Annotated in this window: 49 protein-coding genes and 2 riboswitches (1 of these 51 running past the window's edge); of the genes, 28 read left to right on the top strand and 21 right to left on the bottom strand. The window is 37.7% G+C overall.

Translation table 11 applies throughout. The annotated features are described in order from the left end of the window. On the top strand, window positions 1-4 hold the final stretch of the coding sequence (locus tag VIG73_RS03105) for a hydroxymethylglutaryl-CoA synthase (protein WP_331639087.1). The gene continues 1,163 nt to the left of window position 1, outside the view; only the last 4 of its 1,167 coding nucleotides appear in the window; its start codon lies beyond the left edge, outside the window; it ends in the stop codon at window positions 2-4. Between the two features lie 614 nt (window positions 5-618). On the opposite strand, the gene VIG73_RS03100 is transcribed toward VIG73_RS03105, so the two are convergent. Next, on the bottom strand, window positions 619-1,965 hold the full coding sequence (locus tag VIG73_RS03100; protein ID WP_331639086.1) for a sodium/glutamate symporter: 1,347 nt from the start codon (window positions 1,963-1,965) through the stop codon (window positions 619-621). A gap of 386 nt (window positions 1,966-2,351) precedes the next feature. On the opposite strand from VIG73_RS03100, the gene cbpA reads away from it, so the two are divergent. Beyond that, entirely contained in the window at window positions 2,352-2,981 is a 630-nt protein-coding gene (gene cbpA, locus VIG73_RS03095) for a cyclic di-AMP binding protein CbpA (RefSeq protein ID WP_331639085.1), read from the top strand. A gap of 490 nt (window positions 2,982-3,471) precedes the next feature. On the opposite strand, the gene VIG73_RS03090 is transcribed toward cbpA, so the two are convergent. Further along, complete coding sequence (locus VIG73_RS03090) at window positions 3,472-4,446, bottom strand: SLAC1 anion channel family protein (RefSeq protein ID WP_331639084.1); 975 nt, start codon at window positions 4,444-4,446, stop codon at window positions 3,472-3,474. Between the two features lie 220 nt (window positions 4,447-4,666). Beyond that, window positions 4,667-5,284 carry a response regulator transcription factor gene (locus tag VIG73_RS03085; protein WP_331639083.1) on the bottom strand — a complete coding sequence of 206 codons (618 nt, stop codon included), beginning with the start codon at window positions 5,282-5,284 and terminating at the stop codon, window positions 4,667-4,669. Between the two features lie 92 nt (window positions 5,285-5,376). After that, a riboswitch (cyclic di-GMP riboswitch) is annotated at window positions 5,377-5,468 on the bottom strand. Between the two features lie 157 nt (window positions 5,469-5,625). Here VIG73_RS03085 and VIG73_RS03080 point away from each other — a divergent pair. The 5 genes from VIG73_RS03080 to VIG73_RS03060 all read left to right on the top strand — a co-directional run bounded on the left by VIG73_RS03080 (window position 5,626) and on the right by VIG73_RS03060 (window position 10,384). Beyond that, a complete protein-coding gene (locus tag VIG73_RS03080) occupies window positions 5,626-6,483 on the top strand; it encodes a methyl-accepting chemotaxis protein (protein ID WP_331639082.1) in 858 nt (285 codons plus the stop codon). 17 nt (window positions 6,484-6,500) lie between these two features. Further along, window positions 6,501-7,961, top strand: coding sequence for an aldehyde dehydrogenase family protein (locus tag VIG73_RS03075; protein ID WP_331639081.1), 1,461 nt, complete (start codon window positions 6,501-6,503; stop codon window positions 7,959-7,961). 97 nt (window positions 7,962-8,058) lie between these two features. Further along, complete coding sequence (locus VIG73_RS03070; protein WP_331639080.1) at window positions 8,059-8,223, top strand: hypothetical protein; 165 nt, start codon at window positions 8,059-8,061, stop codon at window positions 8,221-8,223. A 25-nt stretch (window positions 8,224-8,248) separates the two neighbouring features. Continuing rightward, window positions 8,249-9,379 (top strand): glycerate kinase, encoded by a 1,131-nt coding sequence (locus VIG73_RS03065; protein ID WP_331639134.1) that lies wholly within the window; start codon window positions 8,249-8,251, stop codon window positions 9,377-9,379. Between the two features lie 87 nt (window positions 9,380-9,466). Beyond that, entirely contained in the window at window positions 9,467-10,384 is a 918-nt protein-coding gene (locus VIG73_RS03060; protein WP_331639079.1) for an LCP family protein, read from the top strand. A 740-nt stretch (window positions 10,385-11,124) separates the two neighbouring features. On the opposite strand, the gene VIG73_RS03055 is transcribed toward VIG73_RS03060, so the two are convergent. Next, window positions 11,125-11,676 carry a biotin transporter BioY gene (locus VIG73_RS03055; protein WP_331639078.1) on the bottom strand — a complete coding sequence of 184 codons (552 nt, stop codon included), beginning with the start codon at window positions 11,674-11,676 and terminating at the stop codon, window positions 11,125-11,127. Between the two features lie 328 nt (window positions 11,677-12,004). On the opposite strand from VIG73_RS03055, the gene VIG73_RS03050 reads away from it, so the two are divergent. Then, complete coding sequence (locus VIG73_RS03050; protein WP_331639077.1) at window positions 12,005-13,294, top strand: MFS transporter; 1,290 nt, start codon at window positions 12,005-12,007, stop codon at window positions 13,292-13,294. A gap of 17 nt (window positions 13,295-13,311) precedes the next feature. Further along, complete coding sequence (locus VIG73_RS03045; protein ID WP_331639076.1) at window positions 13,312-14,292, top strand: ornithine cyclodeaminase family protein; 981 nt, start codon at window positions 13,312-13,314, stop codon at window positions 14,290-14,292. Window positions 14,293-14,477: 185 nt separating this feature from the next. On the opposite strand, the gene VIG73_RS03040 is transcribed toward VIG73_RS03045, so the two are convergent. From VIG73_RS03040 to mgtE, 3 genes are all read right to left on the bottom strand, one after another. Then, window positions 14,478-15,584 (bottom strand): Xaa-Pro peptidase family protein, encoded by a 1,107-nt coding sequence (locus VIG73_RS03040; RefSeq protein WP_349257407.1) that lies wholly within the window; start codon window positions 15,582-15,584, stop codon window positions 14,478-14,480. Window positions 15,585-15,747: 163 nt separating this feature from the next. Beyond that, a complete protein-coding gene (locus VIG73_RS03035) occupies window positions 15,748-16,101 on the bottom strand; it encodes a CBS domain-containing protein (protein WP_331639074.1) in 354 nt (117 codons plus the stop codon). A gap of 54 nt (window positions 16,102-16,155) precedes the next feature. Next, window positions 16,156-17,136: a magnesium transporter gene (mgtE, locus tag VIG73_RS03030; RefSeq protein ID WP_331639073.1), complete on the bottom strand. Its 981-nt coding sequence runs from the start codon at window positions 17,134-17,136 to the stop codon at window positions 16,156-16,158. Between the two features lie 215 nt (window positions 17,137-17,351). Next, a riboswitch (M-box (ykoK) riboswitch) is annotated at window positions 17,352-17,516 on the bottom strand. 442 nt (window positions 17,517-17,958) lie between these two features. Here mgtE and VIG73_RS03025 point away from each other — a divergent pair. The 7 genes from VIG73_RS03025 (at window position 17,959) to VIG73_RS02995 (ending at window position 26,565) form a co-directional block, all read left to right on the top strand. After that, a complete protein-coding gene (locus tag VIG73_RS03025) occupies window positions 17,959-19,419 on the top strand; it encodes a sodium:solute symporter family protein (RefSeq protein ID WP_331639072.1) in 1,461 nt (486 codons plus the stop codon). Between the two features lie 303 nt (window positions 19,420-19,722). Then, window positions 19,723-21,051 (top strand): MATE family efflux transporter, encoded by a 1,329-nt coding sequence (locus VIG73_RS03020; RefSeq protein ID WP_331639071.1) that lies wholly within the window; start codon window positions 19,723-19,725, stop codon window positions 21,049-21,051. Between the two features lie 380 nt (window positions 21,052-21,431). Further along, complete coding sequence (locus VIG73_RS03015; protein WP_331639070.1) at window positions 21,432-22,874, top strand: bifunctional 2-methylcitrate dehydratase/aconitate hydratase; 1,443 nt, start codon at window positions 21,432-21,434, stop codon at window positions 22,872-22,874. A 69-nt stretch (window positions 22,875-22,943) separates the two neighbouring features. Next, on the top strand, window positions 22,944-23,864 hold the full coding sequence (gene prpB, locus VIG73_RS03010) for a methylisocitrate lyase (protein ID WP_331639069.1): 921 nt from the start codon (window positions 22,944-22,946) through the stop codon (window positions 23,862-23,864). Between the two features lie 62 nt (window positions 23,865-23,926). Beyond that, window positions 23,927-24,619, top strand: a complete 693-nt coding sequence (locus VIG73_RS03005; protein ID WP_331639068.1) for a GntR family transcriptional regulator — start codon at window positions 23,927-23,929, stop codon at window positions 24,617-24,619. A 276-nt stretch (window positions 24,620-24,895) separates the two neighbouring features. Continuing rightward, a complete protein-coding gene (locus tag VIG73_RS03000) occupies window positions 24,896-26,080 on the top strand; it encodes a diaminopropionate ammonia-lyase (protein ID WP_331639067.1) in 1,185 nt (394 codons plus the stop codon). Window positions 26,081-26,193: 113 nt separating this feature from the next. After that, complete coding sequence (locus tag VIG73_RS02995; protein WP_331639066.1) at window positions 26,194-26,565, top strand: DsrE family protein; 372 nt, start codon at window positions 26,194-26,196, stop codon at window positions 26,563-26,565. Between the two features lie 95 nt (window positions 26,566-26,660). Here VIG73_RS02995 and VIG73_RS02990 read toward each other — a convergent pair whose 3' ends face one another. Then, window positions 26,661-27,653: a proline dehydrogenase family protein gene (locus VIG73_RS02990; RefSeq protein ID WP_331639065.1), complete on the bottom strand. Its 993-nt coding sequence runs from the start codon at window positions 27,651-27,653 to the stop codon at window positions 26,661-26,663. Between the two features lie 290 nt (window positions 27,654-27,943). On the opposite strand from VIG73_RS02990, the gene rbsK reads away from it, so the two are divergent. Continuing rightward, complete coding sequence (gene rbsK, locus VIG73_RS02985; RefSeq protein WP_331639064.1) at window positions 27,944-28,843, top strand: ribokinase; 900 nt, start codon at window positions 27,944-27,946, stop codon at window positions 28,841-28,843. A 3-nt stretch (window positions 28,844-28,846) separates the two neighbouring features. Continuing rightward, complete coding sequence (locus tag VIG73_RS02980; protein ID WP_331639063.1) at window positions 28,847-30,763, top strand: DUF4430 domain-containing protein; 1,917 nt, start codon at window positions 28,847-28,849, stop codon at window positions 30,761-30,763. A gap of 138 nt (window positions 30,764-30,901) precedes the next feature. On the opposite strand, the gene VIG73_RS02975 is transcribed toward VIG73_RS02980, so the two are convergent. Next, window positions 30,902-31,159: a DUF3006 domain-containing protein gene (locus tag VIG73_RS02975; protein ID WP_331639062.1), complete on the bottom strand. Its 258-nt coding sequence runs from the start codon at window positions 31,157-31,159 to the stop codon at window positions 30,902-30,904. 13 nt (window positions 31,160-31,172) lie between these two features. Further along, window positions 31,173-32,435, bottom strand: coding sequence for an MBL fold metallo-hydrolase (locus tag VIG73_RS02970; protein WP_331639061.1), 1,263 nt, complete (start codon window positions 32,433-32,435; stop codon window positions 31,173-31,175). Between the two features lie 215 nt (window positions 32,436-32,650). Here VIG73_RS02970 and VIG73_RS02965 point away from each other — a divergent pair, with 215 nt between their 5' ends. Beyond that, a complete protein-coding gene (locus VIG73_RS02965; protein WP_331639060.1) occupies window positions 32,651-32,851 on the top strand; it encodes a hypothetical protein in 201 nt (66 codons plus the stop codon). 246 nt (window positions 32,852-33,097) lie between these two features. Here VIG73_RS02965 and VIG73_RS02960 read toward each other — a convergent pair whose 3' ends face one another. Continuing rightward, window positions 33,098-33,631, bottom strand: a complete 534-nt coding sequence (locus VIG73_RS02960) for a phosphoribosyltransferase family protein (RefSeq protein WP_331639059.1) — start codon at window positions 33,629-33,631, stop codon at window positions 33,098-33,100. A 169-nt stretch (window positions 33,632-33,800) separates the two neighbouring features. Further along, window positions 33,801-34,259: an SRPBCC family protein gene (locus tag VIG73_RS02955; RefSeq protein ID WP_331639058.1), complete on the bottom strand. Its 459-nt coding sequence runs from the start codon at window positions 34,257-34,259 to the stop codon at window positions 33,801-33,803. Between the two features lie 498 nt (window positions 34,260-34,757). Between VIG73_RS02955 and cyoE the strand changes: the two genes are divergently transcribed. Both cyoE and VIG73_RS02945 read left to right on the top strand, forming a co-directional pair. Next, the gene (cyoE, locus tag VIG73_RS02950; RefSeq protein ID WP_331639057.1) at window positions 34,758-35,681 is read left to right on the top strand and encodes a heme o synthase; all 924 of its coding nucleotides are present in this window, start codon (window positions 34,758-34,760) and stop codon (window positions 35,679-35,681) included. A 145-nt stretch (window positions 35,682-35,826) separates the two neighbouring features. Continuing rightward, the gene (locus VIG73_RS02945; RefSeq protein ID WP_331639056.1) at window positions 35,827-36,495 is read left to right on the top strand and encodes an HAD family hydrolase; all 669 of its coding nucleotides are present in this window, start codon (window positions 35,827-35,829) and stop codon (window positions 36,493-36,495) included. Between the two features lie 74 nt (window positions 36,496-36,569). On the opposite strand, the gene VIG73_RS02940 is transcribed toward VIG73_RS02945, so the two are convergent. Then, the gene (locus tag VIG73_RS02940; RefSeq protein WP_331639055.1) at window positions 36,570-37,406 is read right to left on the bottom strand and encodes a YitT family protein; all 837 of its coding nucleotides are present in this window, start codon (window positions 37,404-37,406) and stop codon (window positions 36,570-36,572) included. A 219-nt stretch (window positions 37,407-37,625) separates the two neighbouring features. Here VIG73_RS02940 and VIG73_RS02935 point away from each other — a divergent pair, with 219 nt between their 5' ends. Next, window positions 37,626-38,996, top strand: a complete 1,371-nt coding sequence (locus tag VIG73_RS02935) for a leucyl aminopeptidase family protein (protein ID WP_331639054.1) — start codon at window positions 37,626-37,628, stop codon at window positions 38,994-38,996. Window positions 38,997-39,751: 755 nt separating this feature from the next. Here the strand turns inward: VIG73_RS02935 and VIG73_RS02930 are convergent. Further along, the gene (locus tag VIG73_RS02930) at window positions 39,752-40,612 is read right to left on the bottom strand and encodes a Cof-type HAD-IIB family hydrolase (protein ID WP_331639053.1); all 861 of its coding nucleotides are present in this window, start codon (window positions 40,610-40,612) and stop codon (window positions 39,752-39,754) included. 172 nt (window positions 40,613-40,784) lie between these two features. On the opposite strand from VIG73_RS02930, the gene VIG73_RS02925 reads away from it, so the two are divergent. Further along, window positions 40,785-42,629 carry an SLC13 family permease gene (locus VIG73_RS02925; RefSeq protein ID WP_331639052.1) on the top strand — a complete coding sequence of 615 codons (1,845 nt, stop codon included), beginning with the start codon at window positions 40,785-40,787 and terminating at the stop codon, window positions 42,627-42,629. 59 nt (window positions 42,630-42,688) lie between these two features. Here VIG73_RS02925 and cydC read toward each other — a convergent pair whose 3' ends face one another. From cydC to VIG73_RS02905, 4 genes are read right to left on the bottom strand one after another with little or no spacing between them, the layout of a single operon-like run. Next, window positions 42,689-44,401, bottom strand: coding sequence for a thiol reductant ABC exporter subunit CydC (gene cydC, locus VIG73_RS02920; protein WP_331639051.1), 1,713 nt, complete (start codon window positions 44,399-44,401; stop codon window positions 42,689-42,691). Window position 44,402: 1 nt separating this feature from the next. Further along, the gene (gene cydD, locus VIG73_RS02915) at window positions 44,403-46,109 is read right to left on the bottom strand and encodes a thiol reductant ABC exporter subunit CydD (protein WP_331639050.1); all 1,707 of its coding nucleotides are present in this window, start codon (window positions 46,107-46,109) and stop codon (window positions 44,403-44,405) included. Further along, window positions 46,109-47,104, bottom strand: coding sequence for a cytochrome d ubiquinol oxidase subunit II (gene cydB / locus VIG73_RS02910; RefSeq protein ID WP_331639133.1), 996 nt, complete (start codon window positions 47,102-47,104; stop codon window positions 46,109-46,111). The genes cydD and cydB overlap by 1 nt, the downstream gene beginning before the upstream one ends. A gap of 4 nt (window positions 47,105-47,108) precedes the next feature. Further along, window positions 47,109-48,506 carry a cytochrome ubiquinol oxidase subunit I gene (locus tag VIG73_RS02905; protein ID WP_331639049.1) on the bottom strand — a complete coding sequence of 466 codons (1,398 nt, stop codon included), beginning with the start codon at window positions 48,504-48,506 and terminating at the stop codon, window positions 47,109-47,111. Window positions 48,507-48,909: 403 nt separating this feature from the next. On the opposite strand from VIG73_RS02905, the gene VIG73_RS02900 reads away from it, so the two are divergent. Further along, window positions 48,910-49,353: an OsmC family protein gene (locus tag VIG73_RS02900; RefSeq protein WP_331639048.1), complete on the top strand. Its 444-nt coding sequence runs from the start codon at window positions 48,910-48,912 to the stop codon at window positions 49,351-49,353. Window positions 49,354-49,779: 426 nt separating this feature from the next. On the opposite strand, the gene VIG73_RS02895 is transcribed toward VIG73_RS02900, so the two are convergent. The 3 genes from VIG73_RS02895 to VIG73_RS02885 all read right to left on the bottom strand — a co-directional run bounded on the left by VIG73_RS02895 (window position 49,780) and on the right by VIG73_RS02885 (window position 53,571). Beyond that, entirely contained in the window at window positions 49,780-50,721 is a 942-nt protein-coding gene (locus tag VIG73_RS02895) for an LLM class oxidoreductase (RefSeq protein ID WP_331639047.1), read from the bottom strand. A gap of 191 nt (window positions 50,722-50,912) precedes the next feature. After that, entirely contained in the window at window positions 50,913-51,197 is a 285-nt protein-coding gene (locus tag VIG73_RS02890) for a metalloregulator ArsR/SmtB family transcription factor (protein WP_331639046.1), read from the bottom strand. Between the two features lie 1,219 nt (window positions 51,198-52,416). Further along, on the bottom strand, window positions 52,417-53,571 hold the full coding sequence (locus VIG73_RS02885; RefSeq protein WP_331639045.1) for an iron-containing alcohol dehydrogenase: 1,155 nt from the start codon (window positions 53,569-53,571) through the stop codon (window positions 52,417-52,419). A gap of 270 nt (window positions 53,572-53,841) precedes the next feature. Between VIG73_RS02885 and VIG73_RS02880 the strand changes: the two genes are divergently transcribed. The 4 genes from VIG73_RS02880 to VIG73_RS02865 all read left to right on the top strand — a co-directional run bounded on the left by VIG73_RS02880 (window position 53,842) and on the right by VIG73_RS02865 (window position 56,968). Then, window positions 53,842-54,864, top strand: coding sequence for an asparaginase (locus VIG73_RS02880; protein ID WP_331639044.1), 1,023 nt, complete (start codon window positions 53,842-53,844; stop codon window positions 54,862-54,864). 73 nt (window positions 54,865-54,937) lie between these two features. Continuing rightward, on the top strand, window positions 54,938-55,663 hold the full coding sequence (locus VIG73_RS02875; protein ID WP_331639043.1) for a gamma-glutamyl-gamma-aminobutyrate hydrolase family protein: 726 nt from the start codon (window positions 54,938-54,940) through the stop codon (window positions 55,661-55,663). Window positions 55,664-55,705: 42 nt separating this feature from the next. Beyond that, window positions 55,706-56,659 (top strand): dipeptidase, encoded by a 954-nt coding sequence (locus VIG73_RS02870; protein ID WP_331639042.1) that lies wholly within the window; start codon window positions 55,706-55,708, stop codon window positions 56,657-56,659. Between the two features lie 99 nt (window positions 56,660-56,758). Next, a complete protein-coding gene (locus VIG73_RS02865) occupies window positions 56,759-56,968 on the top strand; it encodes an alpha/beta-type small acid-soluble spore protein (RefSeq protein WP_331639041.1) in 210 nt (69 codons plus the stop codon). The last annotated feature ends 703 nt before the right edge of the window (window positions 56,969-57,671 follow it).

The raw sequence follows: 57,671 nt of genomic DNA, 5'->3' as shown, positions 1-57,671 counted from the left end.
ATAATGGAAATAAAGAGCTCCGTAAGTCGATGTAGATCGATATGCGGAGCCTTTTTTATATGTGATTTTCTAGATTTGCTCTGACAATTGAAGTGAGTGATAGCTTCTCGCGTTGAAAACTCACCACGAGACAACGTATTGAGGTTTCAATATGTCCTCTCACGTTGAAAAACTACAACGAGACATCACATTAAAGCTCCAACGCGTCCTCTCACATGTGAAAGCTGTGCTGAGACATCGCATTGAACGTACAATACAGCCTCTCGCGCTCAAAACCGACGACGAGACACCGCGTTGAAAGCTCAATGCAGCCTCTCGCGAACAAAACTCACGACGAGACACCGCGTCGAACGTTCAATACAGCTTCTCGCGCTCAAAACTCACGACGAGACACCGCGTTGAACGTACAATACAGCCTCTCGCGCTCAAAACCGACGACGAGACACCGCATTGAAGCTCCAATGCTACCTCTCGCACCGCAAACCTGCTTCGATATACCGCCTTGGCCCTCCAACGCACCTCGCCTAACCTCCAAAATACCATACAGATATATATATTAAAACAAGCGGAAAAAACGAAATACGTTTTCTCCGCTTGTTAGTATCATATAAAAGGTCGTTATTGTTTTGTTGTCGCTTTCTTTTTAATCCAATTGTTTTTATAAGATATCCAAAATATGAATGCAGATGCTAACAGTGTAACGGCCACAAAGAGATAGGACTGCGATTGGATTACGAGTAATGGTCCGAATGTGACTAAAAGGACCTCTACTGGTGCAATTGGAATATAGGCTAAACCGTAATCATCCAGTGTCTTACTTTCTGAATGTGGGTCGACAATACGCAATAGGGCGATTCCCATTGCAACGGTTCCAGTTGTCCAACCCCAGTTAAATATCCCACGTTCAAACCAATAATCAGGAAAGTATTTTTTCGATATAACTGCAAAAAACATAAAAGCGATGATTAATCCAAAACTGAGTAAAATCACTAATGGTGTAATGTAATCGAGTACAACAGAGATACTAATAGATGCTATTCCGAATGCAACGAGAAAATCAGTTGCACTTCCACTAATTCGACTCACAACATGTCCATTGATATATTGATCTGAATTTGTACTAATAAGGATTTTTTTAACGAGTAATCCAACAATAAAAGCTAAGGAAAAGACAGGAATCGTAGCTTGAGGGAATAGTGCTTCTCCCCACTTACTCAAGTAATAACCACCCATTGCTATGAAAATAACTAAGGCAAAATGTAGGACGAATGGATCAACGGAAATCGGTGAAACAGTGTCCATTTTAATACTTTGTCGTTTAGGGGGTGGAATTAGACCGGTCCTTAGTTCATTTGGTAAATCTTTAAAATCAGTTAAATAAGATGTATACCCTTTCTTTGATCCAATTTTAATAAATAAAACACCTATTAAAATGGCAGCAAGTACACCGACTGTTGCCGAGGTCATTGCCAGTGATGTCGCTTCTTCCCAGCCGTGTTTACTAAACATATCGCCGACAGCAGCGGCTGTTCCGTGTCCACCAACAAATCCCGCAGCTAATATAAGCCCGAATCCAGCATGAAGCTGATCCCAAAATGGATTGATAAATAGCATCGCAAATAATAGGCCGGCTCCCCACATTAACACCATTGAGTTTTGTGAGTAGGCCCACATGCTCCCAATTCGGCCTTTGATTTTTTTCCAACTCACAGCATTTGCAGTTAAGGGTATTGACCCGAAGATAAAGGCGATTAGAATGGCTGGATATGTGCTAATCTGGTTAGAAAACGGTAAGAAATTTAAACCATTTGGTCCTAGTAATAGTCCTAAAAAGCCAGCGATGATACTAGCTGGTAGAAATAATTTTTGAATGAATTTTACTTTGGCTCGTAGAATTGTTCCGATAATTAATAGTACCGCGGCTAAACCGAAGTCGACGAAAAAATCCCAAGGTGAAAAAGCCATTATCTCATCTCCTTTTTTATGAAGTTTATTGAAAGCGTTTTATGTCTGAACTATATTAAGGTAAATGAGTCCATATATGAAGACGCTCATCATGAAAATTTTTGGATTTGAATATAGTGAGGAATGAATCTCTAATTTTTTAAAAAAAGGCGACTCAATAAATCGTTATTTGAGTCCACAACGACATACATTATCATTTTTATATACAGGTGTAAACCCTATTATCTAAAATACAATTATTAAAACTATTAGTAGTTTTTGTTGAATAATGTGTTCTTAATAATCCAGCAAGATGATGAATTTTAATTCTATTGCAATTAGGAATAAAATATAAGAAAATGGATGTATAGGGTTTATTCATAACATAAATTATAGGGGGTTTTAGGATGCTTGTTAAAAATGATTATGTCAATAAGACAGAAGTGGTTTATGTTAAAGAAAATGATAATATGCAAGATGTTATGGACAAATTAGTCACATCCGGTTATCGCTGTATCCCTGTCCTAGATGAAGCGGGAGAAAAGTATGTCGGTAATGTTTATAAAGTCCATCTATTAAAACATGAAAGAGAACATTCACTAGATGCCCCACTAAATGAATTGATTGCAGATCGCAAGAATAGTTATGTCAGGGAAGAAGATGCGTTTTTTAAAGTGTTTAAATCAATCAAGCAACTGCCTTTTCTTGCAGTTGTTGATGAGGATAAAAACTTTTTAGGTATATTAACGAATGGGAATGTTATTCAAGTCCTAGAGAATGCTTGGGGTGTACACAATGGGAGTTACTCACTTACTATTGGTACGATTGAATATGCTGGTGCTTTACAGAAAATGTTAAGTGTCGTTAATGAATACTGTAATGTTCAGAGTGTGATTTCGCTTAATAATAATTCCCAATATGTGAGAAGAGTTTGTGTTGTTCTACCTGAAGAAGTCGATGAAACATTGATGCAAAAAGTCGTAAAAGCACTTGATGACAATAACTTTACGATTACAGATATTGAAAAATTAAATTAACAAACGTTGAGACATAACAGGCCCCCTGTTTCTATGAAATATAGAAATGGGGGTTTTTTATTACAATCGTTTATTACATTAAGTTAGGTACCTCGGTTGTTACCCTTAAAAGCTTTTTACTGATTTCTTCAAGTAGATAATCTATCAAAAGGATCCATTTCTCTTATTATACTAAGTTATGGTAAAAAAGCCATATTACATTGCTAAAGTCCTAGACAAATGGTAATATTCGCCTTTTTATGGTACCCATTTGTTACCGGTAAATATTGTGTTACTCTTGAGCTTATTGCTTTTACTTTGGAAAGTGACTTTCAACGAAGCATTTACAATTCATTATCCAGATGATTCGAAGTATAAAGAATTTCGCAGTATTGTTAATGTGAAAAAGGTCGATGATGAATATTTAGTCGATGAATTAATTTCAGTCAATGAGATATAGTTTTATACGAAAAATCATGCCGTTTTCGCGGCATGATTTCTTTATATTGATTTAGTTTGAATTTCGTTCAGGTCCTGGAATACACAGCTTACGTTTGCGGATGAGTTCTATCGTTTTCCAAATTAAAAATAGGCTTAAAAAGATCAGTCCAATGCTTTGTATCTGGAAAATGTAGAGATATAATTGTTCATTTGTTTCTCTATATAACATGTAGGTTGCATTTGTTACAGCTGCGCTTGGAAAGAGGTAAGCCCACCATGAAATAAAGAACTTCCCCGTAAAAAAACGTTTAAACTGAATAAGGAAAAGCAAACCTAAATAAAATGCTATTCCGTAAAGTAACCAAGCAAAACCGTCTATTTCTCCAGCAAGTCTCATATAGGAACTAAAGCCGATGCCCGGTGGTGCTAATAGAATAAAAAAACTCGGTTTTAACGGTTCTGGAAAAGCCGGGTGAAAGTAGACACGATAAATAAAAACGGTCATATAAATGATGCTGAATAATATACCTATACTAAAGAATATCCAATTAATAGACATGCTTACATGTTCAACACCAGCAAGTGGCACAACAATATTTCCAACCAGCGGAATAAACCAAGTCGCATTAAATGCTTGAATCTGAAAGTAATGCTTCCAAATGAGTTTGGATAACACATTTAATGTAAGAATAAGTTGAAAGAGTACACCGATCAACCAAATAATAAATGATAGATTACTATGATAGTTAAGTAGAGGCACACTTATTAGAAGTAGACTTATTGAGATGGCCCCGAAAAAGTTCATTTTTACCGGATGATTAAATTCATTGATGACATCTTCTTTATAACGGACAAAGCGATAAATGAAGATCCCACCATTGATCAAAAATAATAAACATGCAATAAAGAAAAACAGCCATGATATCATCGGCTGAAACCCGTTTGCTTGTTCAAAGTATGTCATCGCTATACTTACACCGGCTAATCCCATTACACTAGCAAATAACATAATAGGAAAAAACCTTAATCGATGTTGACTTGTCATGTAATTTCCCCTTTTGAAATACCCGCATAGGTATTTTGCGATTCAGGTAAAATCATACACAATAACGTGACTAATGTCATTCTTTTTGCTTATCAATGGACATTTTGAGCCTCTCATGATTGAAGTCACAAGTTTTATTGGCTGATGGATAAAATAAATGAGAATTAACCTAATTCAGATATTTCGTTAAAGAATACACGACAGTTATATTTCGTTTAAATTATATAATAATCCAGTTGTTTTTAACCGCTTTTAATACTGCATCTGTTCGATTGTTTACTCCAAATTTCTTAAAGATAGAGCTAATGTGATTCTTTACTGTACTACTTGATATGCCCATTTTCTTAGCAATGACTTGATTATTTGAACCATTTGCAATATGTTCCAACACAACCCACTCTTTCTTAGTTAATAGATGAAGTGGTCGTTCAATTTTGATTTCAACATATGTACGATAAGACTGTAATAAGGTTGTTGAAAACACAGGGTGAACATAAACACCCCCTTGTAACATCATATTGATAGCATGAATCAGTTCCTGTTTTTTCATATTTGGGGTCAAATAACCGTCTAAATTGATTTGTAAAAGACGCTCAACTTGATTTTCGGCTGCTTCTGAAATACAGACAGCAATTTTTGTGGAATGATCAGTTTGTTGTAAAACGTCATCAATGTATGTACTGCTTGTAATAAGTAAGTCATATCTATTTAAATTATTTTGCTGTAATTGTCTAGGGTGGTGAACAAAAAAAGAACTGTTTTTCACTTTTTTCTGTAGCATGCGTGCTGTTCGCTGTATATTGTTTAGGTTATTTGAAACAATCCCAATATGGTTCATATATTTCACCTCACTCGATTTTAAAAAATAAAAAAAGCTACCAATCTAAAAAATGGATAGCCTGAATATGCCAAATCAAATGAAATATTTTATTTGGTAACCAGGCGATCATGGTACAGCTTTATGTACGGTAGACCCTCGGCTTTGCGTCCTATTCTTTCGAAATAGTTTGCCTTTATCAGCTTATACATTTAAAAAAACATCAACACAAATTGTAATTATACTGTTCCTTTTTTAAAAAATCAAATGCAATAGATTGTTTTTAGGAATTTTTTACCATTATTTAATAAAAGTAAAGATGTACCGATAATAATTGTATAACAGTTGAAAGGAGAATTTGCATGCAGATAGCTGATCAAAAAGAGTATCATCCATTAATCGAGGCATTCATTCAAGTTGCGCCATTATTCCAACAGCTTTCGAATGATGACACGACAATAGGCATTTATGACACGGAAAAGTTAATTATTAATTTTCCTGCGAAGGAATTCCAGTTAAATGTTAAACCTGGTGATCCATTAGTTGAAGGCGATATTATTACAAATGCTATTCGTGAAAACAGACCAATGGTTTCACCTGTTCCACCAGAATTGTTCGGAATTCATTTAATAGCACGAGCGATTCCGTTACGTGATGAACAAGGCAATGTGATTGGTGGTGTTGGAATTGGTGCGAGTATCGATCGCGCACAAAAACTATCGGAAATATCTCAAAATCTATCATCTGTTGTTGATGATGTAACAGATACGATTACAGATATGGCACAGTCAATCACCGAGTTAGCAGAAAATATTACACGTGTCTCAGAGAAAGCAACCGATGTATCAGATAGCGCTGAAATGATTGAAAAGGTGTCTAATGTAGTTAAAGAAATTGCTGATCAAAGTAACTTACTTGGATTAAATGCGGCTATAGAATCGGCACGGGCAGGTGAAAGTGGACGAGGGTTCTCTGTTGTAGCCGATGAAATTCGTAAAATGGCGAATAACTCGAAAGACCAAGTAAATGAAATCCAAACCATTACAGGTGATATTCGTCAAGTGATTGATACGTTGAATCGTTATATTCAAGAAGTAAATGTCGAATCGGATTCACAGTCAGCAGCCATTGAAGAACTATCCGCTACAATGCAGGAAATTAATGCCAATGTACATACACTTGCTACTCTTGCGAAAGAAAATATTACATTTGAAAATTAATGAGAAGGTGATGAAAAATGAATCAGTTTAAGAAATTAATGCCACAATATATTAACGGTGTTTGGCGTGATGGTAACAGTCAAATGACAATGAAAAATATGAACCCATATACCCAAGAATGTTTTGCGACTTATACAGCAGCAAGTAAAGCGGATTTAGACGAAGCATATGAATCAGCTAAAAAAGTGCAGACACAATGGGAACAAGAAAATCCAGTTACGAAACGCGCCGTTATAGAAAATGCGGTTTCATATGTGGAAGAACAGAAAGAACAGATTGTCGATATTATTATTGAAGAATTAGGTGGCACACGTTTAAAAGCCGAATTTGAAATAGGTCTAGTCATCAATATTTTAAAAGAAGCAGCGACATTCCCATTTCGAATGGAGGGGAAAATATTACCTTCACCTATAGACCATAAAGAAAATCGGGTATATCGTGTACCAGTAGGTGTCGTTGGGGTCATTAGTCCATTTAACTTTCCGTTTTTCCTTTCAATGAAATCAGTTGCGCCTGCTTTGGCAGCTGGGAATGGGGTCGTTCTAAAACCACATGAAGATTCAACAATAACAGGTGGTACATTGATTGCCAAAATTTTTGAAGAAGCAGGTTTACCAAAAGGATTGCTTAATGTCATCACTACAGAAATCTCGGAAATTGGTGACGCTTTTATTGAGCATCCTGTACCTCAATCTATCTCCTTTACTGGATCGACTGTTGTTGGAAAACATATCGGTGCCGTAGCAGGAAAAAATTTAAAAGACGTTCATCTTGAATTAGGTGGAAATAGTGCATTAATCGTTTTAGATGATGCTGACCTTGAATTAGCTGTAAGCGCTGCAGTTTTTAGTAGATTTACTCATCAGGGGCAAATTTGTATGTCAGCAAACCGATTAATTGTTCATGAAAAAATATATGATACCTTTGTAGAAAAGTATGTTGAGAAGGTAAAAGGACTAGCTTGTGGCGATCCAAGAGATGAAGCGACAATTATTGGTCCATTAATTAACAAACGTCAAGTAGAAAACACGAAAAAAATGATCGAAAAAGGTATTTCAGAAGGAGCTAAGCCCATCGTTAAAGGTGAAATTAATGGGAATATCGTTGAACCGGTCGTCTTAACAGATGTAAAACCAGATATGACCGTTGCACAAGAAGAAGTATTTGCTCCGGTTATTTCTATTATGAAAGCGAAAGATGATGAAGAAATCATTGCTTTTGCAAACAATACAAATTATGGTCTAAGTGGGGCGGTTCATACTAGAGATGTAGAACGCGGTGCTGAACTAGCTAAACGTTTAGATACAGGAATGATTCATATTAATGATGGAACAATTAATGATGAACCAAATGTAGCATTTGGTGGGATGAAGCATTCTGGAGTTGGACGTTTAAATGGTGATTCAAGTCTAGATGCTTTTACAACTTTTAAATGGATTTCTATCCAACATGTTCGACGTCAGTATCCTTATTCCTAATGAACCAATTGTCAGAGCATGTTTGGTGTTGTTCGGTTCATTATAGTGAAGAAACATGATACGATACAATTAACAATTTTACGTTGGGATGATGTAAATGAAACGACAACATCAACTGTTTACATGCCAAACATGTACGGTAACAGATAAGGCTCAAGATAAAGGGGCATTCAGAAGGTTTTTCTCACAAATTTGTTGGGGCCGTGTCGCTTTTTTCCTAGGTGCTGTTTATATTGCTGTCATGCAACTATTCTTTACGTGAATAGGGATTAAACGAGGTGAAGCGGATGAATATTGTGATTGCGCCTGACTCTTTTAAAGGAAGTATGACGGCATTAGCAGCTACCGCGGTGATGGAACGAGCGGCTTTGGATGTATTCCCCAATGTTAAAACAGTATTAAAACCGATGGCAGATGGTGGGGAAGGGACTTTAGATATTCTTATCGAAGCAACTAAGAGTATCAAAGTCCCGATTACATGTACAGGACCATTAGGGAATCCAATTCGTACATATTATGCTCTTAGTAAAGATCAAAAGACAGCATATATAGAAAGTGCCAATATCGCTGGCCTTACACTTGTACCTGAAGAGAAGCGTAACCCGGATAATACAACATCATTTGGAATTGGTGAAGTGATAAAAGACGCACTGGAACGTGGATGTATAGAAATTATCATTGCTTTAGGTGGAAGTGCCACAAATGACGGTGGATTAGGCATGTTAACGGCACTCGGATTACGGGCATGGGATCAAGATGGCAAACTGCTTGGACCGTTTGGTAACGATTTATTAAATGTGAGTCGTTTAAGTTTTGATACATTTGATAAGCGAGTTTTTAAAACAAAACTAAAAATTGTAAGTGATGTTATCAATCCATTATGTGGTTCAAATGGGGCAAGTTATATATTTGGACCACAAAAAGGAGCCACTAATCAGCAAGTTAAGCATTATGATCGAGCACTTAAAAGCTTTAGCGAACTGATTCAAAAGTGGCGCTCTCTCAATGTCCGAAATGTTGAAGGGGCAGGAGCAGCAGGTGGATTAGGTTTTAGCTTGCTTATTTTAGGTGGAGACATCGTTCCAGGTGCGGAATTTGTGGCTGATGTTTTACAACTTGAGAAGGCTATTAAGCAAGCGGACCTTGTTTTAACTGGTGAAGGTAAAAGCGATGAACAAACGTTATTTGGAAAAGCGCCAGGTTATGTAGCTAAACTGGCAAATCATTACCAAGTCCCGGTGTTATTAATTTCGGGAAGTTTGACAGGCGACTTATCTCAGCTCCAGCAAATGTTTACGGGGTGCTTTTCTATCATGCAAAAACCGATGTCCCTTGATGAGGCGATGCGTCATTCTCGGCAATTATTATATGAACAAACAAAACAGCTGTTTTGTTTGTTGAAAAATATCTCGAAATGACTATATGAAAACGGTAAAATATGGTACACTTCATAGATAGATGAATGCAGTTTTCGGAAAATAATGGGGAAATATGAGGTGTCAATGATGGCAAAAAATAAACCGAAGAAAAAGCGGAATCCATGGATCATAATTCCACTTACGATTTTTATTGTGCTTGTTCTAAGTATAGGTTCTTATGTTTTGTCTTTTTATTTTAAAGTTAAAAATACAGTCGACAAAGAGATGCATGAACCTGTTGAATCTATTGATATTTCTCAAACAAAGAAAAAGCTATCTGAACTTAAACCATTGAATATATTACTCTTAGGGATTGATGCGAGAGAAGGAGATAAAGGGCGCTCAGATGCGTTGATTCTCTTGTCGCTTGATCCTGAAAAGAATCGCTCTCAATTAATCAGTATTCCACGAGATACACGGACAACCATTGTTGGTAAAGGCATAGAAGATAAAATTAATCATGCTTATGCATTCGGTGGAGCTAACATGTCGATCGAGACAGTTGAGGAACTTTTAGATATTGACATTGATTATTATGTCAGTATGAATATGGAAGGTCTAAAAGAATTAGTTGATGAATTGGGAAATATTACCGTTCAGAATGAGATTGAATGGAAAGATGGAAAATATCATTTTACAAAAGGACCGCTAGCGATGGATGGCGATATGACAATGGCTTATGTCCGCATGCGTAAGCAAGACCCATCAGGTGATTTCGGTCGTACGAAGCGGCAACGCCAGGTAATTGGAGCCATCATTGACCGAGGTGCTTCAGTCGGTTCTATTCCAAAAATTAACCGGACAATGGAAATACTCGGAACAAATGTAGCTACGAATATGGATTTTGATGATATGAAAGTTTTATTTAATGATTATCGTAAAACAAATAAACAAATGGACCAGTACATGCTACAAGGTTCTGGTCAGAAAATTAATGGCGTCTACTATTTAATCGTTCCAGATGATGAGATTGAGAAAGTCCATCAAATGATTACAGATAAATAATGATAAGAGTAGAACAGTCGGGTTATATGTCCTGGCTGTTTTTTTGTTATCTTTAGCCGGCGCAGAAGGGGAAAATGGTCTAGTGAGTTCTACCCACGTTGCGGCTCTTGTTAATTCTCTGATACCGCATCTAGTGGAGAGCTCTACCGGTTGCGGTTTTCCCTTTTTTTCTATTGTTGTAATCTAGTGTTAGCATTTTTTCTGCTAGAGGTAGTGTTAGAGTTTTAATGTGATGTCTTGTTTCGAGTTTTCATCGCGAGGCCGCATTGAGCCTTCAACGCGTTGTCTCGTTGTGATTTTTGCTCGCGAGAGGCTGCATTGAGCTCTCAACGCGTTGTCTCGTTGTAATTTTTGCTCGCGAGAGGCTGCATTGAAGCGTCAATGCTTTGTCTCGTTGTGATTTTTGATCGTGAGAGGCTGCATTGAGCCTTCAACACGTTGTCTCGTTGTGTTTTTTGATTGCGAGAGGCTGCATTGAACGTTCAATGCTTTAATCTCAGGGCAGCTTTCACGTGTGATAGGGCGGTGGAGTTTCAATGTGCTCTCTCGGTGAAAATTTTCTACATGAGAGCGCATGTTGAATGGTCAAAATAATGAATTAAAACGGTGTTTCTTCGTTTGGCACGAAGATATAAAAATACCAACATAGGGTTAAAAATGGGGGACCTATGTTGGTATAGAATCAAAAATGGATTAGGATTCTCTTTAAAAGGAGATGATTAAACAATCGAACAATCGTATTAAGCAACGATTAAGTTAGCTGTATGAAGTCGGTTTCTAACAACAATTCCGAACCATGCTGCTAAGATTGCTTTAATGATTCCAACAACGATAAAAGGTGTAAATCCACCTAGAAAAGCGGCCTTCCATGATAAGTCTGCCGCAAATTTTAACCAAGCAGTCCCAATAAATAAAGTGATAAACATACCAAGTATATTCGCAATGATGGCATTGAGTACTGTAAAGCTTGTTTTTTCAAGATAGTACCCAATAATAAATGCGGTTGGAATAAATGCGACGATAAAGCCACCCGTTGGTCCGACGAGTACACCTAAACCGCCTGAAAAACTAGCAAAGACTGGAATACCAACGGCTCCGATAATAAGATATAAAAGCGATGCTAAAGCACCATGTGTAGAACCTAAAATGGTTGCGACAAGTCCAATCGCTAAGGTTTGTCCAGTAATTGGCACAAGTGGTAGTGGAATTGTAACTTGAGCTAAAACACAAATAATTGCTGTAAAAAGTGCCGTTAAAATCATCATTCGTAACTTAGAATTTGAATGATCCATGATGTTCCCTCCCTCTGATTGATAATGTAAACCATTAATTTATTTGGTTAACATATATTATATAGAATAAGAGAGCGATGTCAATATATTTTAATCTTATTTTTTGCTGAAATAAGATTGACACAAGTTAAAAATCTGCTATTATATTACCATAAATTATTTTAAAATTCCCAAGAGAATAATTGTAAGCGTTTAATATAGAGGGGAGAATCATATCTAAAAAAATAATTAATGTAGTAATATACCTTATTTAACGACATAAATAAAGATAAGAATCCATTTCAAGTAGGGGCCGGGTAAGATTCATGAGCTAAAGGGGGAGAAATAAATGACGAAGGATTTAAGAAGGGTACTTATTGCAAGTGTTGTCGGTAGTGCTGTTGAATGGTTTGATTATTTCTTGTATGGAACAGTGGCGGCACTTGTTTTTAATCAATTATTCTTTGTAACAGAAGATCCTGCATTTGGAACATTGTATGCGTTTGCTACATTCGCCTTAGCTTTTTTCATACGTCCATTAGGTGGGGTTATTTTTAGTCATATTGGTGATCGGATTGGGCGTAAGAAAACATTAGTTATTACATTGAGTTTGATGGGTGTGGCAACATTTTTAATGGGGATCTTGCCAACATATGATATGGTTGGTATATGGGCACCTGTTCTATTAATTATTTTACGTTTAATGCAAGGATTAGGACTTGGTGGAGAATGGGGCGGTGCTCTACTCTTAGCTGTAGAATATGCACCAAAAGATAAACGAGGCCTATTCGGTAGTGTGCCACAAATGGGTGTCACAATTGGGATGTTAATGGGTACAATTGCCTTATCTATTATGACTTTATTGCCAGAACAGGCATTTCTGACATGGGGTTGGCGTGTTCCATTTCTATTAAGTGCACTCCTTGTTTTGTTTGGTTTATGGATTCGTAAAGGAATCGAAGAAACGCCTTCTTTTCAAAAAGCGCAACAACAAGGTGAAATTGCTAAATTGCCGATTGTTGATACGTTTAAATATCACTGGAAAGAAGTGTTAATTGCGACAGGAGCTAAAGTTGTGGAAACAGCACCGTTTTATATCTTTGGAACGTTTATTGTTTCCTATGCAACGGATCAGCTTGATTTTAGTCGAACAACAACATTAAATGCGGTGACAATAGGGACGATTGTAACGACAATTTTAATGCCTATCATGGGAAGCTTGTCCGATAAAATTGGTCGTAAAAAACTTTATGTTGGTGGGTCCATTTTAATGATTGTGTATGCATTTCCTTACTTCTGGCTTATCCATCAAGGTTCCGATTTATTATTAATCGTTGCGACAGTGATCGGGCTTGGTATTATTTGGGCACCGATTACAGCTGTATTAGGAACGATGTTCTCAGAGATATTTAGCCCAGAAGTTCGGTATACGGGAGTATCGTTAGGGTATCAGATTGGTGCTGCTGTTGCGGGGGGAACAGCCCCACTTGTAGCTACCGCTTTGTTGATGAAATTTAATAACTCATATGTTCCTGTGGCGATTTATATCATTTTTACAGCACTCATATCGCTTATTGCTGTTTTACCAATTAAGGATCGCTACAAGGAAGAATTGGATGAAGGTTATTTCGAAAAATAAACAGAGAGGGTTTTTGCATGATTATCTTATCAGAACACGAAATTATGAAGCATTATAGTATGACCGAAGCGATTCGAGATTTGGAAGCGGGTTTAACTTCAATGAATGAAGGAAAAATTGATAACCCACACCGAACAGTGATCGAATATCCAGAGCAATATGCATCGATTCTATACATGCCAAGTTCGGATCAACAAGAGCGTATGGCAGGGATTAAAACAGTTTCTATTTTTCCAGAGAATACGAAGGTTGGGAAATCGACGACACAAGGTGTGCTGTTATTAACAGATACACGGAATGGCGAGCATGTTTGTCTAATGAATGCATCTTATTTAACGAGGTTGCGCACTGGGGCGTTAAGTGGGATTGCTACGAAGAAATTATCCCGCAAAGATTCGAGTGTCTTAGGTGTTATCGGGACAGGTGGTATGGCGTTTGAACAAGTCTTAGGAGTGCTTGAAGTTCGTGATATCGAGAAAATCATTATGTTTAATCGTACACGTGAAAAGGCAGACCGCTTCAAAGAGAAACTCCTTCGCTTCGGTGTCACTCAAAATATAACGGTTGTGGATAACGTTGATGAGGTTGTGCTTGCTGCTGATATTATTAATTGTGCGACACGCTCACTAACTCCTGTGTTTGATGGAAAATTACTGAAAAAAGGCACGCATATTAATGGTGTCGGATCGTATTTACCATCGATGCGTGAAGTAGACGAAGAAACAATCTTAAAATCGGATAAAATTGTTGTCGATGATATCAAAGGCGTTAAGGAAGAAGCTGGAGAGTTTATTCATGCAGCTAATAACGGTCATTGGTCATTTGCTGCGATTTATAGTGAACTGAGAGAACTGTTAGGTAAGGCATGCCACCGAGAAGGTGATGACGAGATTACGTTTTTTAAATCGGTTGGAGCGGCGTATTTCGACATGGCATTGGCACAAGGTGTGTACCGTGAAGCGAAAGAAAAGCAGTTCGGGATTACAGTGACAGTATAAAAAGCGAGGGCTTTAATTCTCAATAGGCGCCAATCTGTTGCGTGAATCATCGAATAGATCACATTTAATCGTTTAAAAATGAAAAGTTTTCATGAGCTCAAACTAAATATAGGATTCCATAAAAAAGGCATCCCAAAGTTAGTAAAACAACTTAGGGATGCCCTATTTTATTAAAAGCACCAAGTTTATTTAAGAATTTGTAATTCCTTAGGGAAAGATGTCAGAACCTCGACTTCGCCTTTTTCATTAATATATACTTCATCTTCAATTCTTACGCCACCAAACCCTGGGATGTAAATTCCTGGTTCAATGGTGAAAACATATCCTTCACGTGCGATGTCTTCATTTTTTTCATGAATGGAAGGTTCTTCATGGACATCGATCCCTAGTCCATGACCGACCCGGTTATTGAAATATTCATCGTAACCATATGATTTAATGACATCACGTGAGGCAATATCAAATGTTTTTAGTGGAATGCCTGCTTTAACCGCTTCAATTCCTTTATTTGTTGCTTCAAGAACGATATTGTAAATTTCTTTCTGTTTTTCGCTTGCTTCACCAAAAATAAATGTACGTGTCGTATCTGAGCAGTAGCCATTTTTGACGACACCCATATCGATTAAGACAAAGTCACCATTCTGAAGTTTACGGTCACCAGGTGACCCATGTGGTAAGGCTGATTTTTCACCAAAGAGTGCAATGGTGGAGAATGATGGCCCATCGGCACCGAATTTACGCATTAAATATTCGAGTTCAGCTACAAATTCAGCTTCCGTCATTCCGAGTTTTAAGTGTTTAATTCCTTCAGCCATTACTTTTTCAATAATGTCAACAGCTTCTACCATCAGATCAATTTCTGCACGTGATTTGATTAAGCGTTGGCTATTGACTTGCGGTCCAACATCAGTAAATGAAGCTTTAGAGAAAATGTCTTGTAAATGTTCATATTGGAAGACATTCATCGTTTTCATTTCAATGCCTATTGAAGTAACATCAGTTGTTAAATTTTCTTTTAATACATCGAAAGGACTTTGTTCATCAGAAATACCAATAATGTCTTGGATATAAGATTGTTCCATTGCCATATCTTTATCAAGAGCAGGAACAAAAAGACATGTCTTATTTTGGCGGCGGTCAATGACTAATGCCAAAAATCGTTCATGTGGTTCACACTGAAAGCCCGTATAATAAAATACATTCGATGGGGTTGTGATAAGTGCGAGATCTATTTCTTCTTCTTGTAAATAATTGTTTAACGTATCGAGTCGTCCTTGGAAATTCATTTGCATCATGCTAATCCTCCATCTCTTGTTAAGGTGTAAAACGTACATGTCCCATTATAACAAAACATTCCATATGATGATAAAAATTTATCTAGGAGATGCCTACAAAGTTTGTCATTTGTAGATGAAGGAATGAACGATTTCCTTGTTTGACATATGGTTTTCGTATTTAACACGACCCTTGATGAATGACTCCGATTAAATGGCGTTCTTCCGTAACCACTGGAAGGAAATTAACAGAAGCCGCTTGAAATAATTTCTCGGCATCCGCTTCTTTCGTATGGGCATAGACTGCAATACATTCCTCTTCCTTTAATTCATATAAACGCATCACATCAGCAGCTGCTAAAATACTGTTTAAAGTAATCATGCCAGCTAAACGACCTTGTCGATCAGTTAAAAACAATGGATATAGTGGATAGTCTAATTTAGCATATTCATGTATGAGTAACATCGCATCGTTAACAGTTATATTTTCAAAAAAGGCGATTAATGGTTGTTTTTCCATTCGAATGTATGCCATTACAATCCCTCCTTTGCCCCCTGCAAGTTAGAGCGGGGGCAGTTTTTTGAAAAATTATAGCGTTAATAACCAAGCAGCGATTGAGAAGTAAATGAGTACACCTACAATGTCAGCGATAGATGTAATAAGTGGTGCACTGGCTGTTGCGGGATCAAGGTTAAACTTTTTAAAAATAAACGGTAAGCTCATCCCGATTAAACTCCCAACGATAACGATAAGAACCATTGTCAATGCAACGACAAGAGCAATCTCTGGTCCGCCTCTAAATAAGCCAACAGTAGCAACAGCTAAAGCCATTGTTCCTCCTAAAGCAATAGCAACGGAAATTTCTTTCGTAAACATTTTTACCCAGTCGCGAACAGTAACATCTCCAGTCGCCATAGCACGAATCATTAATGTAGCGGACTGTGATCCAGCATTACCGCCACTATCAACTAGTAAAGGTAAGAAGAAGACAAGTGCAATATTTGACTCGATGACATCTTCAAAATGTGCTATCCCAGCCCCAGAGAAAACATTCATAAAGACGAGAATAACGAGCCAACCGATTCGTTTACGGTAGAGTGTAAAAACACTCGCATCTTTTATTCCTTCTTCTAAGGCAGATACCGGTGCCATTTTTTGAAAATCCTCAGTTACTTCTTCTTCTATGACATCGAGCATATCTTCAACATGGACAACGCCGAGCAGTTGCTCCTTTTGATTAATTACTGGCATAGATACTAAATCGGTATCTTGGAAATGTTCAGCTGCTATTTCTTGATCTAAATGAGCAGGCAAAGTATAAAGTTCGGTTTTCATAATGTCGCGTAATTCAGCCCCGCCATGAGCAGCTAGCAATTCACGAAGCGACAAAACACCTGTTAATGTGTTGTCATGCATTGTGATATAGAGATAATGAATATTTTCCTTATCACGTACATACTTCCTAACATGTGTAATCGCTTGGTCTACAGTAAAAGATTCATGTAATGTAATAAATGCTTGTGTCATTAAGTGTCCGACACTATCTTTTATAAATACATCTGTTCTCATTTCTAGTGGTCTCCTTTTTCTGTTTGACCACTTCGGTGATGGAAGTGGACAACAATATTATGTTTTTTCGTATTCGCCAATCATCATCTGCATCCGCGTACCTATGACCATCCATTCCATCACCTCCCTCCAAAAATTAAAAAACACCTTCAACGAATGAAGGTGTTTACCATACACAAATAAACGAAATGGTTATTTATCATAAATAGCCACTCGATTTCCTCCATTCGTTTAGTTTTAACACTATATAGCATAGGAATCATTCCAGCTACATTAAAAATCACCTTATCTCGATGATTCTTGTTGACCCATTGGAGTCTCTCGACCTTTTTGGGCAGTAGCGTATCTCTATATAGGAGTCTCACCTAACGAAGGTGTCTATTAAATTTTCAAACTGTGAAGTATCGTATCCTATATTTTTCCATTTGTCAACTTTTTCTTTTTTATATAGCCTTTTGAACATGCTTTTGTCATTAGACAGCATTAGAGTCTCAAGGCGGTGTGCTTTAGAATTTCCTAACTACTTTAGGTCGCGTTGTATTCCCAATGCGATGTACTCTCAAAATACTAAGGTGCCTGTTATCGAATTCAATTATGAACGATATGATAATTATTTGTAAAAAATAATAAATCTAGTTGCAATAAAAATCAACATATAGTATTATAAAAAATGTCCATTTACAAGATGGTGCTTTCATTTGAATATCGAGTATACAAACGTTTCTCATTTTGTTAGATGTGGAGCGTTTTTTTTATGCGCAAATATAAAAGATAATTAAATGTAAATGGGAGCTAATACAAGTAAAAAAAGGAGATGATATCGTGGTTAGCACATGGTTATGGATTCAATTTACACTATTTATGTTAATAATGGTCGGTGTAAGTATCTATGCCGCTAGAAAAACGAAAACAATGGAGGATTTTGCAATCAGTGGGGCAAGTCTAGGCCCTTATGTACTGGGGTTATCACTTGCAGCAACTTTATTTAGCGCAGCAACATTTATGGGATATCCGGGTTATTCTTATGCCTGGGGGTTTAGTAATCTTTGGCTATATCTAGCAATCTTCATTTCTGCACCACTTGGATTTATTACGATTGCAAAAACGGTGCATAAACAAAATGATTTTCAAAATTCCTTGTCTTTACCGGATTGGCTAGGAGACTATTATAATAGTGATTTTTTACGTGTTGGTTCGGGGTTAATTATGTTATTTAATTTGTTTTATATCGCCGCTCAATTTTCAGCTGGGGCACAAATCTTTCAAAATATGCTCGGAGTCAATTATTTAACAGGTTTGATTGCAATTGCTGTTATTGTTGTTGGATATGTGTATGTCGGTGGATCTTATGCAGATGTGTATACAGATGCTGTACAAGCGGTGATGATGGCTGTTACCGGGCTGATTGTATTTGTTTCAGGGATCATTTTCTTTGGTGATGGAAGTATTACATCAACACTAAAGAATGTCTCTGATAATCTAGCACAACAAGATGGAAAACTTTTAGAAGTATTCAATCCGGATTCAAACTATTATGCTTTTTCAGCAGTTATCGGCTTATTAATTATCCAGTTTTCTTTTTCAGCACAACCACAATTATTTAATAAAGTATTATCTTTAAAAAGACGTCGTGATCTTAGAAAGATGATTATCGTTTATATCGTTGCAGCGGCTATGTGTTTATTCGTTTTATTTGGTGGATTGTATGCACGTGTAGCTGTTCCTGGTTTAGAAGCGGCTGATTTGGCATTATTAGAATATGTCGCATGGGGTTTTCCTGCATTTTTGGCAGCATTTGTCGCTGTCGTTATTTTAGCAGCGGCTTTATCAACGACAGACGGTTTATTTGTTGTTATGTCTACGGTATTTGCAAATGATATTTTCAAAAAAGTGCTTGTAAAACGTAACATTATAAAAGTGAAAGAAGAAAATGTGGATAAAATTGCATTGAAAATTAGCCGAATCGCTGTCTTAGGTGTAGGGGTTGTAGCTGCTTTACTCGTTCTCAACCCACCATCGTTTTTAGCAGATCTTATGTGGGTCGGTATTTCAGGCGTTTCAGCAGGAACATTAGGTCCGATTATGTATGCTGTTTTTGGTAAAAAGAAGGCATCACCACGTGCTGCAGAAGGGTCGATGATTATTGGGATGACAGCATATTTAATCATTGTCTTTACTGGTATTGAATCAAGTCCATTGGCCGCAGGTGGTTGGGCGACATTAATTGGAATTATTTCTATGTTTGTACTAGCTAATATTTTCAAACGTCCAGTCGAGGCATAATACCAATTCATTAATAGGAGGGGAGGGGTTTTTATGTGGATTAATTCCATGTTAACAATCTGGCTATCGGGAATGATTTTCTCTGTATCATTGTTTACATTTCTATTGTGGAAGTTTTATGGAATTGAAGAGGAATAATTGTGATATAATCGGTCCTCCTAATTTAAATAGGGGGACCTTTTTGGACTTTTCTTTGCTCCCATTTTAAAATGAGATTAGAAGTTTATTACAATAATAGTCAAAAGTCTCCCACCTCTGCCATTGATTAAGTGGTGAGTAGCTTAGTGAAACGGAGTGAAGTCGTTGTCTTCATTACATGAGAAATTAGCGACACAACCAGTCATAAAAAGTTTCTTTCAATATTTTTTACCAACTTTATTCGGTATGATGTTGATGTCTGTCAATATTGTAATAGATGGTATATTTGTCGGAAATGGAATTGGGTCAGTAGCTTTAGCGAGTGTAAATGTAGCAGTACCTGTCTTTTCTATTATAATCTCGATTGCTTTGTTGATTGGCGTTGGTGGCGGGACGCTTTATTCGATTGCGATGGGGGAAGGTAAATACAATCAAGCGAGATTTATTTTTACTCTAGCGACTGTGTTTGTCACAGTTTCAACATGTGTTGTGAGTGGTTTAAGTTATTTTAATATGGAGTCGATTGCTTACTTTTTTGGTGCTAATGATGAAACATTGAGCTATGTTTTAGACTATATGGGAATATTGCTTTTATTTTCGTTAATTATAACGTGGGAAACGGCATTAAGTATTTTTGTGCGAAATGACGGTGGCCCCCGATTAGCTATGATGGCGCTCATTGTATCGGCACTGTTAAATGTCGGTTTAAACTATTGGATGATATTTATTTTGAAAATGGAAGTAAAAGGTGCAGCTCTTGCGACGGTTATCGCAACTGCAATTGGACTAATAGTATTAATGATGCAGTTTTTTAGAAAAGGGTCCGGTTTAAGATTTGTACGTATTTCATGGGATAAAAGTTTGCTAAAGAAAATAAGTGCAATAGGGTTTCCAAGCTTCCTATCCGAAGTTGGAGTCGGTGTTTTTGTTATTGGTTATAATTTAGCGATGTCTTATTATGTTGGGACGAATGGGCTAGCTGCTTTTTCTGTGATTAATTATTTACATACGTTTATGTTCTTAGCGTTTATTGGGATAGGTTCATCTGTTCAACCATTAATCAGCTATTACTACGGAGCAAAAAAGCATGACATGATTAAGGAAACGATTAAAGTAGCCGAATTGACGGCGATTATTCTTGGGTTTGTTTTTTTCATTGCTGGTTGGCTAGGAGCTGACTTTTTTGTCCGTATCTTTGGTGTATCATCTGATGAAATTACCCGCCTAGCAACAAGTGGCATTAAATTGTTTTTTATCGGATATTTATTTATGGGTATTAACTTCGTATATATGACGTATTTCCAAGCGATTGGTCAAGCGCGACCTTCAATCATTATTACATTATGCCGCGGTTTTGTGATATTAATTGCGATGCTGCTTGTTTTGCCATATTATTTTGACGTCTATGGTATTTGGTTAGCTTTACCTGTTACAGAAGCGTTTGTTGCAATTGGCTTATTTGTCTTGGTGCGTCCTTATATTTTTTCACCATAATAATAATGAAGAGTAGGAGCTATTTAATAGTCATTTTTGACTTTTAGACAGCTCTTTTTTATGTACTTATACAAAAATCACGCAACCTGGGGTAGAATCGCGCGACCTCAGGGTGAAATCACGCGACTCCAGTCCAAATCGCGCGACCCCGGGGAAAAATCGCGCAACCTGGACTCATATACGTATTCAACCTTTTATCACAAAACTTATTATCAATGGGGTCTTTGACAACCATTTGAACTTGGTATTTTTTCCTCATCTTTCAGTTATAGTTTATATAATCATCTTTTTGAGTTAAACAAAATACGTTGACAACTTATGTATATTTGTATACAATTATACATAAGTAAACTGAAAATTATTTTAACGGAGGGGTTATGATGGAGAAAGTTGAAGAGAAAACAACACAAGTAACCGACCACGTGTTGGAAGCGATTGCTGATTATGTCGTTAATAAGGAGATTACGAGTGACCTCGCTTTTGAAACGGCACGCTATGCGTTGATGGATAGTTTAGGTGTGGCGTTTCTAGCGTTACGTTATCCAGAATGTACGAAACATTTAGGACCCGTCGTACCTGGAACAACGGTACCAGTTGGCTCGCGAGTTCCTGGGACATCATTTTACTTAGATCCGATTGAAGGGGCATTTGATATTGGGACGCTCATTCGTTGGCTTGATTATAATGATACATGGTTAGCGGCAGAGTGGGGACATCCATCTGATAACTTCGGTGGCATTTTAGCAGTAGCCGACTATATGAGCCGTAAACGTGTTAGTGAAGGAAAAGAACCATTAAAGATGAAAGATGTGTTAGAAGCAGCGATTAAAGCATATGAAGTTCAAGGTGTCCTTGCGTTAGACAATAGTCTCAACCGAGTTGGATTCGACCATGTCATGTTTGTCAAAATTGCTTCAGCTGCTGTTGTGACGCATTTACTCGGTGGCACAAAAGAAGAAATTGTTGATTGCCTATCTAATGCGTGGATTGATACAGGCGCTTTACGGACGTATCGTCATGAACCAAATACAGGTTCAAGAAAATCTTGGGCAGCTGGTGATGCAACAGCGCGTGCCGTTCGACTTGCTTTTAAAACATTAAAAGGTGAGATGGGCTATAAGACTTCACTAACAGCAAAGGACTGGGGCTTTGAAGATGTTGTCATGAATGGAAAGGAAATTACACTAGCGATGGATTTAGATGCTTATGTGATGGAAAATGTCTTATTCAAGATTTCCTATCCAGCAGAATTCCATGCCCAAACAGCTTTAGAATGTGCGATTGATTTACATGAAGTGGTGAAAGACCGTATCGATCAAATTGATAAAGTCAAAATTGTAACTCATGAATCTGCTATTCGTATCATTGATAAAAAGGGACCACTTTATAACCCAGCAGACCGCGATCACTGCTTACAATATATTACAGCGGTCGGCTTGTTGTTTGGTGATGTGACAGCTGATAGTTATGAAGATGACTTTGCAAAGAATCCTGTCATCGATGAATTACGCGATAAAATGGAAGTTGTCGAAAATAAAACATATAGTAAAGATTACTTAGACCCTGAAAAACGTTCGATTGCAAATGCTGTGCAAGTCTTCTTTACGGATGGGACAACAACAGAATTAGTAGAAAGAGAGTATCCGGTCGGTCATCGCCGGAGAAGAGATGAAGGGATTCCATTATTAATTGAAAAGTTTATTGAAAATGTGCAAACGCGTTTCCCTGAAAAACAAGCGAAGCAGATTTTTGATGTGCTAAATAATCATGATAAGTTAATGGAAACAGATGTCAATGAATTTATGGATTTAATGGTGATTTAATTTTAGTGAAATGTCTCTTCACGTTTTAAGTCGAAGAGACATTTCCGTTTTAACAGAGGAGGAATGAAGATGACATGGTTAACGAGTCAACAGAAAACACAAGAGCAATTAAGTATCGAATTTAGACAATTAGTTGAGCAAACAGAGATATTAAAAATTGTTGGGTCCCATGATGCGATGGCCGGTTTAGTTGCCAAAAAAGTAGGTTTTCAAGCGCTGTATTTATCAGGTGGAGCGTTCACTGCGAGTTTAGGGATTCCAGATATCGGGTTATTAAATTCGACAGAAGTAGCAGAGCGCGCTCGTGAAATTGTTCGCGCAACAAATCTACCTTTACTAGTTGATGCCGATCACGGATTTGGTGGGCCATTAAACGTAGCACGTACGGTTCGTGAATTAGTCGAAGCAAATGTCGCAGCTGTACAAATAGAAGACCAAAAGATTCCGAAAAAATGCGGTCATTTAAATGGAAAGCAACTTATTTCAACAGACGAGATGGTTGAAAAAATTAAAATGGCGAAGCAAGTAGCACCTACTTTGTATGTCGTTGCACGTACTGATGCTGGAAGTGTGGAAGGGCTAGATAATGCAATCGAACGTGCCAAAGCATATGTAGAGGCAGGTGCTGATGCAATTTTCCCTGAGGCGATGCAGACAAGAGAAGATTTTAAAACTTTTTCTAAAGCGATTGATGTGCCATTACTCGCCAATATGACAGAATTTGGTCGGACACCGTATTATACGGCGGATGAATTTTCCGAGTTAGGTTATCAGATGGTACTCTATCCGGTGACATCTTTACGCGCCGCAGCCAAAGCATATGAACGCATCTTTACCGAAATATATCAAACCGGAACACAAAAAAATGTCTTGGATGATATGCAAACACGCGAAGAACTATATGATATTATCGATTATTTTGGATATGAGGCACTTGATGAGTCGATTGCTAAAACGGTGATTCCGACATTGGATGAAAATAATCGCTAAGGATGTCATAATAAGTTTTTTCATGTAAAATAGTGGGAGTAGATATAGAAAGAGGAATTTGTATGGTTCATTATAATCGGCGTGCATCAGCGAGTGATGTCGCATATCAACATATTAAAGAAAAAATAATTAAGCTAGAATATGCCCCGAACACACATTTAGTAGAAGAACTACTGTCAAAAGAGGTTGAGGTGAGTCGTACGCCACTTAGGCAAGCATTATATCGGCTTGAACTGGAGCGTTTAGTCATTAAGCAACCGAATGGTAGAATGATTGTCGCCCCGATCACGATTAAGGAAGCGGAAGATGTGTTTAAAGTGCGTGAAGTACTTGAAGGGCTCATTGCTAAAGAAGCGACTCATAAGTTGACTGAACGTGACTTTCATGCGCTAGAGGATGTCCTTGTGTTGATGGAAGCCTCTGCAAAAACGAAGCGGAAAGAAGATTTGGTTAAATACGGAGCGGAATTCCATAAAGTTTTACAAAAGGCGAGTGCTAATGAGGTAGCGACACATTTTCTAAAACAGTTAGAAAGTCGAATAGCAAGATACCGTCGTATTAGTAGCTATGCCAATCCAAGTTATGAACCGGAAGCCGTCCTACAAGAACACCGTCAAATATTGACATTACTGCAATTGAAACAGGCTGATCAAGTTGAGGAAGCAATGCGTGCACATATTAGAAGAAGCTTACGTTCAACGATTGAAACGCTTGAACTTCATGCTGAAAATGAGTTTTCGGAGTTTAAATCATAATTTGCAGAAAAGATGTTCTTTCGTTAACATTTAGTAAACGGAAGAACATCTTTTTCATTTATTATTTAGGAATTATGGAACGTCTAAGACATTTGCCATATTAATTTAAGGTCACTACTAACTAATAAATTTTATCCAAACCAAGTTACTTGGAACGGAAAGCGTCCGCCTGCAGTGGAAAGTAACGTGCACTAGCAGAGACAAATTTTTATGAATTAATCAAATTGAAAAGGCGAAAAATAATGTCTAAACATACTATACGAGGGGGAAGTTAAGATGAAATGGGTAGATAATAAGCATCGAGTAAGGAAGACAGTGGGAGAGAACTCCGATATTGTATCGATTAGTCAAGTTGTTAAACGCTATCATGGGACAATACCAGCGTATACACCAACATCACTTCACCGGCTTAATCACCTGAGTACGTACCTAGGGGTAGGGAATATTTTTGTTAAGGATGAATCATCACGCTTTGATTTACAAGCTTTTAAAGTATTGGGGGCAACCTATGCGATTGGAAAATATATCGCTGAACGGTTAGAGGTTGATTTTCAAAAGTTGACATTTGAACAATTGCAAGCCACAAAAGATACATTGGGAGAGTTAACATTTATTTCGGCTACTGATGGTAATCACGGGCGTGGTGTTGCTTGGGCGGCTGAGCAACTTGGCCACCGGGCGATTATATATTTGCCAAAAGGAGCATCTCCTTTAAGAGTGGATCATATACTGCGGACAGGCGCAAAAGCGTATGTAACAGATGTGAATTATGATGAGACAGTTGAATATTGTGCGAATCTTGCTAAGAGAAATAATTGGGTTTTTGTTCAAGATACCGCTTGGGCTGGCTATGAGAAAATTCCGCAATGGATTATGGAGGGCTATCAAACAGTTGCCTTAGAAACTGTTGATTCTTTAGGGAATCAGCGTCCAACTCATATTTTCTTACAGGCTGGCGTTGGTTCATTCGCTGCTTCGATGGTACAGTTTTTTCTACAATATGACGGAAAAGAGAAAATAAAAATTATCCTCGTTGAACCACATGCAGCGAATTGTTTTTATCAATCAGCACGTCAGCATGATGGAGAAGCACAAATTGTGACAGGTGATTTACAGACGATTATGGCTGGCTTATCATGTGGAAAACCGAATCCAGTCGCTTGGAATCTGTTAAAAGATACGGTTGATCTATTTATTTCTGTACCTGATGAAACGGCAGCACAAGGGATGCGTATCTTAGGACACCCTCTTGATAATGACCCACGGATTATTGCAGGTGAATCGGGTGCCGCTCCATTTGGTACTTTTATAGAAATCATGCGAAATGATACATATCTTCCATTGCGTGAACAATTGCAATTAGATGATAAAGCAAATGTATTATTTATTAATACGGAAGGGAATACCGACCCAGTTCAATATGAACGGATTGTTTGGGACGGCATGTTTTCCAAGCAATAGCGTATACTAATTAAAAAACATTTAGATTCTCGGGCAAAATAATTGATTTTTGCATGCACAATCATGCATTATATACCTGTACGGGTATTAAAAATAAATGGAGGTCTGTCAAAATGAGTCAAACAGATTTATTAATTACACTAACTGCACACGAAAGAGATGCTAATAACGTGACAATCGCTTTTACAATGGGGGTTAAAGCATTAGAACAAGGTTACTCGGTGGAAATTTTATTGTTATCTGATGCTGTTAATTTAGCAGCAGAAGGATATGCGGATAAAATTGATATCGGTGAACCATTCTTACCAATTAAAAAATTACTACCGGCTTATTTAGAAAATGGTGGTAAGTTCAAAGTTTGTTCTTCTTGTATGGAACATAATGATGTGTCAAAAGATAGCTTATTAAAAGAAGCTGAAGTTGTAAAAGCTGATTATGTAATTGAAGCAATTATGAATGCTAAGAAATCACTACAATTGAATTAACATTAACTAAAATCCTTCCCCAAGTGGGAGGGATTTTATATATGAATAAAAAAAGACTGTTCCTCTACAGAACAATCTTTTTTTCTACTTTTGGATTAGTCTTCTTTATTTTTATTTCTCTTCTTTGTTAATCTTCCGAGTAAGAAGGCACCTGCTGCTACACCGAGAATCGTATTTGTCTTTTTATTAAATACTTGTTTAGCGACGAGGTTGAGGTTCTGTGGGCGTTCAGCTAAACGACGCATAAAGTAACCGTACCAGTCTTCGCCAAATGGTACATACGTACAGAAGTTGTAACCTTCTTTAGCTAATTCGATTTGTAAGTCTTTACGGAAACCGTAGAGCATTTGGAATTCGAATTTATCATTTGGTATGTTATTTTCTTTAACAAATTTCTTCACATAATCGATGACATGATGATCATGTGTTGCAATAGAAGTAAATTTACCACTTAATAGATGATATTCAATCAATTTTAGGAAGTTTGCGTCGATATCTTTTTTATCTTGGTAGGCAACAGTTTCTGGTTCTTTATAAGCACCTTTAACAAGACGCAAACGGTAATCTTTATATGTTTGAACATTATCAACAGATTCAAAGAAGTATGCTTGAATAACTGTTCCAATATTATCATATTCTTTAGCAAGCTCATCTAATAAGTCGAATGATGGCTGTAAATGATCGTAATCTTCCATATCCATATTAACGAAGATGTCATATGATTTTGCTTTTTCCATAATCTCTTTTAAATTGGCTAAGCAAAAGTCATAATCGATATCTAAACCAAGTTGTGTCGGCTTTAAAGAGATATGTGCATCGACTTCATGTTCATGAATGGCTTCGATGACACGAATGATTTCTTCTTTAGCTTGAGTCGCTTCCTCTTTTTCAAAAACAAATTCGCCTAGGTTATCGATTGTGCAGGAGATCCCGTGTTGGTTTAGTTTTTTAATACTTTCAATCATTTCCGGAATGTTTGTACCTGCAACAACAGACTGTGCTCCGAGTTTTAAACCCCAGCGTTTGGCTCCTTTGTTAAGCATCTGGTTCTCTGATAAATACAGAAAGAAATTTTTAATCCAACTCATTTAACTTACCTCCAAATTTGCTATAATGTTTATTATTCGTGATGTTCTGATAAGTGAAATCCCTTTCTTGACCATAAAAAAAGAAAAGGTTTTCACAAAATATAAAAAAATACCACATAAAATGAGTTATTGAAAAGAAGGATGTGAGTCATTTTAGGCAACGTATATATTATAATGGAATTATGACGAAAAATCTATGAAAAAGGCGAAAATTAATTGTGAAATCACATTATATTTAATAGGGTACATGGTATAATTTTAGCAGATTAATGTTCGAAAGGGTGTACATCATGGTAGAAAAGAAAAATCGTGTCTGTGTGGTCGGAAGCATTAATATGGATGTTGTAATGACCACTAAAAAAATGCCAGCACAAGGAGAAACTGTTTTAGGGGAACAATTTGCGACATACCCAGGTGGAAAAGGGGCAAATCAAGCAGTTGCTGCTGCTAGATTAGGTTCAGAAGTAACGATGATTGGGGCGGTCGGTGATGATGTGTTTGGTCATGATTTAATCAATCATTTAAAAAAGGAAGGCATTCACTCAGAAGGGGTAATGGTCATTCAAAATGAACCAACAGGGGTTGCGAATATTATTTTGTCTAATAACGACAACCGAATTATCGTTGCACCAGGAGCAAATCATCAGTTGACACCAGATGTCGTTAAACAGCATCGCCAATTGATTGAACAAAGTGATGTGGTTCTTTTACAATTGGAAATTCCGCTCGAGACAATTGCCTATACAGTCGACTTGGCGCATGCGTGTGGGATTGATGTCATATTAAATCCAGCTCCTTTTCAAGCTTTACCAGGAGAATTACTTCATAAGGTAACCTACGTGACACCGAATGAAACGGAAGCAGAAGCGATGCATGTTCATAAGCTTGATGTTCAATTACAGCATAAAATCGTTATGACATTAGGTGAACAAGGCGTACATATAATCAAAAATGATGAGTTGATTCCAGCTTTTACTGTACCAGTTGTTGATACAACAGGTGCAGGGGATACGTTTAATGGGGCATTTGCTAATCAATTAGCAAGAAGTCAACCGCTTGATTGTGCAGTTAGAATGGCTAACGCCGCTTCAGCTCTTTCGGTTACAAAGATGGGTGCACAGGGTGGTATGCCAACAGCATATGACGTTGAACAGTTTTTAACAACATATTCAAAATCAAAGGAGGTTTAATCATTGAGAAAGAGATTAGCCATCATTTTTACGTTTTTCTTACTTTTTAGTCAGTTAAATTTGTTACAACATCATGTTACCCAAGCGGAATCATTCGATAAGGCGGTCATGATCTCCGCTGTTGATGAACATGGTGAGATTGTTGTTCCGGTAACCGTTGTCCCGGTATCAGATGATGAAACAGCATTAGGAGCATGGTTAGCTGGTGCTGAAAAACTAGGAATTGATGTCGATTATACAGATACAGAGTATGGAGCCTTTATTCAGGCAATTGCAGGAAAAGATGGAGCAGATCAATTTTTTTGGTCGTTTGTAGTTAATGGGAAAAGCGCTGATACAGGTATCTCATCATACGAAGTGAACCATGGCGATCATCTTATGTTGGCGTTAAGGGATCTAGATGATTTTGATCCATCGGTTGCTGTCGATGTTTCGGTTTCAAATGTTGTTGGGGAATCAATTATTCCTGAAACAGAGGTAACAGTTTCTGCATATGCGACCGTTTATGATGTGTTGTCTCAATTAGCAACAAAAGCTGATAAGCCACTTACGCTAAGCATGGATGACGGCCATTTTGTTTACGTGATTGATTCGAAAGAAGTTTTACGTGTCACTATTAATGATGAATTAATAGAAGAAAAGGTTGCTGCGTATCAAGTTGCTGATGGGGATCAACTCTCTATTGAATTGGAAGTACCACAGAAACAAGAAGACATTCACTCTAAACCGGTTGTTGATGAACCACAGAACGAAAAGAAAGATACAAAAGAGAAAGCAGACGATTCAAAAGTCGTCGATGTTTCGGATAATGTTTTAGAACAGAGAGAACGATTAAAGAAAATACCTCCTTTTTCAAATTCGCTTATTCAAAAGCAGATTAAGCAAACCATGGGGTATATTGTGCAACAGGGTAATCTCGAGTACGGTGATGAATGGTGGGTTTGGGGCTGGGTCCACACAAATGAACCAATTTCAGGAACATATAGAGAAAGCATCAAACAAGTGCTTAAAGATGAAAATGTTGTAGAGAATATTTTTGCATTGGAGAAAATCATCATCACTTTAACAGCATTAGGTGAAGATGCGAATGATTTTAATGGTTTTCATTTAATTGATAAATTGGTGCAGCACCCAGAGTTTAAAAAAGCATCGCCATCCATTAATTCTGTTATTTATGGCTTACTAGCATTGGATAGTGGTGCTTACGAGGCAGATGAACACGTTCGAAAACACCTTGTTGATACGCTGCTTCACACACAACTCTCTGATGGTGGCTGGGCTTGGTTTGGTGATGTGTCAACGGTTGATATTACGGCGATGGTCTTACAAGCACTTGCTCCATACCAACATGAAAAAAATATTAAACAAGCGATTGATCATGCGCTTAGATTTTTAAAAGAAGAATTGCAAGAAGTTGGTGGTTACTATGATGAATGGAGTGGCCATCCAAGTGAAACGACATCACAAGTGATTATCGCGCTTACAGCTTTAGATATCGATCCGACAAGTGATGCTTTTACGACACCTGGTGGACATTTACTCGAACATTTATTCAAGTATGTAGCTCAAGATGGGGGTTTTAAACATGTGATCCACGAAGAATCGAATGTCATGGCAACTCAGCAAGCTTTTTTAGCTTTACTTGCTTATCAAAAATATCTGTCGGGCGAGGGAGCGGTATTTGATTTTACAGCGATGAAAAAGTCTAATCAGAATAAACAAGGTGAGGAACAGGAAAAGCAGCGTCATAGTGAAAAACATGTAAACCAATCACCTGATAATACAGCTGACGAACAAGAGAAAGTTGGTAAGAAGTTACCTAATACAAGTACAAATATGTACAATTATTTAGCGATTGGCAGTGTGATTATCCTATTAGGTTGTATAGGATTTTACCGTCGTAAAAAGGAAATCGTGTGAACGACAAGCGTGGCGTAGTCCAGGGTGTGAAATACCTGTAAGGTGCGTGCTACGGGTACAACAGTCTCGAAATCTGATGTGAAGTACCCGTAAGCCTTACTACCCACTAAACATCACTGAAGTAAGGACAATAGTAAGTTATTTTTTATACTTACTTCCGGTTTTACGAGCGCGTAATTTTGCCATTAAGTCGCTCGTTTTTTGTTTTTCTACTTTCGTTTTTGATTCAGCAATCTTGATAATTTGATAGGATTGTCCGTCTTTTTTTAATTCGAAATATGTGTCCACTTGACTTCCAGGTGGTAACTTGTGTTTTGGTACGGTGAATTCTTCTTTTGCCGCTTCAACTAAAATAACTGCTAAGTTTCCTTCAAAACGATCAAGAATTCCTTTCATTAGCAAGTCCTCCTTATTTTGTACAAGCTAAGCCTTCATCTTTAATATCTTTGATTCGGGCTGGTCCAATGCCTTTGACTCTCGATAGTTCTTCAACAGATGAGAATGGGCGTAATTTAGTGATTTGTTCTGCTCGGTCTGGCCCGATATGAGTGATGTTTTGTAACTCTTCAACTGAAGCTTTATTAAGGTTAATACAGTTTTTGGTTGTGGACTTATTCGCAGCCGGCTTTGCTTTTTTCTTCTTTGGTGATAGATTCGGCTGTTTCTGTTGTTCTTTTTTCGCACTGATTGTTTTCACTGTTTTTATTGAATAGTTTTTTCCATCTGTCGTTAACTGGATGGTGCCATTAAGATCGGTTCGATATATCTGAATCCCAGAGTTCTCCAATCGGTTCAAAATATCTGGATGAGGATGCCCATAAGAATTGTTCTCACCAACACTGATAATGGCAATCTCAGGTTGAACTGAATCGAGAAATGATTGTCCACTTGATGTGTTTGATCCATGATGACCGATATGTAATACATTTGCTTTTAAGTTTTGATTCGTATGAAGCATTTGTGTTTCAGCTTGTGTGTCAGCATCACCTGTAAATAAAAATTGATGTTCGCCATAAGTAAAGTGTACAGATAATGATTCTTCATTCACATGACCAGATATTGTTTGTGGATGAACGACCTCCACCTCAAGTGCCCCGATTGTAAACGATTCACCTGTTCGTGGTTCATGATAGTTAATATCGTTTGCTAATATTCCTTCAATTGACCGTTGGAAAACTTGTGACGAGCTTTCATTACCGGACATCCACACTTCGTCAACATTAAATGAATTGATTATTTCTGGTAATTGCCCAATATGGTCTGCATCCGGGTGACTAATAATGATTAAATCAAGCCCCGTCACGCCAATTCGTTCTAAATATTCAACGGTATCACTCCGTTTCCAATCACCTGTATCAAATAAAATGGCGTGATTGTCATATGTAAACAATGTCGCATCTGCTTGTCCGACATCAATATAGTGAATCGTCAATGTTGAGTTAGGCTGTTTATGACTTGTTTTAGTTTGCTTCTTTTCTTTTTGTATGTTTTCTTTCTTCTCTTCTTTCGGTGCTGACTTTGATTTTGTTTCTGAAGTAGAAGTCTGTTCGTCATTTGTGGTGGTTTCTATTGCACCAGTTTTTTCTTTTGATTCTAGTGAATCATTTACTTGTAATTGACACCCTGTCATGAAGAGTATCATGGTGATTAATAATGCTAAATAGCGTTTCAAACTTATTCCCCCAAATCTATTGTCTATCATTAATTTACACAAATTAGATGTAAAATCAACTGATTAAGTGTTAGTCAGATAGAAAAATGCGACTTTAACTAGAGGAAAAACATATTTTATCATGGCGTAACTACGTATATATTTATTATGCTTGTATGCACGTAAAAGAAAAATAACCGATAATAAAGAAAACATGAGGAAGGAGTCCATGTTTCTTGCTAGAAAAATTCGCTGTAATAATTGGAGTGACCTCTTTTTTACTAAATCCATATGTAAAAACATTGACTTATTTTCCGCAACATAAGACACCATTATTTAGCCAATGTGAACAATATAGTGGGCATATTGATCGATTTGAAGGGAAAGACGCGATTATTTTACTAGAAGATATAGGGGAAGAACAACATCATACATAAAACAAAATTGCCTCCGCTGAGTAAAGAAAATATCATCTTAAATGTAGAGCGAATTGGCGAAAATTGGTTGTTGTTTTCTATCAATTGGCAACAAACAAGGGAAAGGATTGACATGATCAAACAGCTTAATCGTAATAGATAAAGAGAATTAGAGTTGATGAGTCTCCTAGGAACAGGCGAAATCAGATCGTCCCTTTAATCTATTAAGGGTCATCCTATTATATATAAAAGGATGACCCGTTTCATTTAAAAGAGTGGTAATTTCTCTAAATAAATAATATCATTTCGATTAGCCGCGTCGCCTTCCGCTAAAATAGCCGCTTTTGCAGTAATTTTTCCACCAGCTTTTTCTACAAGATCTTCCAAAGCACGAATGGAATCTCCTGTACTGATGACATCATCAATCAGGGCAATTCGTTTGCCTTTAATGTGGGTGACATCATCTGTTCCAAGGCAAAGCAGTTGTTTACTTTGGGTTGTCATTGATGTCACTTCACTAATGAAAGGCTGTTGCATATATGCTTTAACGCTTTTTCTTGCAACAATATAGCGAGGCATATTTAACTGTTTTGCAAGTTCATGAACTAATGGAATCCCTTTTGCTTCAGCAGTAACGAGCAAGTCAACTTCGGGAAGTTGTTCGCTTAATAATTTTGCGGCAGCTGTCGTCATTTCAGCATCTCCTAAAATAACGAAACTCGCAATCTGTAAATCTTCTTTCACTTTAACTATCGGTAGTTGTCGTGTTATTCCTGCTATTGTTATTTCATATGTTTCCATCGTATTAACTCCAATCTGTTTAACGCGCTGTTCAAACTGTTTTGCATACGAACAATAATAACATTTTTAATAATATCGTTCAATTTATAAGGATTTTTTTTACATGTAAATGATAGAAAACGGATACAAATGGGTTGTTTTTCCAATTTACGTTAAATAATCCGAACGATTACATAATGAGTGCAGGTTGTTTTCTTAATATTTCTGTTTTGATACGCTTACCTAGTTGATTAAGCATTTTAGGCAACATATTTTTGACAATCGGACGAATCAAAGGGCCAGGCATACCTTTTACTTTAAGCTTAATGGTGGCATCAATTTTTGTTTCATTGTTACCGAAATCATTCGCATGTAGGCAAGCCTCTCCTGACAATTTATTTTGTAGGCTAGAAAAGTGTACGAGCATATGATACGGGTGGGTTGTTTTAACTCGATCAACTCTAAGCCGTATGGATTTTTCAATTAAGCCAAATTCGCCTTTAAAAGTCCAAATAGATTGTAATGGATTAATCTCGCGATGATTTATGTATCCATCCACAAAACTCGCCCAGTTATTAAAATCGTCAAGAAAAGTCCAGACATTTTGAAGCGGTAAATCGAGAGTCAGTTGATAATCAGTGACAGTCATGTGATGTTCCTCCTAAAGATTAATAAAAAATTGAACGACCAGTTGTTAATATATGAGTGATGGCACAATTTTAGACCGGTAATATTGCCTAGGAAATATCTTCGCGATGTTACTAAAATTCCCGAAGACAGGGGAAGGCAGGCTAAATACGCGACGTCCTGTCGCAACGCCTGGGACTGTGGTTACTCGTCCCACCGAAAAGCGTTTGCATTTGCACGTCCTATGCTGCGCAGGCTAAATACGCGACGTCCTGTCGCAACGCCTGGGACTGCGGTTACTCGTCCCACCGAAAAGCATTTGCACGTCCTGTGTCAACATCGACATTAGTAAGTTCTGTACGACATAAGTGCAAATTAAGGGTCAGGTGGAGTAAAAACGCCATTTGGACTAAATCTACCTTATCTTCGGTATGGTTTATAGCCAATTGCTAGAATCAAGGATTGTTTCGTGATAAGATAATGTATATCTGTCTAATTTTACAGTGGGGAGGGATTACAGATGAATCAGTTAAATCAAACATCGCATCATGAACAGTCATTGAAACAATCAAAAGCGCGTTCATTTTTACAAGATCTTAAATCACTCCTTAAATTTGTTGTATTAATTATTAATGTGATGCCTGTTCTGACAGGCTATGTACTAGCGCTTTATTTTACGGAAGAAGCCCTCTCTAATCATATCTCTTCACTTGTTTTCACTTTGGTCGGTAGCTTCTTTATTATAGCTGGAGCTCTTATTTTAAATAATTGGTATGAAGTCGACCTTGATAAACATATGAAACGTACGAAAGCCCGTCCAACTGTCACCGGTCATTTTTCATTAAGGACAGTTCTAATGATGGGAATTATTGCGACATTGATTGGTTTTAGTTTCCTTCTGTTTACAACTTGGTCTGCTGTATTGTATGCATTTATCGGTTGGTTTACGTACGTTGTTTTATATACATTTTGGACAAAACGCCGCTATACACTGAATACGATCATTGGAAGTGTATCTGGAGCAGTGACACCGCTCATTGGCTGGGCAGCTGTGACTTCGGTCTATCATATTGTACCGATAATGCTATTCATTTTATTATTTATTTGGCAGATTCCACATACATTCGCCATCGCTATGCGACGTTATGAGGATTATAAAGCCGCTGGTGTACCAATGCTTCCCGTTGTTGCTGGGTTTGAAGTGACTAAAAGACAAATGGTTGTTTGGATTATCACCTTATTACCTATTCCATTTTTCTTAACTTCTCTTGGAATGCCATTTGTTATTGTAGCAACGGTGTTAAATATATGGTGGTTACTTCTTGCATTCAGAGGATTTTATATGAAGGACGATATGAAATGGGCGAATATCATGTTTCGTTCATCTTTACAATATTTGACGGTTATTTTTGCGATGATGACGGTTATTGCTCTAATTGATTAGAGCTTATGGGATGTACTGATGTGCATCCCTTTTTTCTTTAAAAAGTACATTTCAGAATATAACGAACTCTTATTATTGCAGTTCGGTAATAAAATTGTTAGCATGGTTTATAATACAAGATAACGGATGTTAAAGGAGTGGCATAATGGCTGTCGTAACCGTAGATTTTGATGGAACTTTATTTCAAGGAAATTCGTTTAATGTTATGTTTGCAGCTGGTCAGAAAGAATTTACGTACAGAGAATGGACAACTGTTTATCGTCATTTAACCATGGCTCTAGCATTAGGGGCAACAAAAGGAATGAATGCGTTTCGACATCAATTCTTTAAAGGCTTTGCGAGAACGTTTAGAGGAAAAACAGAAGCAGAATTGGACCACTTTTTTGAAAAATTAGTTGACATTGGTGAAAAAGATATCCATTATGAATTAGTTAACCTAGTTCGTGAACATCAACAAAAAGGTGATCATGTCGTTATCCTTTCTGGAGCGCTACGGCCATTTTTAAAAGCGTTTGTAAAAAAAATCGGCCTAGATGTAGAGATAATTGGAACAGAACTAGGATATTATCCGAACGGTATCTGTACAGGTGAAATAGGAACGATTGTTAATGGCGATGAAAAAGTAAGGAAAGTAAGAGAATGGATTTATCACAAAAAGCGCCAGGGCTTATTAGCAGATGATACAGTTTGGGCCTATGCTGATAGTAAGAGTGATTTACCATTATTCGAATATGCTAACTATCCAGTCGTTGTTAATCCAAAATCAGATCTTGAAAAAGTAGCACAACGTAAAAAATGGCCCATTATTGCTTAAAAAAAATTCCCGCATGATGCTGACCGTTCGCCTCTCTTTCCAGAGGGGAACAGTTAGATCATAGGCGGGTTTTTTTATTTTGCTCCTTTATACCCTGCACGTCCAATTTCTTGAACATTATGGGTCGTAATATAAGCATTCGGATCAATTTCTTCAATTATTTTTTTCAATTGGACAATTTCTTGTTTATTAATAACGATGTAAAGAACTTCTTTATTTGTTTTTGTGTAGCCACCACGTCCTTCTAAAACGGTGAGTCCACGGGCCATTTTATTTGTCACTTCTGTTAATATTTGTTCAGGTTGCGAGGAAATAATTAAGACGGCGACGCGAATATTGGCACCTTCAATGACAATATCGATAATTTTGGCACCAACATAGACTGATACTAAAGTGTACATCGCTTTTTCCTGTCCAATAATAAATGCTGAAGCGAATATGACCAACACATCAATAATCAACATTCCTTTACCGACACTCCAGCCAAGAAGTTGATTCCCTAATTGGGCTAATATCGCAGAGCCACCAGATGTCCCCCCAGCTCGGAAAATCAAGCCAAGACCAAGTCCGACAGTCAACCCAGCAAATAAAGCTGCTAATAATGTATCATCATTAATTCCTTTTCCAATATCAACTGTAAAATGGAGGAATAGTGATGAAAATATGATCGAAATAATCGTGTAAAACATGGTTCGTTTCGTAAAATACTTATAACCAACTGCCAAGAGCGATGCATTCAATACAAAATTTACAATTCCTGGTGACCATGCAAATAAGTAATATGTAATCATCGTAATCCCAATGACACCACCTTCGGACAAGCGGTTTGGAATTGCGAAATAATTAATCCCGAAAGCAAATATGAATGAACCAATGATGACTAGTGCCACATCTCTGACTATTTTCGCCATCTTTCATCCCTCCTATTTTTCATATGGTGTTTTTTTGAACTACAAGAGGCTATTTTAAATGTTAAAAGGAGACTTTGCAACTATTTTCACAACAATAATTGTAGCACATTATCATGGTAGCCAAAGAAATAAAATTTATGAGTACGAAGAAATCTATTCATTCGGAAAGCGAAATAGTATATACTAGAATATAATTATATATTAGGGGAGGAATTTACTATGAAAGCTCAGATTATCTTGGAAACGGATAAACGGATTCAGGAGCAAGCTGTCTTAAAAGATTATGTTGCCAAACAATCCGGAGATTATGTAACTGTGACACTTTCTGAAGGTGTAGTCGCTGTTTTGAAATCAGTCGAAGAAAAGAAAAAAACGACAGAACATGTGCGTATGACAGCCGGTTCGATTGCACGTCATCTCGGTAAACAAAAGGTAACAGAAGTAGAAGTTGAGCAATCTGTATTAAATGAATATGTTGATTTAGCAGATGATCAAGTGGTAACAGCTTTTGTTGAAGGTTGGAATCTAGGAAACTATTCATTTAATACATATCAATCTAAAAAAGATACTATTAAGCCTACTCTATCAGTTAAAGGTGACGGCAGTGAAATTGTTAAAGCGGGGGAGATTCGTGCTGATGCGACTGCTTTTGCTCGCGATTTAATGAATGAGTTGTCAAACGTATTAAATCCAGAAACATTTCCAACACGTCTTCAAGAAGAATTTAAAGACTCAGCTGTTGAGGTAACTGTTTTTGATAAAGCTGAACTTGAAAAGCGTGAAATGAACGGTGTTTTAACTGTTGGGCAAGGGAGTCAATATGAACCGCGTTTCGTCGAATTAAAATATTGTAGTGATTCTTCTAAACCGTTAGTGGCTCTCGTAGGAAAAGGTGTGACCTTTGATACAGGTGGTATTAGTTTGAAAGGCTCACGAAATCTTAGTGATATGCGGATGGATATGGGAGGAGCGGCTGCAGTTTCTGGAGCGATGAAGTTGCTTTCTGAATCAGAAGCAAAAGTTAATGTCGTTGCACTCATTCCAATGGTTGAAAATAACATTGACCAATCGTCCGTTTTACCAGGTGAAGTCATTAAATATAAAAATGGCAAAACCGTGCAAATTGGTAATACCGATGCAGAAGGTCGCCTCATTTTAGCAGATGGTTTAATCCGTGCGGGCGAATTAGAAGCGGATTATGTCGTTGATATTGCAACATTAACAGGTGCGATTTGGGCTGCGTTAGGCTCGAAAATGGCCGGTGTATTTGGTGAACAAGAACTACTGAATCTTATGAAGGATATTGGTGATGAAAACGGTGATTTCAACTGGCCAATGCCACTCGTTGATGCTTATGAAAGCTATCTGAAAAGCTCTTATGCTGATATTTGTAATATTAGTAACAAAGGTGAAGCTGGCTCAATTACTGCGGCATTATTCTTGCGTCATTTCGTTCCAGAAAATACAAAATGGGCGCATGTCGATATTGCCGGTGTTATGGAAAGTACAGAAAATGGATATTACGCAAACTCCGCTACAGGATTCGGTACACGACTATTAGCAGACTTTACTGTTCGCGTGTCTGAGTAATTAAAGGGGCTATAAATTAGAAGACCGAAGCCAATTATAACTGGTTTCGGTCTCTTTATTATTTATGTTTATGTAGTGGTTTATTGGATCTGAATTCTGTAACAAGTGGGGCCCACTATCCGATGCGATTAAGATAAAAAATAAAAACCGCAGCGAAAAGAATCCTTCACTCCGCATGGTCTCTAGAGAAAAGCGTCATCGGTGAGGAGTGTGGCTCTGTACTCTGCATGGTTTCTTGAGAAAAGCGTCATCGGTGAGGAGTGTGGCTCTGTACTCCGCATGGTTTCCTGAGAAAAGCGTCAACTGTGAGGAGTGGTGTTCTGTACTCCGCACGATTTCTTGAGAAAAGCGTCAACGGTGAGGAGTGGTGTTCTGTACTCCGCACGGTTCCCTGAGAAAAGCGTCAACGGTGAGGGGTGTAGCTCTGTACTCCGCACGATTTCTTGAGAAAAGCTTCAACGGTGAGGAGTGGTGTTCTGTACTCCGTGTGGTTTCCTGAGAAAAGCGTCAACGGTAAGGAGTGTAGCTCTGTACTCCACACGAACTCTTGCAAAAAGTAGATTAAGTGTGGAGTAGATTCTACTACTTTATCCAAACAACAGGAAAAGGCACAACTAGTAACAAGTAGAGCTTCAAATAGATTCAAAAATCGAGGAAAAATTCAATCTGAATTAAAAGCAGCCTAGATCATAGACGAAATTCACTAGCTGCTCCTCATCTATCTCGCAACTCCCAAGCGTCGCTTCAATATAAAATTATCTCTTCTCCAATACCTTTTGAATTGCATGGGCGACGCCATTTTCATCATTTCGTTTTGTAACGGTATCACAGTGAGCTTTAATCTCGTCATCAGCATTTTCCATAGCGACACTATGGCCCGCGATTTTTAGCATTGATAGATCATTATAATTGTCACCGATGGCCATGACATCTTGCAGATCAATTCCTTTAGATTCGGCGAAGGCTTTTAAAGCGATACCTTTTTGGGCATCGCGATGATTAAACTCAAGATTGACACTAGCAGAAGCGGTGATTGCTAATGAATCGACATGTTGATACGCCGCTTTTATTTGGGCTAATGACGTTTCATCTGGTGAAAAAGCAAGTACTTTATAAATATCAATGTCAGGATTTTTTAAAATCGCTTCATAATCTGTCGTAAATTGGACATTCTCTGCTCGAAAGCGATCGTCAATCCGCTCTTTAATTTCTTCAGTTGAAACATCAGGGTTTGATGTTTTAACGATATCAATCACAACTTGGGTAAAGTATTCCCGACTTGTTGAAAAAACGCCCTTACTTGAGAAAACTTCGAAATAAATGTCATTTTCCTGGCAGCTCTTAGCAATTTGCTGAGCGAGCTCCTTATCAAGTGGGATGTCATTGATTTTTTCATGGTTCTCTGAAAATACAACAGCACCGTTTAACGTAATCATTGGTAGATGTAAACCAACAGCTTCTAATTCAGGTACAGCTGTTTCATACGCTCTTCCTGTCGCTACAATAACCTCAATGCCTGCCTTTAAGGCTTGTTTAATCGCTGCAGCATTTTCTGGACTTACTTGGCCAAGCTCATTTAATAATGTTCCGTCTAAATCCGTCGCAATTAGTTTCATGTTTTCCTCTCCTATAAAAACAAGTCCTATCAAAATTGTATAGTTAAACTGTAACATGTTAGCTAGTAAGAGTCACATATTTAATTTAATATTTTCCTGTTTGTGTCGAATATACTAATATAGGACATGTGAATAATGTATGGATGGCTTGTGGAAGAAAGCAGGGGTAAAAATGAATACGGATATGCTCACAACATTTTTGACCTTAGGTATAGCAACAGCTTTTTTTATTCATGGAAAAATTCGCTCAGACCTTATAGCGATTGGTGCCTTACTTGTGCTTATCATAGCAGATATTATTACACCAAATGAGGCATTATCTGGTTTTTCAAATTCAGTTGTCGTGATGATTGCGGGTTTATTCATTGTAGGAGCAGGAATATTTAATACAGGTTTAGCTAAAATGCTGGGCAATCAGTTATTAAAATTGGGTGGTAATCACGAAGGGCGCTTGCTTGTCATTATCATGGTGACGGTTGGTGTCTTCAGTGCTTTTATGAGTAATACGGGAACAGTCGCTGTATTACTTCCAGTTGTTATGAGTATGGCAGTTAGTCTAAAAACAAGTCCATCGAAATTACTCATTCCATTAGCTTTTGCTAGTAGTTTAGGTGGCGTATTAACGATGATCGGAACACCGCCAAACCTTGTTGTCAATGGCTTACTAAAAGAACATGGTTATGAACCACTACATTTCTTTGGTTTTACTCCGGTTGGTCTTGTAGCTTTTATTACTGGGATATTATTTATGACATGGATTGGTCAAAGGATGTTACCAAATCATCAGCATATGCAGCAGCAAATGAATGAAGAACAAACAGGACAAGAACTTGTCGGTATTTATAATATCAATCATTTATTATATTTAATTGAAGTCCCAGATACATCACCAATCATCGGTAAATCACTTATTGGGCTTGATTTAACAGGAAGATTTGATGTAACTGTTATATCATTTGAGAGAAAAGAATCTGATGGTCTGCAACTATTCGGTAATGGAGCTCATGTTGTTGTTCCTAAAACACATACAACTTTTCAAGCGGGGGATCAAGTGCTTGTCTTTGGACAAGCTGAGGCGATGATTAAAGAATATGGCTTACGTGATATTACAGAGCGGACTGAAGTGAAGGAGCGCTTTCTGTCTCGGGAATTTGGTTTAACTGAAATTCTAATCGCACCACAATCTAAATTCAAAAATAAAACCTTGCGTGATATTCATTTTCGGAAAAAATATCGCTGTAATGTGTTAGCTCTTAATCTTAACGGTTATTATATATTAAAAGATGCAGCCAAACAGTGCTTACGCCCGGGAGATGCTTTACTCGTCTATGGGAAATGGGATGATATGGAAATGTTGTCAGAGATGATCGATGATGTTGTTGTCGTTGGAAAAGTATCGCAAAAAGCGACAACCGCAATTGCTAGGGGGAAGGCACCCATTGCTGGTGCGATTATGTTATTGATGCTTCTACTTATGACATTTGAATGGTTAGACCCTGTTGTTACTGTTTTACTGTCTGCCTTTTTAATGATTGTTACCGGCTGTGTTCGCTCGACAAGTGATGCTTACCGAACGATTAATTGGGAGTCCGTTTTTCTTATTGCTGCTATGCTTCCAATGGCTACAGCACTTGAGAAAACGGGTGGCGTACTCGTCGTTAGTGAAGCACTTCTCAATATATTAGGTGATTATGGACCATATGCTGTTTTAACTGGATTTTATTTGTTAACGATGACACTTAGTCAATTCATTAGTAATACAGCAACGGCTGTTTTATTTGCTCCGATTGCAATGACAACAGCAGTAAGTCTAGGTGTAAGTCCGTATCCATTTGTTATAGCAGTTGCTATTTCAGCGAGTATGGCCTTTGCGACACCTGTTGCTTCGCCAACGAATGCACTTGTTATGAATGCAGGTGGCTATACTTTTAAAGACTTTGCAAAAATTGGTGTCGTTCTGCAACTCGTCTTAACTGTCGTTATGATCATCGCGATTCCGTTTTTCTTTCCATTCTAAACGAAAAGCACGTCTTCTGATTAATAAGGGCAATATATCAGAAAGCGTGCTTTTCTTTGTTACCCAAGATCCATTGCGTAAAGCTTTTTATAATAATCATTCGTTGTTAACAACTCTGTATGGCTACCTTGGATATAAATTTTACCATGACGTAAAAATAGTATCTCATCCATCATATGTGCACCGGCTAAATGGTGGGTGACCCAAATAACGGTTTTATTCGTCGTAGCTTTAAAAACAGTTTCAAGCAATTCCCTTTCTGTTTGCGGGTCAAGTCCGACTGTAGCTTCATCAACTAAAATAATCGGTGTGTTTTGCAGAAGAACACGGGCAAAAGCAATCCGTTGTCTCTCACCACCTGAGAAGCGGTTTCCTAGCTCCTCAACTGATGTTTGTAATCCTTTTGGCAATGAGTCAATGAGTTCAGTTAATTGTGCCTGGTCAACGACGTTTTGAATCGCCGCATCACTTGCATGTGGGTTACCAATTCGAATATTATTTTCAATCGTTGTATTAAATAAATGTGGCTTCTGATTCAAAACCGCTACCGCTTGGGAAAGCAATCCACTATGCATCGGTTTTCCTCCGACTGTAATTTTTCCGTGAGTTGGTTCTAACACCCCAGCTAAAAGTTTTAATAAGGTTGATTTACCAGTGCCACTTTTACCTAAGACGGCAATTTTCTTTCCAACAGGAATCGTTAATGACATTGAATCAATGACATTTCTCTGAGCGTTTGGATAATGATAACTGACCTCATTAAGAACGATTGTTGCATCTTGCGAATGATCCCATGTTTCGTCTTTTGGAAAATCAAGTGGCAGATGACTATGTTCAACACGTTTAATCCGCTGAACGGAATCTGTATAACTTGGCAAATGTTCAACGGCATCTGATATTGGTGCTAGTGCATCTGTAATGGACATGATCATTAAAGTAAACGCCGCAATCAATGTGGGAGTAATTGTTTCTAAACCAGCTTGTTTATTGGCCCAAATGAGCATTAAGATAACAGCGATGCCGATAACAAGTTGAATCATGGCGTTGCGCATTCGTTCCCAGTTTTGTAGATGACGTTCTGTTTGTAAAAGTTTTGCATCGTTTTGTTGTTGGGCTTTTAATAAGTCAGTTGTCCGCCCACTTGCTTGCCAATCCGTTAATCCAAAAATCGCATCAGTTAATTGTCCATATAGTGTTTGGCGCTCTTTTTTTATGACGAGATGATTTTTTCTTGTCATCGTAAATGAAAGCCACGGAATTAAAAAGACGATCACGCCGAGTAAAAAGAGCATCATCAAGGCAAATGGTATATCAAAGATGCCGATAACTATAATAAATACAGCATAAATAAAGACACCAATGACACTCGGAATAATGGAGCGTAGATATAAGTCTTGTAAATGTTCGATATCATCCGAGAGTACCCCAAGAAGGTCTCCTGTTTGATAACGCGAACGTAAAAACAAGGCTTGTGGCTCAACAATATGGTAAAGTCGCTTTCGCATATGGGCTAAAATCCGTAAGACTAAATCATGGCTGACGAGTTTTTCAGCATAGGGAAAAGCAGCTTGACCGATACTAAAAGCTCTCACAGCAACAATTGGGACATAAACGAGCATGACATTTTCAGGTTGGAGAGCGGATTTAGAAATCAGGTATCCAGACGTAAAGAGTAGCATCGCTCCAGAAGCTACGCCGAGTGCCCCAAGTAATATCGCAAAGAACATTCTTCCCTTATATTGCTTTATATACGGCTTTACCCAATCCTTCATCCTAATTCACCACCCTCGTTAAATTGACATAATGTCCATTTTTAGCGATTAGTTCGTTATGTGTTCCATGTTCAATTAAGCGACCATCATCAATCACGAGGAGGTGATCCATATCTTTCATCCAATGATAGCGATGTGTCGCTAAGAAAACGAGCTTATCTTTAAATATATCTAGCATTAATTGTTTGATTTCATACTCAGTCTCAATATCTAAATGTGCTGTTGGTTCATCTAATAACAAAATGGGCTTTTTGCTTAGTAGTGCGCGCGCCATAGCAATTCGTTGTTCTTGACCGCCACTTAATTCACGAGCTCCTTCACCAATTTTTTCGTGAATGCCGTTAGGAAGATCTTGAACAAAAGATGATAGCCCAATTTTCTCAATCACTTTAGCTACTTGTTCATCCGTCGCCTCTGGATCATAAAAGCGAATATTATCAGCTAATGACATCGGAAAAATATACGGGTGTTGTGGAATATAAGCGATATAATTTAACCAATCGTCACGATTAAATGAATTTACTAATTCATCGTTGACCGTCATCGTGCCATTTGTCGGTTTAATAAAGCCAGCGAGAACATGAATGAGTGTTGATTTTCCAGCACCACTAGCACCGACAATGCCTACCATCCCATGATGAGAACAGGAGAAACTGATGTTATCTAATAAAACGTGTTCATCCTTTTCAACACGTACTTGTTTAAGTTCAAGTGTACTTGATGAGTTCCACTTAATTGGTTTTGTTACGCGTTCTTTTTCTATAGGTTGAGCTAAAATTGTATCAATTTCATCCATCGCTACTTGCCCATCTAATGTTGCATGATAATCTTTACCGACTTGACGAATGGGTAAAAAATACTCTGGTGCTAAGACAAGTATCGTTAGGGCTGGTAATAAATCTGTCGTACCATCAATTAATCGAAAGCCGAGACTGACAGCAACGAAAGCAATCGATAAACTTGTGAAAAAATCAAGTGCAAATGATGATAAAAATGCGACGCGTAAGGTACGCATTGTTGCTTTACGATATTGTTCACTGACACGTCCGACTTTAGCTTCATGTTTTAAGCTTTGACCAAGGTATTTTAATGTTTCTAATCCTTTTAATGAATCAATAAAGTGATTAGATAAAACACGATATGTCGCATACTGACTATCGGCCATCTTTTGAGCGGCAATGCCGAGTAAAATCATGAATACGATAACAATCGGTACCGTTACAATTAGAATGACGGCCGATTTTTTATCAAGTGTAAAAATATATATAACAATAAGGGCAGGGATAATCATTGTACGAATGATGCGCGGAATAGCTAAGGTTAAATAGTTTTTCAGGTTGTCAATTCCTTCAATAGCTAGTGTCACTAACCGCCCTGTGCCTAATCGTTGAACGAAACCGCGGCCATTTTTGACATATGTCTGAATGAGCTCAGCTCGTAAGTTTTTACCGATTCGTTCGGCAAACTTTTCCGCTACATATTGTTGTAAGAGAGAAATACTATGTTTTAGTATGAAGGCAATAAAAAAGAATAAGAAATCAGTCATAACATCAGTTAATGCCTGACCTTTAAATAAATAGGTGATTGCCCGAGCCAAAAAGATGGCTTGGGCAATGGTCCCTATTGCTTCAAGTATGGATAGGCTTCCTAATAAGATATATACAATTTTACTACCAGGATAATTTGGAAGACCTTTTTGCCGTTTCATTAATAAGTGACATCCTTTTTCGTTACTCGTTTACGGAAGACGAAGTAACTCCATGTTTGATAAGCTAATACAAATGGTAAAAAGATAATCGTGGCAATCAGCATTGTTTTTAAAGTATAACTGCCTGAAGATGCTGTTTGGACAGTTAAGCTATACATGTCATTAATCGAACTGATCATCACGCGCGGGAACATCCCGATAAAAATACTAGCACTTAAAAATAGAATGGTTAGACTTGTCATTGTAAAAGCAAGTCCATCTTTTTTCTTACGGTTAAGCATTGTACCATAGAGGAGGACGACCCATGTTAAGATTGGTAGAATCACCCAGAAATTCCCATGGTATGTGAAAATATCAGTTTTAATATACCCAATAACAGCGAAGAGTAATACGGCGATTAATGTAAATGGCGCTAATATATTTGCTACTTTACGTGCACGTTCTTGTAATTTACCTTCTGTTTTTAAAGTAATGAATTGTAGCCCGTGTTGGGTTGTGACGAGTAAGAACATCACACCGCCGAGTAAGGCAAATGGATGTAAGAATTGTAAGAAGCCACCGACCATTTCCTTATCTGCATCAATTGGCATCCCCGTCATAAAGTTTGCGAGGACGACTCCCCATAAGATAGGAGGTAAAAAGCTACCGATAAAGATTCCCCAATCCCAAGTGTTCCGCCATTTAGGATTTGCTACTTTACTTCTAAATTCAAAGGCTACACCACGTATAATTAGGGCAAGTAGCATGAGTACAAGTGGGATATAAAACCCACTAAACATCGTTGCGTACCAATGTGGAAAAGCGGCAAACATAGCTCCACCGGCAGTGATAAGCCAAACCTCATTCGCATCCCAAAAAGGTCCAATTGTATTAATATACACCCGTTTTTCTATATCATTTTTACCTAAAAATCGAGCGACAGTGCCAACACCAAAATCAAACCCTTCCAAGATAAAGAAACCAGTAAATAAAACTGCGATTAATATGAACCAAATTTCATTAAGAGACAACTTCGGTTCCCTCCTTACTAAATGGATCAGTTGTGATTGGTGCTTGCTTATTATCTTCACCATTCTTTTTAATATGCTGAACGAAGAGGTAAACTAATACTGCTCCTAAAATAGCGTAAATTGTATTAAATGAAATGAGTGAGAAGAGCACTTCATTTGCTGTCACAGTTGGTGAGACAGCATCTTCTGTTTTCATAATGCCAAAGACAACCCATGGTTGACGACCAAGTTCAGTCATTAACCAACCGACTGTATTAGCAATAAACGGTAGTGCAATCGACCAGACCATTAATTTTAAGAAGCGGGTATGTTTTTCAAGTTGGTCTTTTCTTGTTGCGAACCAACCATAAATAGCTAAGATTAACATCAATGTTCCCGAAAGTGCCATGGCACGGAAACTCCAGAATACTGTTTTAACTGGTGGAACATAATTTCCAGGGCCATATTTTTCTTCATATTCTTTTTGTAATTCATTTATCCCTTGAACAGACCCACTAAACTTATTGTATGACAAGATACTAAGGACATATGGAATGTCGAGTTGCCAGTTATTTTTTTGATTTTCACTATCAATACTTGCAACCACTGTAAATGGAGCAGGGTCACCACTGTTTTCCCACAGTGCTTCTGCTGCAGCCAGCTTCATCGGTTGTGATTGGACTAAATGCTGTGCTTGGTTATGACCTGTTACGATAATGAATAATGATGAAATAGCGGCTACGATAATCGAGATTTTAAATGATTTTTTAAACAGATCGACATCGTGTTTTTTTGTAATTTTCCATGCACTAATACCTGCAATAAGAAAGGCACCTGTTGCAAAGGCAGAGATGAGAACGTGTGGGAATTGTACCCATAAATGTGGGTTTGTCACAATTTCCTTGAAACTAACCATTTGTGCACGTCCATCAGCAAATTCATATCCAACAGGCGATTGCATAAATGAATTAGCTGTTAAAATCCAAAAAGCGGATAAGATCGTTCCAATGGATACAAGCCATACGGAAAGTAAGTGTACGCGTTTAGACAGGCGGTCCCAGCCGAATACCCATAAACCGATAAAGGTTGATTCCATAAAGAAAGCTAATAAACCTTCGATTGCTAATGATGGACCAAATACATCACCAACGAATCGTGAGTATGTTGACCAGTTCATACCAAATTGGAATTCTTGTAAAATACCAGTAACAACACCGACAGCAAAGTTAATTAAAAACAACGTTCCCCAAAATTTAGTCATACGTTTGTATTTCTCGTCATCTTTAACGACATACATCGTTTGCATGATAGCAATGATTAACGCAAGACCAATTGACATTGGAACAAAGAAATAGTGAAAAATGGTTGTAGAAGCAAATTGAAGCCTAGCTAACCAGAGTGGATCCATATTGTCATTCTCTCCTTTATGATGTAATTTCTGTAACGTGTGAACCATAGTTAACAATACGTACATAGTGAAAACTAACTTACTTATAGTATAAGGGATGAATTTGTTAATTCGTTCACAAAGTGTTACAGAGCGTTGACTATTTATTGACAGATTCATGAACAGCTGCCAAATTCCACTCGCAACGTCACATCACATAATATCACAGGAATATAACATACCCTAACATATGATTTGTGTTTTTTTATATAAAAAACCCCCCAATGCCTTGATATGACTAAGGTTAAGTTAATTAATGAACATTTTGTGAAGAGATTCACAAAATGTTCAAATTCACCAAGTCATTATTCTTGTATACTGAAGATGTAAAGGAAATCTTTAACAAAAGAGAGGGGCAAGACATATGGCTAAATCATTATTTCATGCAAAAGCTCATTTACAAGAAGGTGTACAAGTAAAAGTAAAATCAAGACATTTTGAAGTTACAATTGATGAACCAAAAGAACTCGGTGGAACTGATACGGGGATGAATCCAGTCGAGCTTATGTTATGTGCATTTGGAGCTTGTCAATCAATTGTAGCAAGAATGTTTGCTAAGAAATTTGAAATCGAATTTGATGATTTTTGGGTTGAATTAACTGGTGAGTTAGACACAGACGGCTTCCTACATAAAGCTGACGATGTTCGCCCAGGCTTTCAATCAATCGAATATGACATCCATATTAAAACAGATGCACCCCGTGAAAAGGTAGAAGAATTTGTAACATTTATTGAAAATACATGCCCAGTTGGCGATACGATTGCTCACTCTACTAAAATGGAATTAAATGATATCGTGATTGAATAAGAAGGAGAGCCAATTCAACTAACTTTAGAAAAAAGCGATTATATAAAAACGCGATTTCCAATATTAAAGGAAATCGCGTTTTATTTTATTCTTAATATCGTTTCGGCTTATCTTTGCAAGAAGTCACAAGGTGGTTTTCTAGCGGGTCTCAAAGATCCAATCTTCTGTTTGACATTCTGTTGGTGTCGTTCCCGCGGGTACTTAAATGTATAATTAACGTTATAAGTACCGTTGGTGGTGTTCCCGCGGGTACTTAATTGTAGAAACAACGTAGTAGGTACCGTTGGCAGGACTCCCGCGGGTACAGAATTGCAAAGCCTACTTAATAAGTACTTTAAGCAGTGCTCAATGCAATATGTCTTTCCCTAAAATAAAAAACAGGAATTGTATTTCCGCAGATGTTTTCTTCACAGTTCACAGTCTTTTCTAAGATAAGGATGGAAAATGTGGTAATACCTCATTGGCCAATTCATCTATTACTGTTTCAGCGTCGCGCTGACTATATTTGAGGTTAAGCATCACATGGTTAACACCAATTTGTTCTAATGATTTTAAAAAATGAATAAGATGCTTTCTTCCAAGACGGAAACCGAGGTGGATTGGAGTTGGCTCCGTATCAGGATCTTCTGTCAAATCAATATACAATGATTGTAAAAACGGTTTAAATGTAGATGTTGCTTCACGCCATGCTTGTACAGACTGTGATTGTTGATGAATATTTCTTGGATAGTACATCCAACCATCTCCGTTTTCTGCAATCCAGTCAAATGGCTGGCGACTTGACCCTGTTATAATCAATGGAATATCGCTATGATAAGGCTTAGGTAACACCCCAGCATTACGGTGAATACGACCAACTTGACTTTCAATCATTGGAAAGTCTTCATTTAATAATTGCTTAAAATAATCAAAGGTTTCTCGAAAGGCTTTACCATGAGATGGAATGTTAATATTAAATGCAGGAAATTCCACCCGCCGGTCACCTGAGGCAATCCCTAAAACAAGTCGCCCTTTCGAGAGTTGGTCTATCGAAGCAGCGGCTTTTGCGAGATGAATCGGATGTCTTAACGGAAAAATAATGCTCCCGGTTCCAAGTGTAATTTCTTCTGTATGAGCTGTCAAATAGCCTAAATAGACCCACGGATCATAGATTTGGCCAACATCCCCGAAATAGGGATCAAATAGAGGGATGTCTCTCACCCATAAAGCTCCAAATCCTAATTCTTCAGCTTTTTGAGCCATTTGAATATGTTTTTCCATTGAGGGAATGCTCCCTGAATAGGCTTCAATCGGAATGAATAATCCGATTGTCAGTTTGTTTTCTTTAAAAATTCGTTTATACCCTTGCTTGTTATGGAAAGTTTCCATCACCAATCACTCCAGAGTTAATTTAAATTTGTTAGGGCTTCATGTATTGAATCGTCACCATTAATCAATTCAATATCTTGAAAGTACCATCTAAATCAATTTATCTTTTCCATATGTTCTCACATATCTAGAAATTTCGATATATATAAGTGATGATTTTAATTATTTTGTGGATATTAAGAATCGCATATTTATAAATCCATCATATATTGTTTGATTTCTTCGATTTGTTTTTCGTTTCTTTTGTAATAGGTCCATTGCCCTTGACGAGTTGATTGAATGAAGCCAGCATCTTGTAAAATAGATAAGTAAAGCGATACGGTTGATTGGGATAGCTCGACTTTCTTTTGAATATCACTCACACATACACCTTCTGGATATACGTCTGGAAAATGTTTTTCGGGTTCTTTTAACCATTGCAAAATTTGTATCCGTGTCGGGTTGGATAAGGCTTTATAAATACGTATAAGATCCAATTTTATCACCACATATCATTTTAAATTTATTATATATCGAGAATAATCGATATGCAATGGATGTGCTTATTCCCAATCAGCGAATTCACGACCGAGTTGGCATGCTTTTTTTCTATTTTTAATGGTATGTTGGAAAAAAAGACATGTCAACGTTCACTTTCATGGGAAAGGAATTATAGCAAGACATGACATTAAAGCTTCAATGCGTTCCCTCACATGTGAAAACCCTGTTGAGACAACGCATTGAAGCCTCAACACAGCCTCTCGCGGTTGAAAAGCATGATGAGACACCGCATTGAAGCCTCAATCCAGCCTCTCGTGGTTGAAAATCATAACGAGACACCGCATTGAAGCCTCAACACAGCCTCTCGTGGTTGAAAATCATAACGAGACATCGCATTGAAGCCTCAACACAGCCTCTCGTGGTTGAAAAGCATGATGAGACAACACATTGAAGCCTCAATGCAGCCTCTCGCGGTTGAAAAGCATGATGAGACAACACATTGAAGCCTCAACACAGCCTCTCGCGGTTGAAAAGCATAACGAGACCACGCATTGAGTATTCAACACAGCCTCTCGTGGTTGAAAATCATAACGAGACATCGCATTGAAGCCTCAACACAGCCTCTCGTGGTTGAAAAGCATGATGAGACAACACATTGAAGCCTCAACACAGCCTCTCGCGGTTGAAAAGCATGATGAGACATCGCATTGAGGCTTCAATCCAGCCTCTCGCCGTAGAAAATCATAACGAGACACCGCATTGAGCATTCAACACAGCCTCTCGTGGTTGAAAATCATAACGAGACAACGCATTGAATCCTCAATGCAGCCTCTCGCGGTTGAAAAGCATGATGAGACACCGCATTGAGGCTTCAATCCAGCCTCTCGCCGTTGAAAATCAAAACGAGACATCGCATTGAAGCTTCAATCCAGCCTCTCGCCGTTGAAAATCAAAACGAGACCACGCATTGAAGCTTCAATACCCGTCGTCAGGGTAAAGAACCGCTCTAAGCTATTAAATTGCAATGGCAATGCGCCCTCTTACTTGAATAAAACGCATGTGAGCTCCCATAGGACTCTATAATTTAAAATGCGTTTGAAAAATAAATATCAGCATATAAAACAAGCAGAGAAAATAGACATATTTCTCCGCTTGTGATATTTGGGGACGTTTTAGAACGTCCCATTTATTTTTAAAATTGTTTACGACAATCTCTTAGTATGCTGCTTTAAAAATGTTAACAATATCTTGTTCCTTACCTTGAATAGGGTTGCTTACTGCGTTTCCATCTTCAAGAGCAAGTTTCGCCATTTTTTCAAAGTCTTCTTCTTTAACACCTAGATCACGTAAGCTAGATGGAATGTTAACATCTTCAGATAATTTACGGATAGCGGCAATTGCTTTATCAGCTGCTTCACGAACAGATAAGCCTTCAATATTTTCACCCATGAATTCTGCAATATCAGCAAATTTCTTAGGGTTAGAGATAATATTGAATTCTTCAACATGTGGAAGTAACACAGCGTTTGCAACACCGTGTGGAATGTCATAAAGACCACCTAACTGGTGAGCCATTGCATGTACATAACCTAAACCAGCGTTGTTAAAGGCCATACCAGCTAATAGTGATGCATGAGCCATGTTTTCGCGCGCTTCAATGTTTTTACCATAGGCAACAGCTTGACGTAAGTTAGTTGAAATTAATTTAATTGCTTGGATTGCCATTGAATCAGTTACTGGGTTAGCACCTAGAGATACATATGATTCAATGGCATGTGTTAAAGCATCCATTCCAGTAGCTGCTGTTAAGCCAGCAGGTTTACCAACCATTAGTTCTGGGTCATTAATGGATACGAGTGGTGTATTTCTCCAGCTAACGATAACGAATTTTATTTTCTTTTCTGTGTTTGTAATCACACAGTGACGTGTTACCTCACTTGCAGTACCCGCTGTTGTATTTACACATACAATTGGTGGTAATGGATTTGATAATGTTTCAATTCCTGCATAATTTTCATAAAGATCGCCTTCATGAGTTGCGGCAATTCCGATTCCTTTACCACAGTCATGGGAACTACCGCCGCCAACTGTAACAATTAAATCGCAATGTTCATCCTGGAATACTTTTAATCCGTTTTTAACATTTGTGTCTTTTGGATTCGGTTCTACTTCATCATAAAATGCATAAGAGATTCCTGCTTCATTTAATGATTCTGTTACTTTTTCGACAGGACCTCCAGGTAAAGAACGTAAGAAACCATCTGTTACGATTAGTGCTTTTTTACCACCAAGAATTTTACAGCGTTCACCAGTTACTTTTACAGCCCCACGGCCGAAAAAGTTTACGTTAGGCATAAAAAAGTCATACATATGTTTTTCCTTCTTTCCTGCTAAGTTTGGTATTTAGTATGAAACATGTTTGAAAAAATATGCTTCATGCTTCATTAACAATCTTGGCACTATAGTCATGTTATTACTATTAACAAGGGTCAAAAGTCCTAACTTCAAATATCGTGAATTTTATTTTAAATGTAATATAGTTGTCTATCCAGGAAAAATTTGAAGATATTTTGCATTTATTAATAGGTTATTGGTATAATTTACATAAATTTCACATAATAGATGGAGAGGAAGAACAGCATGAATCATTCAAAGGAACCCATTCTCGTATATCGAGGAGATTATATTGAAAGTACACATCAAATCCATATCGCCGTTATGTCAGCGAAAGGGGAATTAGTCGCTTATTATGGTGATCCACACCGACTCACTTTTGCACGCTCATCAATGAAAGCGTTTCAAGCGCTTCCAGTTGTTGAATCTAGTGCTATGGAGGCTTACGATTTAACTGAACGCGAATTGTCCTTGTTTTGCGCGAGTCATATCGGTGAACTGTATCATCGGGATACGGTTGCTACTGTATTAAATAAACTTGATCTTCAGGAGTCTCATTTGCAATGTGGCACACATATCCCGAGACATCAAGAAAGTTATGAACAGCTTATTCAAGAAGGGGGAAATCTCACACCTTTATTTAGTAATTGTTCGGGAAAACATGCCGGAATGTTAGCGGGATGTAAAAAGCAAGGGTTTCCATTAGATACATATCGTGATGTAACTCATCCTTACCAACAGCAAATTATCGATGCCATTTCAGATATTAGTGGATATCCAAAGGGAAAAATAGCGACATCTGTTGATGGTTGTGGAGTCCCTGTTCATCGTTTGCCATTAGATAAAGTTGCTTTACTTTTTGCCCGTTTAGCAAGTCCGGGAAACTGGGATACGAAAAACGAGTTACGTCAACATAGTTTAGACAGAATTCGTCAAGCGATGGTCGATTATCCCGAAATGGTCGCTGGTACAAAACAGTTTGACACAGATTTAATGCGAGCTTTTAAAGGGCGCCTTGTTGCTAAAGGTGGGGCAGAGGCTGTGCATTGTTTTGGGGATAAAGAAACAGGTCTTGGTGTAGCCATTAAGGTCGAAGATGGCAACGCAAGGGGAACGCGTGTCACGGCAATGGAAGTTTTGCATCAATTAGGTATCGGTGACGAATCGATTCGAAATGAGTTAGAACAATATGTTGAAGAGGCGGTTTTAAATGCACGTGATGAGAAAATCGGTAAAATTATAACGCAGTTTCAATTGAATTTTTTATAAATTTTTAATTGAAAATGGGTAGCACTGTTATGAAGTGCTCAAACGTTTAATAAGGGGATAGGAGGAGATTTGTATGAAACCAATTATTGGAATAACACCATCGATGGAGTTGGATGAAACGTATTATATGGTAGCTAATGCGAATATTAAAGCAATTTTAAAAGCGGGTGGTATTCCGGTTGTGTTGCCATATTATGAGGATAGTAGTGATGTGTCACAAATTGTTGGTGAGATTGATGGTCTTTTAGCGACAGGTGGATATGATGTTGATCCGACATATTTTGGTGAGGAGCCACATCCGAAACTAGGAACTGTTATTCCTCAGCGTGATCAATTTGAAAAGGTGATTATCGAAGAAATGTTAAAGCTAGATAAGCCAATTCTTGGGGTTTGTCGGGGCAGCCAAATCCTGAATGTCACGGTTGGTGGTGATATGTATCAAGATATTTATGCACAATGTCAAGACCGTGATTTACTACAACACAATCAGAAGGCACCACTTAGTCACGGAGCTCATTATGTTGATGTCACAGAAAGCAGCTTACTGCATCAAATTACAGGTCTTAAAACTTTGCGAGTGAATACGCGCCACCATCAAGCAAATCGAAGGGTTAAGGCTCCTTTACAAGTAAGTGGGACAGCACGTGATGGAATTGTTGAAGCGATTGAAAGTAAAGAACATCGTTTTGTTTTGGGATTGCAATGGCATCCAGAAAATATGATAGCTGCAGGCGATGAGGCGTCATGGAACATTTTTAAAGCCTTTATTGATGCGTGTTCGAAACGTCATGAAGAATAATTCCATGCTATTTTTAAAAACATATTCGGGGATGGTGAAATCATGAGAATCATTGATGCACATTGTGACGCACTATATAAGCTACAACTTGCTCAAAGAGGAAAAATGTACGGTATCGAACATTTACAATTTAAAGATAGTCCATCTTTAGATACGAATTTTAATCGTTTAAAAGAAGGGAACTATATGGCTCAGTTTTTTGCTTTATTTTTAGAACCTAATATCCCGACTTATGAAAAATGGGACTATTTATTGGAACAAATAGATTTATTTCATTCAGAAATTTTAGCGAAAAATCCTGATATGGTCCATATTAAAAAATGGGAAGATCTCGACAAGTTGGAAGACCATCAAGTCGGAGCGATATTAACGCTTGAAGGGGCAGATCCGTTCGGCAATGAATTAGTTAAGTTAAGACAGCTTTATCGTGAAGGCATTTTATCAATTGGTCTTACATGGAATCATGCGAATCTTTGTGCTGACGGGGCGGGTGAGCCACGTGGTGGTGGCCTAACGTTGCTTGGTAAAGAAGTTGTCAAATTAAATAATGAACATAATGTGTTTACAGATGTGTCTCATTCAACGGTAAACGGTTTTTGGGACATGATTGAATTAGCAGATTACCCAATTGCGAGTCATTCTAATGCTCGAGCACTTTGTGATCATCCTAGAAATCTGTATGATGATCAAATTAAAGCGATGTTTGAAAAAAACGGTCTTATCCATGTTGTATTCAATCCACCGTTTATTAATAAGGATAGCAAAGAGGCGACGATTGCCGATTTAATTAAGCATATTGATCATTTATGTGCATTAGGTGGAGTGAAGCAAATTGGGTTCGGTTCGGACTTTGATGGGATTAGTTATTATATTGATCGGTTAGAGCATGCTGGTCATTATGAAAATTTAATGAATGAGTTATTGAAACATTATACAGAAGACGAAGTTCGCGGATTTGCCTATCAAAATTTCCTCGACCATCGTCCAGGTCTATAAAAATGGCTGCTTTATATTCCATGTATAAACATGCGAATCTGTCACATTGTAAAGATGAATAGGAAACAAACTATTCAATCCCACAAGGAGTGATCACAAATGGCACGCAGGAACAACAATAATCAATTGCTTGTGCCTGGAGCGGAAGACGCGGTGAACAACATGAAAGAAGAAATCGCTAATGAAATGGATGTTGAGTTAGGTGCCGATACAACTGCACGTGAGAACGGAAAAGTGGGTGGCGAAATGGTGAAGCGTATGATCCGAATCGCCGAAGAAACAATGGCCCAACGTAGAGGACGAAGTTAGTCTCTCGTAATGATGGTCATAAAAGGTGCTCCCTTTTGGGGGCACTTTTTTTAATGATGTTAAGAGAGTGCTACCCGTTGTGGTTCTCTCTTTTTGCGGATTCGTATCTGGTGGGAAGCTCTACCCGTTATGGTTACTTCTTTTTTCGTGAAACCGCATCTGGTAGAATGCTCTACTCATTGCTTAATTGCTTTTTTTAGAATTTGCAAAGAGTAGGTTGTTCCACTCCTCACATAATCCTTGATTACCCGCACTAATTGAGGAGTAGATATCCATTCATTAACTAGTCCTAAGTAAAATCTAGGAGATGCTTTAACTCGAATATAATAAGACAGTTTATATTAATCCCCTTGAAAGATGAAATAGAGCAATTCCCTATATAGTGTAAGACAGTCTATTTTTCATGCCTAAAACATGCGAATTATTAGAAATTTCCCTTTATCCTAATGGGTATTATGGTATACTGAAGTTACAATAGATCGGCTTCACATGAGGGGTGGCGCACCATTTACCTTTTTGGGTTTCCAAGAAGGGGGTGATGCCTATGGACGAAACAATGTATTTCACCTTGTCCCTAATGATTTCATTTGGGATGCTGGTGGCGTATATGATGTCCAATCATAACAATAAAAAATAACCCCTTATGTGCTTAGCAGGCCTTGGGGTTATTTTTAATCCCGCGTGCCCCTCTTGATGGGGTTCG

This window comes from Cerasibacillus sp., assembly GCF_036516575.1.
GTDB lineage: Bacteria > Bacillota > Bacilli > Bacillales > Amphibacillaceae > Cerasibacillus.
This window is presented reverse-complemented; position numbering and strand designations above follow the sequence as displayed.

Bases quoted from the DNA above. Each gene is read 5' to 3' on its own strand.
- VIG73_RS03100 (WP_331639086.1), bottom strand. From the start codon at position 1,965: ATGGCTTTTTCACCTTGGGATTTTTTCGTCGACTTCGGTTTAGCCGCG.
- cbpA (WP_331639085.1), top strand. From the start codon at position 2,352: ATGCTTGTTAAAAATGATTATGTCAATAAGACAGAAGTGGTTTATGTT.
- VIG73_RS03090 (WP_331639084.1), bottom strand. From the start codon at position 4,446: ATGACAAGTCAACATCGATTAAGGTTTTTTCCTATTATGTTATTTGCT.
- VIG73_RS03085 (WP_331639083.1), bottom strand. From the start codon at position 5,284: ATGAACCATATTGGGATTGTTTCAAATAACCTAAACAATATACAGCGA.
- VIG73_RS03080 (WP_331639082.1), top strand. From the start codon at position 5,626: ATGCAGATAGCTGATCAAAAAGAGTATCATCCATTAATCGAGGCATTC.
- VIG73_RS03075 (WP_331639081.1), top strand. From the start codon at position 6,501: ATGAATCAGTTTAAGAAATTAATGCCACAATATATTAACGGTGTTTGG.
- VIG73_RS03070 (WP_331639080.1), top strand. From the start codon at position 8,059: ATGAAACGACAACATCAACTGTTTACATGCCAAACATGTACGGTAACA.
- VIG73_RS03065 (WP_331639134.1), top strand. From the start codon at position 8,249: ATGAATATTGTGATTGCGCCTGACTCTTTTAAAGGAAGTATGACGGCA.
- VIG73_RS03060 (WP_331639079.1), top strand. From the start codon at position 9,467: ATGGCAAAAAATAAACCGAAGAAAAAGCGGAATCCATGGATCATAATT.
- VIG73_RS03055 (WP_331639078.1), bottom strand. From the start codon at position 11,676: ATGGATCATTCAAATTCTAAGTTACGAATGATGATTTTAACGGCACTT.
- VIG73_RS03050 (WP_331639077.1), top strand. From the start codon at position 12,005: ATGACGAAGGATTTAAGAAGGGTACTTATTGCAAGTGTTGTCGGTAGT.
- VIG73_RS03045 (WP_331639076.1), top strand. From the start codon at position 13,312: ATGATTATCTTATCAGAACACGAAATTATGAAGCATTATAGTATGACC.
- VIG73_RS03040 (WP_349257407.1), bottom strand. From the start codon at position 15,584: ATGCAAATGAATTTCCAAGGACGACTCGATACGTTAAACAATTATTTA.
- VIG73_RS03035 (WP_331639074.1), bottom strand. From the start codon at position 16,101: ATGGCATACATTCGAATGGAAAAACAACCATTAATCGCCTTTTTTGAA.
- mgtE (WP_331639073.1), bottom strand. From the start codon at position 17,136: ATGAGAACAGATGTATTTATAAAAGATAGTGTCGGACACTTAATGACA.
- VIG73_RS03015 (WP_331639070.1), top strand. From the start codon at position 21,432: ATGGAGAAAGTTGAAGAGAAAACAACACAAGTAACCGACCACGTGTTG.
- prpB (WP_331639069.1), top strand. From the start codon at position 22,944: ATGACATGGTTAACGAGTCAACAGAAAACACAAGAGCAATTAAGTATC.
- VIG73_RS03005 (WP_331639068.1), top strand. From the start codon at position 23,927: ATGGTTCATTATAATCGGCGTGCATCAGCGAGTGATGTCGCATATCAA.
- VIG73_RS03000 (WP_331639067.1), top strand. From the start codon at position 24,896: ATGAAATGGGTAGATAATAAGCATCGAGTAAGGAAGACAGTGGGAGAG.
- VIG73_RS02995 (WP_331639066.1), top strand. From the start codon at position 26,194: ATGAGTCAAACAGATTTATTAATTACACTAACTGCACACGAAAGAGAT.
- VIG73_RS02990 (WP_331639065.1), bottom strand. From the start codon at position 27,653: ATGAGTTGGATTAAAAATTTCTTTCTGTATTTATCAGAGAACCAGATG.
- rbsK (WP_331639064.1), top strand. From the start codon at position 27,944: ATGGTAGAAAAGAAAAATCGTGTCTGTGTGGTCGGAAGCATTAATATG.
- VIG73_RS02975 (WP_331639062.1), bottom strand. From the start codon at position 31,159: ATGAAAGGAATTCTTGATCGTTTTGAAGGAAACTTAGCAGTTATTTTA.
- VIG73_RS02960 (WP_331639059.1), bottom strand. From the start codon at position 33,631: ATGGAAACATATGAAATAACAATAGCAGGAATAACACGACAACTACCG.
- VIG73_RS02955 (WP_331639058.1), bottom strand. From the start codon at position 34,259: ATGACTGTCACTGATTATCAACTGACTCTCGATTTACCGCTTCAAAAT.
- cyoE (WP_331639057.1), top strand. From the start codon at position 34,758: ATGAATCAGTTAAATCAAACATCGCATCATGAACAGTCATTGAAACAA.
- VIG73_RS02945 (WP_331639056.1), top strand. From the start codon at position 35,827: ATGGCTGTCGTAACCGTAGATTTTGATGGAACTTTATTTCAAGGAAAT.
- VIG73_RS02940 (WP_331639055.1), bottom strand. From the start codon at position 37,406: ATGGCGAAAATAGTCAGAGATGTGGCACTAGTCATCATTGGTTCATTC.
- VIG73_RS02935 (WP_331639054.1), top strand. From the start codon at position 37,626: ATGAAAGCTCAGATTATCTTGGAAACGGATAAACGGATTCAGGAGCAA.
- VIG73_RS02930 (WP_331639053.1), bottom strand. From the start codon at position 40,612: ATGAAACTAATTGCGACGGATTTAGACGGAACATTATTAAATGAGCTT.
- VIG73_RS02925 (WP_331639052.1), top strand. From the start codon at position 40,785: ATGAATACGGATATGCTCACAACATTTTTGACCTTAGGTATAGCAACA.
- cydC (WP_331639051.1), bottom strand. From the start codon at position 44,401: ATGAAGGATTGGGTAAAGCCGTATATAAAGCAATATAAGGGAAGAATG.
- cydD (WP_331639050.1), bottom strand. From the start codon at position 46,109: ATGAAACGGCAAAAAGGTCTTCCAAATTATCCTGGTAGTAAAATTGTA.
- VIG73_RS02905 (WP_331639049.1), bottom strand. From the start codon at position 48,506: ATGGATCCACTCTGGTTAGCTAGGCTTCAATTTGCTTCTACAACCATT.
- VIG73_RS02900 (WP_331639048.1), top strand. From the start codon at position 48,910: ATGGCTAAATCATTATTTCATGCAAAAGCTCATTTACAAGAAGGTGTA.
- VIG73_RS02895 (WP_331639047.1), bottom strand. From the start codon at position 50,721: ATGGAAACTTTCCATAACAAGCAAGGGTATAAACGAATTTTTAAAGAA.
- VIG73_RS02885 (WP_331639045.1), bottom strand. From the start codon at position 53,571: ATGTATGACTTTTTTATGCCTAACGTAAACTTTTTCGGCCGTGGGGCT.
- VIG73_RS02880 (WP_331639044.1), top strand. From the start codon at position 53,842: ATGAATCATTCAAAGGAACCCATTCTCGTATATCGAGGAGATTATATT.
- VIG73_RS02875 (WP_331639043.1), top strand. From the start codon at position 54,938: ATGAAACCAATTATTGGAATAACACCATCGATGGAGTTGGATGAAACG.
- VIG73_RS02870 (WP_331639042.1), top strand. From the start codon at position 55,706: ATGAGAATCATTGATGCACATTGTGACGCACTATATAAGCTACAACTT.
- VIG73_RS02865 (WP_331639041.1), top strand. From the start codon at position 56,759: ATGGCACGCAGGAACAACAATAATCAATTGCTTGTGCCTGGAGCGGAA.